Below are 57671 nucleotides of genomic sequence, written 5' to 3' on the forward strand. Positions count from 1 at the left end.
ACGGAAACACCCAGCTCTCTGGCCAGTGCCTTCTTCGGGGTGAAATGCAAAAGCCCCTCGCAGGCTTGCTGTCTCATTTCTTGCGTTATGTGCATGGTGTGGACTCTGTATGTGTCCAAAAAATCCATACCACTTCAAACACTTCAGAAAAAAAAGCCCGCGGTGCTTTGGCATCGCGGGCTGGAACAACAATCGGACGCGGCATGCTTGCATTAGTAATGACGACCCGCTAAGCGGACGGACATTCCAATACAGCCCCTCGGAAGCGCCCGATGTCGACGCACGCCTTGCCGACTCAAGTGAGTCGGAAGGAGGAATTGATCCAATAAGAATTCTAGGCACTTTCAACTAGTGCACCATAAGGATAATCCCTGCTGAAAACGTATTCAGTGCAAAGTATGGAGCTGCTCAATTGTTCATTGAGCTTAGTGAAAACGACGATCGGTAAGGTATTTTGCGTTTTCTTGTTTTCGGCGGGATTCACTGAGGAGTAGAGAGAGACATTCGGGTTAACGATTGATTATCGAATTCCGTAGCAAAGAAAGATCCAAATGCCGTGGTGTGCAAGGAGTTTAGAAGGATTCAGGAGGTGATTTTTGAGCACGACGCGCCTGTCAAGACCTCTTTAGGTGGAGGCGGAGGTCAAACTGACCTGTTATAGTTGAAGGCAATTTAAAAAAATCAAATACAACATATGGTTGTAAAAATTTAACTTTATAACTATAGATTGTATTTATTGTTGAATAAGATTGTTTTGGGGATGTGCGTAATGACTGAATCTCTCCCTCTGCATCTCATCAAGCGTGATGGAGCCGTGCGGGACTTTGATGCGGAAAAAATTGTGCAGGCAGTAGTCAAAGCGGGGCTGGCCACGCAGGAATTCGATGCTGCACGAGCGCGTGAGATTGTTCAGACATATGTGTTGCCTCGTCTCATGAAGCACGATGCTGCACGTACTCCCACGATCGAATGGGTACAAGATGCTGTTGAGCACGGACTCTACGAAGCGGGGTGTTTTCCAACGCTGCGTGCTTATATCGTCTATCGCGAATCACGGGCGAAGGCTCGTGATGCGAAGAAGAGCTGGGTCAATGTTGAAAGCTCAATCAACGAATATTTGGATCGACAGGATTGGCGCGTTCATGCCAATGCCAATCAGGGCTACTCACTGGGCGGTCTCATACTGAATGTTGCCGGCAAAGTTGTAGCCAACTATTGGCTCAATTTTGTCTATCCGCCGGAAGTGGGACGTGCGCATCGAGAGGCCGATATTCACGTACACGATCTTGATATGCTCTCGGGCTACTGTGCCGGTTGGTCGCTTAGGACGCTTCTTCAGGAAGGTCTGAACGGCGTGGCGGGCAAGATTGAAGCTGATCCTCCGAAGCATCTCTCTTCTGCAACGGGACAGATCGTCAATTTTTTGGGGACCATGCAGAATGAATGGGCTGGTGCACAGGCATTCTCGTCATTTGACACTTACCTTGCGCCGTACATCCGCAAAGACAATCTGCCCTACCGTGAAGTTCTGCAGAGCATTCAGGAACTGATCTACAACCTGAATGTTCCTTCACGGTGGGGGACGCAAACCCCATTTACAAATCTGACCTTTGATTGGACCTGCCCGGAAGATCTCCGTCAACAGCACCCGGTGATCGGCGGAGAGACCATGCCCTTTACATACGGCGAGCTTCAGCCGGAAATGGACATGATTAACCGTGCCTACATTGAAGTCATGATGAAGGGAGATGCCAAAGGGCGCGTTTTTACGTTCCCAATCCCCACTTACAACATCACGCCGGATTTTGATTGGGAAAGCGAAAACTCGCTTCAGCTCTTTGATATGACGGCTCGATATGGGCTTCCTTATTTCCAGAATTTCATTAATTCGGAATTGAAGCCCAATATGATCCGGTCGATGTGCTGCCGGCTCCAGTTAGACCTTCGTGAACTGCTCAAGCGCGGCAATGGTCTTTTTGGTTCCGCGGAACAGACAGGGTCTGTGGGTGTGGTAACGATCAACTGCGCACGGTTGGGCTACCTCTTTAAGCACGATAAAGAGCATCTCTACGAGCGCCTCAGCTATCTGCTTGAGCTAGCCAAAACAAGTCTTGAGATTAAGCGAAAAGAAATTCAGCGTCATATTGACGGCGGTCTTTTCCCATACACCAAGCGCTATCTGGGAACGCTGCGCAATCACTTCTCGACCATTGGCGTCAACGGTATCAATGAGATGATCCGTAATTTCACGGACGATAAGGAAGACATTACGACAGAAGCGGGACACGCTTTTGCGCTTGAGTTTCTCGACTATGTGCGAGCCAAGCTTGTGAGTTTTCAGGAAGAAACGGATCATATGTACAACCTGGAGGCAACGCCAGCCGAAGGCACGACGTACCGTTTTGCCAAGGAAGACAAGAAGCGCTTCCCGCAGATCCTTCAAGCAGGGACGCCCTCGAATCCTTATTACACCAACAGTTCTCAGCTTCCCGTGAACTTCACGGACGATCCGTTTGAGGCGTTGGAACGTCAGGACGATCTGCAGCGTAAATATACGGGCGGTACAGTTCTCCACCTTTATATGAATGAGGCGGTGTCGAGTCCGCAAGCCTGCCGTGAACTTGTGCGCCGCACACTCACAAATTTCCGACTGCCCTACATTACAGTGACGCCGACCTTCTCGATTTGTCCGAAGCACGGTTACCTCTCTGGGCGACATGACTTCTGCCCGAAGTGTGATGCTGAATTGATTGCCAAGAAGCGCAGCGAATATCAAAAGGCAGAAAAAGAACGGGCGGTAGCCAGCTGACAACATCTGGTGTAATCGTTGCTGCTTCAATACTATTAATTGTTGCTATTTAAAAAATGAATGCTTGCGGGAAGAGGATCTTGCTATAGTTCTTTTTCCTGCTTTAAGCAGATATCACAAGTGAGGGAATGCTCATGACTGAAGCTAAAAATACGATCGAACTCAAAGATTCCGAGCGTCAGCCCTGCGAAGTGTGGACGCGGGTGATGGGTTACCACCGCCCCGTGCAAAGCTTCAATATTGGCAAAAAGGGGGAGTTTGAAGAGCGCGTCTGTTTCACGGAAGGTGCGGCGACTCACCACGGAGAAATTCATCGTCCTTGCTGCGGCAAGTAAAAACATCAATAGGGCACAATTGAATTAACCGTGATGGCGGAGCTTTATTCTTCAGCGCCTCAGTCAAGGCCTGTCGTCGAGATTTTTCCGCAAGATTCCGATACAGGTCATACCTCGGCCGAGGCGCTCCGTATTGCAGCCATCACGCCTTTTACCACGATTGACTATCCTGGCAAGTTGTCAGCGGTAGCTTTCGTTCAAGGCTGCCCGTGGCGCTGTATTTATTGCCAGAATCCTTGGATGCAGCCCAAGGATTTTGATCCGTCGCTTTCACATGAGTCATGGCACAGGCTCGAAGAACTGCTGAAGCGGCGCAGGGGACTTTTGGACGCAGTGGTTTTTTCGGGCGGGGAACCGACCGTTGATCCGGTGCTGCCGGACGCTGTTGCTCGTGTCAAAGCAATGGGTTTTAAAGTAGGACTGCATACCGGCGGCATTATCCCTGCGCGTCTCGCACGTGTACTGCCAATGCTGGATTGGGTAGGTATTGATGTTAAAGCCCCGCCCACGGATGCTGTGCTCTACGAACGTGTAACGGGGCGTACTCATGCGGCTCTGCACTTTCTTGAAGCTTTTCGAATGCTTCAAAAGGCCGGGATTCCATTTGAATGTCGAACCACCGCTCACCCTGACTATCTTCCCAATACGAAACTTTTAGAGCTTGCTGTCTGGCTTAAGTCTGAACGGGTTGATACTTTCGCCTTACAGATCTATCGTCGGCCAAGAGGGATCTTTGCAACATTGCCAGCTGTTGGAAGTGACTATCCGAATGAATTGGTTGTTTCAGCGCTTAAAGGGGCTGTGAAAACATTCATTGAACGCCGTTGACGTGAATGCGCCAAGACGACTCATGACGCGTTGAGCGGCAAAAAAACGGCAGAACTCAAATCTGAGTCTGCCGCTCGGATCATCCAACTTCAAGCCGCTGATGTGGGCGGCTTATGAAAGGCTGGATTACTTGGTCTCGTTGATGAGCTCCTTGAAGGAAGTGCCAGGTACGAATTTCGGCTTCTTCGTGCCGGGAATGCGGATCGATTCGCCCGTGGAGGGATTGCGGCCGGTGCGCGGCGCACAGTCGACGGCCTTGAAGGTGCCGAAGCCGATCAGCGTTACGGATTCACCGCAGCGCACGGCCGAAATGATTTCTTCGAGGGCGCTCACGATAATGCGGTCAACCTCGGCTTTCGAGGCCGTATTGCGGGCGGCGACGCGGTCTACGAGTTCAAGACGGTTCATAAGAATCCTTGTGTAAAAGCGATGTTTTTGTATTGTTCCGCCTAACAGGTCTCGGGGTGGCTTCAGGCAGCATGAAGAATGTGGTATGCGAAGGAGTCAACCCTACACGCTATAAACATGTCGGGTGGGGCGCCTCTGGGGCTCCGCGCTGACCGGCAGAGCTTCGCATATGTCTACTGTATCACTCGCGCGCGGCGTTTGAGAACTTTCAGAAGAGGAATCAACCGCATCTGCTGCAGACAGAGATCGATATGATCGGCTGTTTGGCCGTGATTGTGCTCTGTTGAACGTTCAAAAGTATGTTTTTTTGTGCATCAGGAAACACATAATACCCACTAATTGGTATGAGATAAACCCTTATGTTTAGGATGGCTGTCCGAACGATTTTGTTTAGTAACAAGCAAACAAAATTCTTTTACAAGAAAAACAAAGAATCCCCTTCTAAGGGTTGATACGGAGTGCGACAATATCCATGTCGCAAGTGATTGCGGCAAATGTTTCGGGTAACCGAGACATCTCCTTTGGTGGTATTTCGAGTCATTGCATCTGCATCGAGCGGACAACAGCGCATATGCTGACGTCCCATTGCGGGGCATTCGGCTGAAGGAGGCCTCCCTTGAGTTTTTCTCTGAGTGAGCCTTCAGCCGGATACCTCGGTCGAAAGAGGCAATGACTCTTTTTTTTGTCTAAATTTTTTGCCGAGAAGAGCCTTGGGAGCGCAGTTCTAGCGTTCGGAGCGAGGTATCAGCTTCTCGAGAAAAGTCTTCGAATCCTTGATGCGCAAAAGCGAGCGCTGCACTCGCTTCTCCTGAAGAGGCAGCTGTCTTTCAAGAATTTTTGCTGTGGCAGCAGCATTTTCGTTGCCCATTTTGGCTGCACGCATAAACAGCGCCCAAGCGCGAGCCGGCGAGTAGGCGAGACCGTTTCCCGTCATGAGAAAACCAGCCAGCATTGCCGCGGCTTTGGCGGAACCGCCTTCTGCAGCGCGGCAGAGCCAACGAACAGCCTCGCGCTGATCGACTTTGCCGCCGATACCAGACCAGTTCGCTACTCCAATGCGGAACTGAGCATCCACAATGCCGGAGAAAGCTGCTTCTCGCATCCATTTGCGGGCCGCTGCTGGATCGCGTTCACTCACCTCTCGGCGCCGAAGCAGCTCAGCGAGCTCATACTGCGCTTCCGGGATACCTGCTTTGGCGGCCTCAGTGAAATATTTTTCCGCTTGCCGATGGTCCGTATTGAATATTGCTTGGTGCGTATTCTGCGGGGATAGGGCAGTGCTTTCGTTGAGAGTCTGTTTGTTTTCGGAATGGACGGATGGGCTCTCACCGTCGCGCAGGATGCGCGCTGCTTCCAGAGCACTTTGCTCATCGCCCTGAGCAGCAGCCAAACGCAGCCAGTAAAGTGCTTTTGCTGTATTAACGCTGGTTCCGATACCGTCGAGCAGAGCGTGTGCAAGATCGGCTTGAGCGGCTTTAGAGCCTCGATAAGCTGCGGATTCAAGGAGCTCTACGCCTTTAGTGAGGTCTTGGGACAGGCCTTGACCGCGCAGGTGAAGCAATGCCAGCAGATGCAGTCCGGTTGCCGAGCCCGCAGCCGCAGCATGACGCAGAAGGATCAATGCGCGGCGATTCTTGCGGGCGTTGGGTGCTTCGGTCAGCAGGCGGCGAGCCAATTCAGCCTGACTTTCCGGATCTCCGGCGCGTGCTCGCGCTTCCATCTCGTTGAGGCGTCGAATAGCTTCTTCGCCGGAAAGCGGCCGCGGTCGAGCCACGCCGCCAAGAAGATCCAGCACCGGTTCGGTGAAAGCTTGTGGCTGCGGGATGGGGAACCGTTCGTCCGGTTGCTTTGGCATCAGGTGTTAAGAGTGAGACTGGTTCGTCGTATCCGCTGCCGGCGCATGGGTTGCCGCAGGCGACGTTGTGTCTTGGTGCTCCGGCGCTGTTGTTGCATTCTTGTCGTCCGGAGCCGGAAGCGGTTCGATAACAGGTTTGTCAGAACCCTCTGGGATACGGATGACGACACCATTTTCGGGGGCCGATTGGTTGAGGGGTTCTATACCGGCCAAAGACAGCCCCAAGGCCATGGTGAAGCTGATAAGACCGTAGAAGAGCCACCCTGCGGCGCCGAGAATCATCGGGCGTCCGATCGGTAGACTGTCATAGTTCTTCCCATAGGTTTGGTTGACAAAGGCCAGTTGGCGCCAACCGTTTGTGAGCATCCACGAGCCCCAGAGCACGATTAGGAAATAAGGGCCAAGCCAATTGGCAATCTCTTCATTGCGAAAGAGTGCCTGCAGAACCAAATAGACAACAATGAGCCAAACAGTGGAGCGAACCCAGACGCGGCTTGCTCTGGCATTCTCAGGAATACCCATCTCTTCCCAATTGCGTGCTTGCAAAAGTGCCCCAAAAATCGGAGTGAAGAGCAGAGCGCAGGCGCAGACAAGCTTGGGGTTGTATAGCTTCGGGCGGGAGGGAGACATGACGTGAAAACTATTGAAAGTGTGCCGCACATCAAACAAGTCAGCGTGCAGCTTTGTGACGGGAGGATTCTAGCCGACGAGTATCTCTCGATCGATTCCCCACCCTCAGACGGATGAAGCAAATAGTGAACAAACAGAAGCTGGGGGGACTGCTTCCAAAGCGTTTGACCAACAGCATTGGACGACAATGGTGAGGAAAAACGAGAGTTTTTCATACGGCCTATTGAGACGACAGCTGCACTGTGTTTGCGCTAATCTCAGAAGATCTAAATTCGAGAGGAAGTAGATGTCGATTATTCGTCGCGCCTTTGCCGTTGGTTTTTGCGCCAGTATCTTCCTGCTCGGCGGCTGCACCACTAATGTTCAGCAGCCGGCTGACTTGTCGGCCCGTTCGCATGATCCACGAGGATTGATTTCAGGTCTGCCTGCTGCCGGTGAAGCCGTATGTCTGACGGCTGCTTCAGATCACTCACCAACGATTGACATTGCAGTGCGTCAGGCGCTGCGCGATCGTGGATACAAAGCTGTGATGTTGTCGGCTCAGGAAAGTCCGCGGCCAAAACAGTGCCGCTTTTTAGTTGCTGTTTCGGGACGTGGCGCAATGCTGCCGGGAGATCCGCCGTCCATGGTGGCGCTTGACTATCGTGACCTCTATACGGGAGAGACGCAGCGTGCGGTTTGGAAACTCGATCGGGCTGCTACAGCTTGGAGACGAGCTTCTGCAGATTCAAACGGAGTGCCTTACCGAACGGATGTGCAGAATCTGCTTGTGACCCCTGCTGTTGGCGACTTTGAATTGATTTTGCGTGATCTCGTCGATCAGCTGTTCCCTGCGGTTCGATGATTCATTTGGGATTGCTGGGCCAGGCACCGGTGAAATCTGAATTTTGGAACGCCCCTTCTCCAAGAATCAGAAGGGCGATTAGGAAAACCTTTGTGCTTGAATACATAAACACTATGGCAGTTGATAGGACTGCAGCGCTAGTATTCATAATGAGGTACTTTAGGCCTTGAGCAGCTCAAAAACGGTTGGCTGGGACAGTCCTCTCAGGGAAACCTTGTTCAAACGTTTCAGGCCTCTCAATCCGGTTCTATGTGCAGTTTGCTATACGGCGGTATGTGGGCATTTTCTCTTTTGCGCGCTTCTGATGCGCAAAGTGCCTATGCAGACCAGACGGCAATGGAACTGGCAACTCATCCTCATTCGAGGCTCTCATGGAAGAAAAGAAAGAAAGCGTGAACGTTTCGCCCGACCCCAGCGAACAACGCGCTCCCCTCAGCCCCTCTGCAGATGAGGCACAAGCTGCCTCAGCAGGATCTGCGCCTATGGATCCGGCCAAGTGTGGCGCGCACGAGATTCACTGCATCGAGCAAGAAGCTGAACTCGCTGAAGCTCGTGTGCGGGAACGCGTGCGTACGGAAGCTGCAGAAGCTGAAAGGGCGTTGGACAACGCTGCTCATTGCGCTTCAGCGGAACAGAAAAGTGTATTGTCTGAGGAGCAGCCAGATAAAGCCCAAAACACTCGGCTGAGCTCAGCAAAGTCGCCGGCACCGAGTGATGAGCAAGCGGTATTAGAAGCACAGAATTCCGCCAACTGGAAGATGACGCTCGTCATTCTCACCACGGCATCGGTTCTAATGAGTTTGAGCTATACGATGCTCATTCCGTTTCTGCCGATGTACCTGCTCGAAGAACTTCATGTTGCGCAGGAAGACGTCAATCTTTGGTCTGGTCTGGTTTTTTCGGTTTCATTCCTGATTTCCGGGGTGATGGCGCCAATCTGGGGGGCGCTTGCCGATAAGCGTTCAAAGAAAATGATGGCTGTTCGTGCGGCAGCGCTGCTCGCTATCAGCTATGGGCTTGGCGGCATTGTGCAAAACGAGTGGCAGCTTTTGGCCATGCGTGCATTTCAGGGGTTTGCCGCAGGGCTTTGGCCCGCTTGTCTGGCGATTTTGTCTTCGAGCGTACCTAAAACAAAATTAGGCTTTGCGTTGGGGACCATGCAGGGCGGTCTGACGGCCGGCGGTGTGATCGGCCCATTGGTCGGCGGCATTCTTGCCGAGGCATTCGGCATGCGTGCGACATTTTTCCTCGGTGCGGCTGCGCTGCTGACGATTACCGTACTCATTATTTTTAAGATCAAGGAACCCCAAAAACGACGTCAGCCGCAAAGCGGGACGAATTCACCGCGGCAGAAGACCAATCTTCTTCGTATTCCGGTTGTGCAGCGAATGCTCATTACTGCCGGCGTAGTACAGATGACGATTCTTTTTCAGCAGCCGATCATGCCGCTTTATGTGGCTGAGCTCCAGGGGAGCATGGATCGCATCGTGCTCGTAACCGGCATTCTTTTTTCGGCGGTGGGTCTCTCTGGCGTCTTTGCGTCTCCGGTTTGGGGGATTGCGGGACAAAAATGGGGGTACCGACCGGTGCTTTATTCCGCACTCCTTGGCACGACGATATTCGGCGTGATCCAGGCCATTCCGAATGATCTCTGGCAGTTTGGCTTCTGGCGCTTCATCGGCGGTCTGGCCTTTGCAGGTATTTTCCCCGCTATCAACGCAGTGCTGACAAATTCAACGGAACCCGAGGATCGCGGCCGAATTTTTGGTCTTTCGTATGCTGCCCAGCAAATCGGCAGCGTCATAGGGCCGATTGCCGGCGGTGCACTCGGCATGTGGCTCGGACTCAAATTCGTCATTTTCTTCTCGGGCATCTTGCTCTTGCCGATGCTGATCTGGCTCTATCTCAAACGCCCGAAAGTTGAGGCAAGCACGGCTGGGAATGCGAAGTCGCTTTGAGCTGTGCGCACAAAAAAGTCCTTTGATTCTCACGAGGGAGATGCAAAAACGCTCTTTACGGCTGCATAGAGCTTTTTTTAAAATTGCGGCTTTCGCTAATAAGAAGATTGCCTTATCAAAACTTTAAACGGATTTGATGGACGGCCCCTCCTTTTGCGGGCGCAGCGTTGAAATGCGGCGCCTGCAGGAGGCAAAGAATGAGACGCAACTGCTGTGGAACTCTTTGTTTATACCCTCTTAGGACTCTTGGCGGCGCTTGCCTGCTGTGACCTTTTCGTCGGCGTTTCCAATGACGCTTCGAATTTCCTTAATTCTGCCGTTGGTTCCAGAACGGCTCCGTTCTGGGTCATTCTCGCCGTGGCAAGTGTCGGCGTGATTTTAGGGGCAACCTTCAGCTCCGGGATGATGGAGATAGCCAAGACGGGCGTGTTTGTTCCGGAAATGCTGTCCTTCAAGGAAGTGATGGTGATTTTTTGTGCAGTAATGGTGACGGACGTCCTGCTGCTCAATACTTTCAACTCTCTAGGGCTGCCCACCTCTACTACCGTTTCCATCGTTTTTGAACTCCTCGGCGGCACCATTGCGGTGGCCTGCTGGAAGATTTGGGCAAACGGTTATCCGCTCACTGACCTTGGCCTATACGTCAATTCGGGCAAGGCGCTGGCAATGATTATGGGCATTCTGGCATCCGTAGTCATTGCATTTTTTACGGGGCTTATCCTGCAGTACTTCCTTCGACTGCTGTTTACTTTCAGCTACGAGAAAATTTACCGGTGGCTGGGCGGCACGTTGGGCGGCATTGCACTTACCTCCATTCTCTACTTCCTGGTGGTGAAGGGCGCACGCGGCGCAAGCTTCATGCATCCGGAATGGATTGAGTGGATTGAAACGCACACGAGCATCATTCTGATCTCTTCATTTGCGTTTTTTACGGTTATTTTTCAGGCTCTGATTCTCTTCTTTCGAATGAACATCTTTCCCGTGATCATCCTCGCGGGAACATTTGCACTGGCCTTTGCTTTTGCCGGCAACGACTTGGTGAATTTTGTGGGTGTTCCGGTAGCGGCCATGGACAGCGTGATGCTCTGGAAGGCCCAACCCGGCATGGATCCCGGCATGATGATGGGCGGACTGCGCGATGTGAAAGTCACGCCTACAGTCATTCTCGGTGCTTCCGGCCTCATTATGTGCTTAACGCTTTGGTTCTCTAAGAAGGCTCACCGTGTTATTCAGACGGCGGTGAATCTCTCGTCAGCCACTCGCGGCGGCAAGGAGCAGTTTGGTTCGTCGCTCCCGGCGCGCTTGATCGTTCGCAGTGCCATTCAGATGAATGAAGTTATTCATCAGATGCTGCCGAAGTCTGTTTTCAGTGCTATAGACTCACGCTTTGTGAAGCGTAAACTTCCGCCTGGAGAAGTTGAACCTCCATTTGATGAACTGCGGGCGAGCGTGAATCTTGTTTTAGCCGCCATTCTGATTTCAACAGCTACGAGCATGAAGCTCCCGCTCTCGACCACTTACGTTACGTTTATGGTCGCAATGGGATCTTCTTTGGCTGATCGTGCTTGGGATCGTGAAAGTGCGGTCTACCGTATTTCGGGTGTGCTGACCGTCATTTCCGGATGGTTCATGACGGCTTTCTCTGCGGCTACGGCCTGCGGTTTCGTCGCTACTTTGATGTGCTGGCTCGGCAGCCCGATGATGATCCTCGGCATGATCACTGCTTTTGCGATCATTGTGCGCACCAATTTATTGAGCAAGCAGCCTGAGGCGGTAGTGGAGGAAGCCAAGCATGTCTATAAAGGCGATCAGAATTCGATACGTGAATTGCTGACAACTTCGGTTAACCACAATCTGGACCTGACACTCACGCTTTATTCCGAAGGTCTTGAAGCCTTCCTGCGGGAGGACTATGAGCGTTTGGGTGAACTGAAAAATCAAGCCGTAACGCTTTACGACGAAATCATGCTTCGGCGCGGCGATTATTACAGTATGGCTTTGCAGGGGGGCGGCGCTAAACGCGACTATGACGCGCGAAACTTCTATTACCGCGCCTTTACAAGCATGAAGGAAGTGGGGCATGCATTAAGAGATCAGCTGGGCGTGGCGGAAAATTATGTTGCCAACAGCCATTCTCCTTTCCGCGGGCAGATGCGTGAGAACACCATTCTTTTGGCAAAGGATCTGCAGCTTGTGCGTGACAACTTTACCCCGCAAGCCTGCACACGCATTCTGGGTATGCTTGACGAAGCTCAGCAGAGCTTCCTCGTGCAAATCGGCACGGAACAGATCTCACTTCGTAAGAGCGAGCTTTATTTGGGCTATCTGCTTTTTGCCCGTGAAGTGCTTAACCGCTACATGATGGTGAAGCTTCTGCAGACGGAGCTGGAAGCTGCTGCGGCGAAGACTGCTGCAGTAGAGGCGGCAAATGCCAAACTGGCCGATCGAGCGCTCGAAGAAGGCCGCAAGTAGCAGTCAGCAAAGTCTCCTTCTTGATGCGCCTCAAGCGGTCTGGGTGGTCCTTGAGGCGCTTTGCATTGGGGAACTGGGTACAGCTTCTTAAAATCCCTCAAGCACATTCGTCCAATGGCAAATGCCGCGGACATCTTTATTTCTTCCTTCCATTTCAATCATGATGCCTCAGGCAACTCAGACGATTCCCCGCCGTCCTTTGATCGGAGTGACGGGCGGTCTCAATGAAAAGGGCTTCCTCAATATCCGCAATGGTTATATGCAGTCCGTTGTTCGTGCGGGCGGCATCCCTGTGCTGTTGCCTCTTGATGCACCTGAAGAAATTCTTCGTGATGCATTCGAGCGCATGGACGGGGTTTTGATTTCAGGCGGGGCAGATATCGATCCTGCGCTCTACGGTGAGGAAACGCTGCCGGAATGCGGAGCGCTAGACCCGGCTCGGGATCGTCAGGAAATGCTGATGGCTAAATGGTCGCGCAGTGCTGGAAAGCCGGCATTAGGCATCTGCCGAGGCTGTCAGGTGATGAATGTGGCTGCGGGCGGCACGCTCGTGCAAGATATTGCATCGACCTATCATATTTCGAAGGATGTTCATTCTCAGCCTGAAGACTATGCCGTTACGACTCATTGGGTGGATTTGGTCCCCGGGACACTCGCCGCTGACGTCATGGGCTGTGAGGAGGTTCGCGTCAACAGCCGCCACCATCAGTGCGTGAAGGATCTCGCTCCCGGCATGGTACTGGACGGCAGAAGCCGCGACGACGGCATTATTGAAAGTTTCCACGATCCTAAACATCCTTTTTACCTCGCAGTGCAGTGGCATCCGGAAATGCTTTCGGCAGATCGTCCAGAGGCCTTGGCGCTCTTTGAAGCGCTTGTGCGCAAATCTCAGGAGATACGGGATCAGCAATCTGCATAACAGATGAAGATCTGTTTGAAGGTCTATGAAAAACGGCGCATTTCTCTCGCGAGAATGCGCCGTCTGCATTTAGGCGCTATTGCTTAGGGATTAAGGGTTAGAAGTCAAATTTAGGATCAGAACATTCTTGAATATTCCTGTGATGCAGCTATCCCGCCTCTTTTTTTGTCGACATTTGAGTTTCAAAATGCAAGACAAGCAGAGCATCTCATCTTGTTTGTGAGCGGGGACCCGCTCATTCCCGCCGACAAGCGCCGGATGCTCGATGAGGAGAATATTGCAATGACAATGGCGTACAACTTCATGTCGGCCTTCGTGGCCTGTTTGGTCATCATCCTATTGGGTGAATGGCTCGCAAAACTGACCAAGGGCTGGATTCCTTCAGTCTTTATTTCGGCAGTCATTATTCTGTGCTGCTTCTGGACGTTTCTTCCGAAGACCGTCGTTGCAGACTCGAAGCTGCTGCCCGTTGGCAGTTCTGTCGCCATCTTTTTGCTGATCGCCCATATGGGGACGCTCTTTAGCCTCAAGCGTTTGCTTGAGCAGTGGAAAACCGTCGTGATCTGTCTGGCCGGTTTGGCCGGTATGTGCGGTCTTGCTTGGGTGGTTTGTCCGCTCTTCATGGATAAAGCGCTGGTGATCACCGGTTTGCCCCCGCTCGCCGGCGGCATCGTTGCGACGACCATTATGCAAAAGGCGGCTAATGATCTTGGGCTCACGTCAGCAGCCGTATTTGCCATTTCCATGTACTGTATTCAGGGCTTTGCCGGCTACCCGCTTACGGCAGTCTGTCTCAAACGCGAAGCTCAGCGCTTGCTGAAGGACTATCGAGAAGGCCGAGTTGAAGGGACCAGCAAGGACGCCACTAAGATTGTGGCTGAATCTATTGCGCTGCCCGACGGCGGCACACGCGCAGGCTTGCTCGCTACTCCAGCCTCCTGGAATACGCCGTTTTTCATCCTCTTGAAGCTCGCGATTGTCGGTTGGATCGCCTTCGTGCTTGGCATGCTCACGCCGGTCAACGGGGCCATCTGGGCATTGGTGATGGGCGTCGTCTTCTGCCGCCTCGGTTTTCTTGAACCGGATGTGCTCTCCCATACGGGGTCGAAGGACTTCCTTTTCCTCGCTTTGATCATGTTCGTGTACTCCGGCTTGGCCGACTGCACGCCGTCCATGCTCTTTGACTTGATTGGACCGATGCTTACGCTGATCGTCGTAGGTCTGATTGGTATGGGCATCGTGGCCGCAATTGTCGGCCGCATTCTGCGCATCTCGCCCTACCTTGGCTTTGCCAACTGCCTGACGGCTCTCTACGGATTCCCGTTCGATGCCATCATGACTGAAAAGATCTGCAACGATGAAGGGGCGACCAAGGATGAAGTGGACTATCTGATGAGCCGGCTCTTCCCGTCGATGATTGTGGGCGGTTTCATCACGGTGACGATCACCTCTGTGCTGCTCGCCGGTTTCTTTGTGAAGCTGCTTTAACCCATCTGCCATCTTTGCCGTGCGCTCTGCGGCATATAGTGGAATCCATTATTTTTGAGCGAAGGCGCAGCCCCGGGCGTTCAGGGACCCCGCGGAAAGCGCCTTCCTTCGTTTCGGGACCGTTGAAATGACACTTCAGGACCTTATTGCTAAATACTCTGACTATCAGGTCGAAATGCGCCGCTACTTCCATCAGCATCCGGAAGAAAGCGCCAAGGAATTCAAAACGGCGGAGCGCATCCGCGCAGAACTCGACAAGCTGGGTGTGCAATGGCGCCCCTGCGGTATGGGCACAGGGACGCTCGCACGCATTTCCGGGAAGCAGCCGGGCCGCACGATTCTCCTGCGAGGCGATATTGACGCTTTGTCGGTGAAGGAGGAAACCGGATTGCCTTATGCCAGCACGAATCCTGGTGTGATGCATGCGTGCGGTCATGACTGCCACATCTCGATGCTGCTCACTGCCGTGCACATGATTCATGACATTCAGGATCAGCTCAAGGGCACAGTGGTGTTCGCTTTCCAGCCAGCAGAAGAAATTGGCCGCGGTGCGCAGTCAATGATTGCAGAGGGTGCGCTCGAAGGTGTGGATGCTTGCTTCGGCATGCATGTCTGGTCAGATGTAGCCGCCGGCAAGGTTGCGATGCGCAAGGGAGCAATGATGGCTTCCGGCGACCGCTTCAAGGTCAAGGTTATCGGCAAGTCTGGCCACGGCGCACAGCCGCAGCGTGCGGTTGATGCCGTAGTGATGGGCGCGGCCATTGTGCAGAACCTCCAGAGCCTCGTTTCCCGTGAACTCGACCCGATCGACACAGCCGTTGTGACGGTGGGCAAATTCACCGGCGGCACGCGCTTCAATGTCATTGCAGGCACGGCAGAACTTGAAGGCACGACGCGTGCTTTTAATCCCGAGGTGCGCAACAGTTTCGCTGAACGTATTACACGCATTGCCAAGTCGACGGCTGAAGCCATGCGCGGCACTGCAGAAGTGGAATACGAATACCTCGTGCCGGTCACCATCAATGATCCGAAGATGATTGATGTAGCGGCCGGGGCTGCCAAGAAGATTTTCGGCGAGGACGGTGTGCTTGAAGCTCCTCAGATGATGGGCGGTGAAGACTTTTCCTATTATCAGGAAAAGATTCCAGGCGCTATGGTGCTCCTTGGCGTACGTAATGAAGCGTTGGGCGCTGTTTGGCCCCAGCATCACGGCTGTTACCGTGTGGACGAATCAGTGCTGGTCAAGGGTGCAGCGCTTCATGTTCAGACCGCGCTGGACTTCCTCGGCGTTGAACTGCATTGATGCTGTTGGCTGCTACTTAAAGCTGCCGCCATAAAACCTTGTTGCTGCCGCTCTTCAGATGGGTCTGGAGAGCGGCAGTTTTTTGGAGGAGCTGGTGCCTGGCATTTATGAGATCAGCGGCAGGCAAAAGTGAGTGATCACTTTACTTTCTAAGGCAGAAAATCACTCTTAGACAATGCAAAGACTGATAAAGATGGTGTTCGCTTGGGAAGATTGCCGAGCTCTCGAGCGATGGAAGAACGCTTGAATCGTCATAATCCATTTTGACGTTGAAGACTAGGCTGCCGCGGGCGGCGAACCAATACGATGTGCTTAAGGAGAAGCTGGCCATGCACGATTTGAACTGGGCGCAGACGGACTTTACGGAGCAGTCCCAAGCTTTTGCCGAAAAGATCTTTGCGGATGTTCGTTTGCTTTCACAGTCGCCGGCACCACTCACAGGCGTCACGCGAACCTCCTATTCGCCCGAAGAAGGACGGGTGCTCAAGTATTTAAGCGATGTGTGCTGCGGACTTGGGCTTCAAGTTGAGACAGATCCTGCCGGCAATGTTTGGGGAACCCTGCGCGGCTCAGACCCGGAATTGCCTGCGGTGGTGTCCGGCAGTCATTGTGACAGCGTACCCGACGGCGGAAACTATGACGGCTTGGCCGGGATTGTGGCGGCGCTCTGCACTGCACGGTGGATGCAGTATCTGGGTTTTTCACCCAAGCGGGACTTTCGCGTTGTCATCATGCGCGGAGAAGAGGAAGGTCTCCTCGGTTCACTCGGTATGTTGGGACAACTCACTGAAGACGATCTCAGCCGCCGTATGCGGTCTGGTTCAGCCGGTCCAACGCTGAGGGAATTGCTGACGGGTATCGGTGTGGATCCGGCAGCAGTCAGTTCCGGCAAACATTGCGTCGATTTTGCAAAAATAGCCGCTTTTATTGAAGTTCACATTGAGCAGAGCGCTCGTTTGGATAATGCCGTCACTGATCGCGTCGGCGTTGTGACGGGCATTCGCGGATTGATTCGTCACCGTACGATTCAAGCGATCGGTGAGACCGCACACGCAGGGGCAGTGGATTTTCCGTACCGCAAAGACGCGGCGCTTGCCTGTGCAAGGTTTTCTTCCAGACTCTATGACTTCTGGCAGCACGAGCTCTCGCTCGGACGTGATCTGGTAGCAACGACAGGCGTGATTCGCACGAGCCCGTCTGCGTCGATGAATAAGATCGCGGGCGAGTGCATTGTGTCGCTCGACGCTCGTTCACTTTCGGCAGCCGAACTGAACCTCTTCGAAAAGAAGGTTGAAGCCATTCTCCAGGAGACTGCAGAAGAGACGGGGGTCATTTTTAAGACAGATCCGCTGATGCGCATTGCCCCCGTGGAGGCCGACGAAGGCGTGATGAAAAAGCTTGAAACGTCAGCAGATATTTTGAAAATCGGCACGCAGCGGATGCCGTCAGGTGCCGGGCACGATGCTATGAATTTTGCGGCGGCAGGCGTTCCCTTTGCGATGCTCTTTGTTGCCAATCGGTTTGGCTCTCACAATCCGAATGAATACATGGCAATGGACGATTTTCTGAATGCTGCCGGCATTTTGGCGCGCACGGTCATGGATTTTGACAGGTAGGCGTCTTGCCGCAGTGATAATCAGCTGCCGATCAGCGCTTTCAAAAGAACACTAACGCCGAAGCAGCAAAAGAGCAGAGCACTGATGCGATTGATGAGCTGTGCTGCCCGCGGGCTTGCCAGAAATTTCCTCGCCCAGGCTGCAGCGTAGCTGTATGCAAAGTGAATCACAATGCCGTTGCCGGCAAAAATGGCGATGAGGAGTGCTGTCTGCGGGACATAAGGGTCTGACGGGGTGATGAATTGAGGCAGAAACGAAACCTGAAAGACGTACAGCATTGGGTTCGTTAGCTGCAGCAAAAAAGCTGACGTAAAAAGCGAGGCGCCGTGCGGCCGTTTGGCAGGGGGTGCTGACGGGTGATGGACGGTAGCCGCAGGGTCTGCGAGCGAAGCAAAGCCGTTAGCCGGTGCATGCCAGCTGCGCCAGGCCAGATAAAGGAGTACCAGAGCAGAGAGTCCCTGCACGATGCTGAAGACGAGCGGTGAGGCAGTCAATATCGCGCCAATGCCGGCCGCGCAGGCTACAGCGACGCAGGCTGATGCGAGGACATTACCCAGCGGAGCCTGCCATGCATCTTGAAAGCCGCTTCGAAGCGCACTCGTCACGGTGAAGAGCACACCAGCGCCAGGCGAGAGAATCGTGAGGAAGGTAAGCGCGAAGTAGAGCGGCAGGTCGTTCATGAGAAAGCGAACGGTACTGTGGGGGTGACTTAACAGACAACAGGTGTACAGCAATACGCCATCCATAAATTCTAGAAAACTATAGAAAGTTGAGCAGAGATCCTCAAGGTGGATAAACGCTGATCCATCGAAAGACCTTAGTTTGCCGTGAATGATTGGGAAGCGTATGGACTGGATTCGCTGCTGACACAGCTGAGGCGCAGTTCATCAAAGATCGTCGCCAGCAGGTGTTTGAGTTCAAGCCCATCGTTAAGCTCGGGGGGCCTTGTTTCTTCGGATCTGCGGCTCACCTATACTCAGGCATATGTTCTCGCACCGTTCTTATTCCATCTTTCAATGCCGGCGGCATCGCCTGCCTCAATGGCTCTGGGCATCGATGGTTTTGGCAATATTGCTGCTTTTATCGCCTTTCAGTGTTTCTGCCGGCGGGAATGCTGACATCAAAGTTCCTTTGGATGGGCGTTCAATCGGGCAAGAGGAAGCCATTCTCTCGCCCGATGAGGCCGCTTTGTCGGCGGTGCCGCCCAATGGCCGGCCGCTTGTTCGTTTCGGTTTTTTAAAACCGATGCTGGCTTACGGCGAAAATAATTACCAACCGGGCGAAACCGATATCCGCAGGCCTTTGGTTGCGCATCTGCGCCGCATGATGCCTGACGTCCATTTCCAGTTTATAGAGTACGAACTGCCGGCTCTCTCTGAAGCGGTTAAAAGGCATGAGGTTGACTATGCGCTCATGAGTGCAGGGCAGTATGTGGAGCTGCGGTCATACGGCGCTTATGCGCTTGCGACTGTTTATACCGCCCGCTTCCCGGATCCCAATCGTTTTACTGCGGCACTCTTTGTGACCACCGCAGATCATCCGGAAATTCAAACGATCGCAGATATGAAGGGCGCTCGAGCCGTCTTCAATAGTCAAGCGAACTTCATCAACTATCAGCTGCCGCTTGCCGCTATTGCCAATGCTGGGTTTAATCCAGATCGGTTCTTTTTCAAGCAGTATTTCACCAACGACAAACCGCAGGAAGTTCTCCGGCTGCTTTTGGAGCGCAAAGCCGACATCGGCGTTTTTCGTGTCTGTGAATATGAAACGCTGATTGCCAAATGGCCGCAGCTCAAGCAGTCCTTCCGGCCAACGGCGCTCGTTTCGGGGGGCAATCAGTCGTGCCTGCGCTCGACGGAACTCTTTCCCGGGTGGACAGTGGCACTCACCACCGACAACATGGCGCCTCAGCTGACAAAACGCATGGTGGAAACGATTCTTGCCATGCCGATTGATCCGTCAAGCGGTATGGGCTGGAGCGTTGCGACGGAATTTTCAAGAGTCAATGATGTCTTCCATGTCCTCAGAATCGGGCCTTACGCCTATCTGCGGGACTGGACGCTCAGCCGTATTTGGCGAGATTTTTGGCCCCTCATTGCAGCTGCGCTTGCTTTGCTGGCGGGATTTGTATTCCATTCCGTCTCGGTGGAACGTTTGGCGCAGTCTCGTGCCAGGGAATTGAACGATGCTTATGTTCGGCAGCGAGAAATTGAAGACAAGGCTTTGAAGACTGAAGAGCGTCTTGCGGCGCTCTCGCGTCTTGGGGTTGTGAGTCAGCTTTCTTCGATATTTGCGCATGAAATGGGACAGCCGCTCTCGGCTATTCGCTATCGTGCCCGCGCACTGAAGACGCTGCTTGCCGCACCGACCCCGCGCCGGGATTTAATGAATGACTGCTTAAAGACCATAGATGCGCAGAGTGCAAAGGCTGCCCGCATTCTGCAGAAGGTTCGAGCTTATGCCAAGGGAGAAACATCGCGCGAAGCCCCCGTTCGTTTGGATTTGCTGGTGGAAACAGCCGCTGCCGATTTGCGGCGTTCAGGTCGGCTGACTGTGCCGACGCGCGTCAAGACCGTGGAGGTAGAGATCCCGGGAGACGAACTTGAGCTGGGACTTGCGGTTTTGAATATTCTTAAAAATGCGGCAGAAGCCGCTGCAGGCGGCATCAATGGGGAAGACGGTGCATCCGTTCGCGTCAATCTTTCTGCCAACGGCCGCTGCGCGCGGCTTCAAGTGGTCAACACTGGTCGACGTCTGGCGCCTGGCGAGCTCGAACGGCACATGGCGCCGATGAGCAGCGAAAAGAAGGAGGGCATTGGCCTTGGCATCGTCATTATTCAGTCGATTGCAGAAGCCCACGGCGGCAGTTTCAGTCTGCGGGCGCTTGAGGCGGGGGGCGCAGAAGCGGTGCTCGAACTGCCGCTGAAATTCGAAGGAGAGACTGCTGACCGTGAAATTCAAGAGACTTGTGATGTGAAAAAGTCGATGCCGAGCGGTTTGGCGCCGAATACGCTCGACAATAAAGAGGAGCCAAAAAAATGAAGTCAATGAAACCGCAGGAACCATTGATACGCGTCGTTGATGATGAAGAAGAGGTGCGCGACTCCTTAAAGTTCATGCTTGAGTGTGAGGGCTGGCTCGTCTCCGCTTATGCGTCCGGCTTTGATCTTCTCAAAGATTTTGATCGCTCCAGACCGGGCTGCATTCTCTTAGATGTTCGCATGCCCGATCTTTCCGGACCGGAACTTCAGGAGAAACTCAACCTGATGGGCTCAAGGGTTCCCATTGTCTTTATCACCAGCTATTCCGACATTCATGCAGCCATCGCTACGCTCAAGGCCGGGGCCGATGATTTCCTTTTGAAGCCCGTAGACCCTGAAAAACTTCTGGAGGTTGTTGCGCGTACGGTTGAACGTTCCCAACTTTTGGCGGCGGGCGCGGTACTGCCCGAAAATCTGGCGGCCTCAGCAGCGTCGCTCACGGAACGCCCTCGCCGTGTGCTCGACCTCATGATGGATGGGATGAACGACGCGGCGATTGCTGAACGTCTGAATTTGAGCGAACGCACTGTGCAGGTTTACCGTGCTCAGATTTATAAGGCGTATGGTGTTCATTCTGTTAAACAGTTCGCACTCCTCATTCCGCGCCTTAAAGCGGCGCTCAGTTCCGCTGATGCCGACTCTTGACGACTGCAAAATTACTTAAGGAAATGATTTTTTATCTTTCTCTTTAAGCACGAGGTTCATAACCTCGCGAGCACACCTCACTCATCAAAGGGAGAAAGATATATGAAGCAAGTTCTGATCGCGGCTGCAGTGGCCATGACTTTTGCTCCGGCGTGGGCAGCTGACCAGACCTATAACGTTGACGTCGTTGTGGTCGGTGCTGGTGCGGGCGGCACAGTCGCGGCCGTGAGCGCCGTTGAGGGCGGCCTCAAAACTCTGATGCTTGAGAAGAATGCCTTTGCGGGCGGTGCCGGCAACTTTATGGAAGGTTCGTTTGCCGCGGAATCCTTCATGCAGAAGGAAAAAGGCGTCAAGCTCACGAAGATTCAGGCCTTCAATGAAATGGCTGCTTATCACCACTGGCGCATCAATGCACCGTTGGTGAAGGCCTTCGTTGATCTCTCCGGCGACACGATCCAGTGGGTTTACGACCACGGCGTGCATTGGAAGGAAGTGAAGACCGCCTGGCGTGACAAGGCTGATCTGACGTGGCATATCTATCCGAGCGCCGGTTCGCTCCCAAAGGCCATGGTTGAAACCTTTAAGGCCAAGGGCGGCACGCTGCTGCTCTCCACGCCGGCAGAGAAGCTTATCTACAAGGACGGTAAGGTTGAAGGCGTGGTGGCTAAAAATGCCAAGGGCGACACCATCACCGTTAACGCCAAGAACGTGATTCTTGCCACCGGCGGCTACAACTTCAATGTGGACATGGTGAAGAAGCTCACCGGCATCGACATGATTCCGGTCGGCGCGCCCGGTCGTACGGGTGACGGCATCAAGATGGCCATGGATGTCGGCGCCATCGGCGACAACATGGGGCCGATGATGATCAACGGCGCATTCATGCCAGCCGAGGGCGAGGCCATCTGCAACGGTGCGAATAAAGAGGTGCGCGCGCTCTTCCGTCAGGGGCTCCTTTATGTGGACAGCACCGGCAGCCGTTTCTTCAATGAAGAGCTGACGATTGACTGGCCCCAGGCGTCGAATGCCATCGCTCGTACGGGTGAATGGACCTACATCGTCTTTGACGAAGCCACCAAGCGCGAATTCTCCACGGAAGGCAAAGGCTATCCCAATCCCTGCGGCAACTTCATTCAGCGCCATCAGGCTGCTACGCAGCTCGATGCACTCCTGAAGGCTAACGAAGCCAAGGGCAACGTCTTCATCGGCAATACGATTGAAGAAGTCGCTAAGAAGGCCGGCATGGATCCCGCCACGCTGAAGGCTTCCGCTGACATGATGACGAAGTTTGCCAAGCAGGGCCGTGATGACCAGTTCGGCAAGGATAAGTACTATCTGCGCGCCGTGAGCGAAGGTCCGTTCTATGTGGTTCGCGGCAAGCTTAATACGCTCACGAGCTTGAACGGCGTCAAGGTGAATGCCGACCTGCAGGTGCTTGATAAGAACGACCATGTCATCCAGGGGCTTTATGCCATCGGTCATGACGCCGGCGGCGTGTACGGCGACTCCTATGACCTGAAGGTGGGTGAAGGCACGGCTTCCGCATTTGCCATCAACTCCGGCCGTATGGCAGTGCGCAAGATTCTCGCTGACAAATAATCCGGCGAGGCATTGAGGGGGCCCGGTGACCAATTGTCTCGGCCCCCACAAGAAACAAGAATGGGAAGTTGCATCAACGACTTCCCATTTGTTTGTCTGGCCACGCAAAGGACTAAGGATCTTTGATCCTCGCTGAAAAAAAGGCCGGCAGTTTATGCCGACCTTTCCTAACGTAGATTATTTAGTGCAGCGCGTGGACCCGCCAGGCAGGCATTGAGGCTTCGTAGGCCGCGATCTTGTCTTCATCCTGAAGTGTGAGGCCGATGGCATCCAGACCTTCGAGCATCATCCAGCGGCGGAAGGGGTCAACGGTAAAGGTAAAGTGAAGACTGCCCGCATCGACCGTCTGCTTTTCGAGGTCGACTGTGATCTCCATGCCGGGATTGGCTTCCAGCACCTGGAAAAGTTGGTCGATTTCGCTTTGTTTAAGTTCAACCGGCAGCAGTCCGTTGCCGAGCGCATTGTTCTTGAAAATATCCGCAAAGGACGGCGCAATAACGCAGCGGAAGCCGTATTCAAGAAGTGCCCAGGGGGCGTGTTCGCGCGACGAACCATTGCCAAAATTGGCCTGAGCGACGAGGATGCCTGCACCCTTGTACACGGGGAAGTTAAGTACAAAGTCGGGATTGGGCTTTGTTTCTTCGGCATCCAGCCAGCGGTGATCGTGAAAGAGGTGATGGCCAAAACCCTTGCGATCCACTGCAAGCAGGAACTGCTTGGGGATGATTTGGTCCGTGTCGACGTTCGCGCGGTTGAGCGGAACGGCCTTCGAAGTGAAACGAGTGAATTTCTGCATGGCTGCTCTCTCAGAGATAATCGCGCGGATCGGCAATGGCACCCGCTATTGCGGCTGCGGCAGCAGAGGCCGGGCTCATCAAATGCGTACGGCTGCCTTTGCCCTGTCGGCCGACGAAGTTGCGGTTGGACGTGCTCGCCACGCGCGAGCCTTCTTCCGCGCGGTCGTCGTTCATCGCGAGGCACATCGAGCACCCCGGCAGACGCCACTCAAAACCGGCATCCGAGAGAATCTTGGCAATGCCTTCGGCTTCGGCCATTTCGCGAACTGCCATAGAGCCCGGAACAGCAAGTGCTTGCACGCCGGGTGCAACCTTGCGGCCCTTGGCGACTCGTGCAGCTTCACGGAAGTCTTCAATGCGGCCATTTGTGCATGAGCCGATGAAAACAGTGTCGATCGGCGTGCCGATCAGCTTTTGTCCCGGCTTCAGATCAATGTAGGCGAGCGCGGCCTCTGCACTCTGGCGTGCGACAGGATTGTCGAAGCTTTCAAGTGTTGGGACGCAGCCCGTGAGGGCACCTTCCTGACCAGGGTTCGTGCCCCAGGTCACCTGCGGTTCGAGCGCAGCAGCGTCGAGCACCACTTCTTTGTCAAACTGAGCGTCTTCGTCTGTGGCCAGTGTCTTCCAATAGGCAACAGCCTCGTCCCATTCTGCGCCCTTCGGTGCGAAGAGGCGTCCCTTCACGTATTCGAAGGTGACTTCATCCGGTGCGACCATGCCGACTTTGGCACCCATTTCAATCGCCATGTTGCAAAGCGTCATGCGCCCTTCCATCGTGAGGGCCTTCACGGCTTCTCCTGCGAATTCAACGGCATAGCCCGTTCCGCCGGCAGTGGTGAGTTTGCCGGCAATGGCAAGAATCAAATCTTTGGCGTAGACGCCCGAACGCAGTCGGCCGTCGCAGCGGATCCGCATGGTCTTTAAGCGCTGCTGCTTGAGCGTCTGCGTCGCCATGACGTGTTCGACTTCGGACGTACCAATGCCGAAGGCCAAAGCACCGAAGGCGCCGTGAGTGGCCGTATGCGAATCTCCGCAAACCAAGGTTGTGCCGGGCAGCGTGAAACCGCTTTGCGGTCCCACGATATGCACAATCCCTTGACCAGGATTGCCCAGACCGTAGAGCGTGACGCCAAAGTCTTGACAGTTGGCCATCAGCGTCGTCACCTGCTTTTTGGCAAGCGGCATGCATGCGTCAAGCGTGGGCTTTCGGGTAGAGATGTCGTGGTCCATCGTCGCGAGCATCAGGTCGGGACGACGGAGCTTGCGGCCGGCTGCGCGCAGACCAGCGAAAGCCTGAGGACTCGTGACTTCATGAATGATGTGACGGTCAATGTAAAGCAGAGGCAGTTCGCCGGGCTTTTGCATCACCACGTGGGCGTCATAAACCTTTTCGTAGAGTGTTTTTCCCATGGTATTCACCTCTCAGTCAGGCCAGACGGCGGCAGATCGCATCGCCCATTTCGCGCGTGTTGAGCGGCTTGGTGCCAGCCGCGCGGGCAAGGTCCGCAGTGACTTCTCGGGCGGCAAGCGTATCCGTAACGGCGGCTTCAATGGCATCGGCTGCCTGCGGCTCGTTGAGCGAATAGCGCAGCATCATCGCTACTGAAAGGATCTGAGCAATGGGATTGGCAATCCCTTTGCCGGCGATATCGGGTGCAGAACCGCCGGCAGGTTCATAGAGGCCGAAGCCGCCTTCGCCGATAGATGCTGAGGGGAGCAGTCCCATCGAACCCGTGATCATGGCGCACTCGTCAGAGAGAATGTCGCCGAAGATGTTCGAGCACAGCATCACATCGAACTGAGAGGGATCGCGGATCAGCTGCATCGTGGCGTTGTCGACGTAGACGTGTTCGAGTTTGACGTCAGGGTAGTCGCGGGCCACTTCATCCACTGTTTCGCGCCAAAGCACTGAGGTGGCGAGCACATTGGCTTTGTCAACTGACGTGACGTGTTTGCGGCGTCCTTTGGCGGCTTCGAATGCGGCCTTGGCGATGCGGCGCACTTCGCGGCGGGAATAAACCTCGGTGTCAAAAGCCTTCTCGTCCTCGCCCTCACCAGTACGGCCTTTCGGTGTGCCGAAGTAAATGCCGCCCGTGAGTTCGCGCACGATGACCATGTCAAAGCCTCGAGCAGAGATGTCTGCGCGCAAGGGAGAAAGACTGTCGAGTCCCGGGAAGATGCGTGCCGGACGCAGGTTGCAAAAGAGCTTGTAGCGCTTGCGCAGCGGCAGCAGCGCCCCCGCTTCCGGACGCTGTTTGTGCGGGAGATGATCCCACTTCGGGCCGCCGACGCTGCCAAAGAGAATGGCTTCAGCAGCGTCACAGGCTGCAATTGTTTTTTCCGGAAGCGGCGTGCCGCAGGCATCAATGGCGGCGCCGCCCACGAGTTCTTCCGTACGCTCAACGGTAAAGCCGAATTTGCTTGCGGCGGCATCGAGTACGCGGAGTGCCTCGCGCATAACTTCGGGGCCGATGCCGTCGCCGGCCAAAACTGCAATGCGATGGTTGCGGGTCATATTCTTCAGGTCCTATGCACGGCTGCGGTCGACTGCCTCGGAAGACAATTCCGGTCAGCAGCCGCAGTCAGTATTTATGAAAGTGGCAGAAGCTTCGGGAAGCGGGCGATAGGCGTGCGTTTTTATAGTCGTAAGCCTGGAACGTGCGGGTCCTGAGCTTATTGAAATGATGTGGAGTCGCTGAGGTGATTTGAACTGCCTGCGAAGTCGGCTTCGCAGGCAGTGGCAGGTTTTTTTAAAAGGATGCTTACGCTTTTGGAGCGCGGGTGCGCGGTTTGCGAACAGGTTTTGCCGGCTTGTCTGCGTCGTCACCGAGACTTTCGGCTTCAGCCTTATAGAACTTAGCCGTATGTCCCGGCCGCTTTTTCTCGCTCTGAATGCGTTTGGCGCGTTCGATGTTATTGATGGCACGCAGAAGTGCCAGGCATGACGACTCAATTACATCGGTTGAGAGTCCCATGCCGTGGAAGATTCGGCCGTCTTCGCTTTCAATCGTGACGTCCACCTGACCCAAGGCGTCCATGCCGGAGCCATTAGCAGAAATCTCATAGCTCTTCAGCGTGAACTTCACCCCCGTCAAATGAGTGATGCAGTTGAAAACGGCATCCACCGGACCGTTGCCAATGCTCGACTCCGTACGCGTACGGCGGCCGACGCGCAGGCGAACCGTCGCCGTCGGGATGGAGCCGTTTGACCCCGACATGACGTTCATTTGGTCAAGATGATAGAGGTCGTCCTCTTCATCGAGTTTCGTGAAGAAGAGCAGCGCTTCCAAGTCGTAATCGAAAACCTGTCCTTTACGGTCTGCCAGTTTTAGGAAGCGCGCGTAAATATCGTTCAAATCGTATTCGTCGTCGGCGTAGCCGAGTTTGCGCAGGCAGTCCTGAATCATGTGGCGGCCGGAACGTGCCGTCATCAACATCGTATTGCTCGCAAAGCCCACGGATTCCGGCGTGAGAATCTCGTAGGTTTCGCGGTTCTTAAGGACGCCGTCCTGATGAATGCCGGAGCTGTGAGAGAAGGCGTTCGAACCGACAATAGCTTTGTGGGCAGGGACAGGTTCGTGGCAGATCTTAGAGACGAGCATTGAGGTGCGGGCAATATTTTTCGATACGATGCCGGTTTCAACGCCGCCCAAAACTTTGCCGCGCAGGCGGATAGCGGTAGCGACCTCTTCGAGAGAGCAGTTGCCTGCCCGTTCGCCCAAGCCGTTCATGCAGCATTCGATCTGGCGCGCCCCCATCTGCACGGCTGTGAGTGAATTGGCAGTGGCCATGCCGAGATCATTGTGGCAGTGTACAGAGAGCACAGCCTTATCAATATTGGGGACGCGGTTCAGAATTTGAGAAATGATGCCGCCGAACTCCATCGGCACCGTGTAGCCCACGGTGTCAGGAATATTGATGGTGGTAGCGCCGGCTTCAATGGCTTCTTCAACCATGCGGCAAAGCTGATCGATCGGCGTACGGCCCGCGTCTTCGCATGAAAATTCCACATCGTCGGTATATTGGCGGGCGCATTTGACGGCAGCGACGCCCATGGCCAGAACATCGTCAAAGGATTTGCGGAGCTTATCCTTCACATGAATGGATGAAGTGGCGATAAAGGTATGGATGCGGAAGTGCTCGGCAACTTTCAAAGCTTCGCCGGCACATTCAACGTCTTTGAGTATCGCGCGCGACAGACCGCATGGGATGGAGCGCTTCAGTGTTTGAGCAATCGTCTGAACGCTCTCAAAGTCGCCCTGACTCGAAATAGGGAAGCCTGCTTCAATGACGTCCACGCCGAGCTCTTCGAGCGCGAGCGCGATCTGCAGTTTCTGACGCATGGAGAGACTCTGAGGCAGAGCCTGTTCACCGTCGCGCAGCGTCGTATCGAAGATGATGACTCGGTTGTCGGCCATTTTGGAAATTCCTTCGTTCTTTCTTTTGAGGATGGTGGTTGTGTAGTTTCGGGCAGACTCCTCATTCTGCCGAATGTCGAAAAACATACCCCTCAACCTCGATATTGTCAAGGAATGTTCAAAGAAAGGATGAATATTTGAGGTGTGAACTAGATGTTTTTACTCAATTCGTTCTTTTGAAAAGTTGGTTAATCACAAAAACGCTGATTGCAGAAAAAAGTTTTTTGCGAACAGAGCGCGTGCTGCTGCGGCAACTGGCGACAAGCAGTGTGCACCGTCCGAGTTGTCCGCAGTAAGGATTGCGGCTCAGGAGACGGCGGCGACAACCGGGGTCTGTCGACCGTCGAAATCAAGCGTGCGGATGCGGACGTCGATACCGAACAGCGCTGAAAGCTTTGCCTCTGAAAAGAGCTCAGCGGCCGTTCCAAAGATCGGCGGCTTCCCCTGCGGGACGAGGATGCCGGAAGCTGCACGAGCGAGAGCATGGGCGGGGAAGTGTGTGTTGAGGATGACTCCCAGACCTGAACTCGTCAGCTGATCAATGACATTGAGCACTGCGGCTTGATTTTTGAAGTCAAGGCTGCTTTCAGGTTCGTCCAGTACGAGGAGTTCAGGTTCTGCAGCCAAAGCACGTGCGATGTAGGCAAGCTGGAGCTGTCCTCCAGAGACCTCGGTAGTGAGGCGCTCAGCCAGCACACGGATACCGACAAGCTCCATGGCATGGTCGCAAGCCGTCCAGTCGGTGCGGCTCGGCTGCGAGAAGGCGCCGATTCTCGCGCTTCTGCCGAGCACAACCAGTTCTCGCAGAGTCAACGGGGCGAACGCAGACGCTCGAGCCTGCGGCACATACGCTGTGCGGCGCCAAAATTCACGCGTTGACCACTCTCGGCGATCTCGTCCGTTGAAGAACGAGGCGCCGGAACTCCAAGGCAGCAGGCCGAGAAGGCACTTAAGGAGCGTTGTTTTTCCTGCTCCGTTTGGTCCGAGCACGGCAAAGACGCCGCGGCCGTCGAAGCTGAAATTCACGCTTTGCAGAACGCTTTTCCCATTAGGGTAGTGAAAGGCACCGTTGCGAACTTCGATTTGCATCGGGCGGCCCCCTTTAACCGAACCGTCCGCCGGTACGGCGAAGCAGCAGGATGAATACCGGCGCACCGACGATCGCCGTGAGGATGGAGACTGGGATCTCCGCTTCTGATAAAGAGCGGGCAGCCGTATCGATGAGCAAAAGGAACAGTCCGCCTAAAAGCAGACAAGCCGGCAGAACGCGTTCATTGGCGCTTCCAAAGAGCATGCGTGCAGCATGCGGCACCAGGAGGCCTACCCAGCCGATCAGGCCGCAGATCGAAACGACGGAGGCCGTCACGACAGTAGCGGCCAGAATCACCGTCCAGCGAAGCGCTTGGGTATTGACGCCGAAGCTTGCCGCTTCATCAGCGGGAAGCGCCAGAATGTTAAGCCGCCAGCGAAGCAGCAGCAGAACGGCAGAGCCGATGACAAGCAGCGGCAGGCTGGCAAGGATCTGCGGCAGTCCCGCCCCCGTGAGGGATCCCATGATCCAGAAGGTGATTGAAGGCAGTGCATCCTGCGGATCAGCGGCAAATTTCACAATGCCGACGAAAGCCGTGAAGAGTGCGCCGACAACCATGCCGGAAAGCACAATCATCAAGATGGAGCCGGATTCTCCGGGCCGGGTGCGGCTTACGAGCATCACCAGCAGTATGGCGGCAGCGCCGGAGAGCACGGCGCCCATCTGAATGCCGGCGGCAGGGAGGCCAAAGAAAATCGCCAGGACGGCCCCAAAGGAGGCGCCAGTCGCAACCCCCAAGGTATCCGGGGCGGCCAGCGGATTAGCAAAAAGCGCTTGAAACGCTGCGCCGGATAGGGCTAGACCGCCTCCCGCCAAGAGCGCAAGCAAGATGCGCGGCAGGCGAACATGCCAGACGACATTGGATGCGGCTGTGCCGGCATTGGGATGGAGAAGTGCGTCAAGAATGTCGGCGATGGAGAGGCCGTAGCGGCCGGCGCAGAGCGAAAAAACGGCTGCAGCGGCTATAACCGCAGCGATGCCGAGGAGTTTGAGCGCGGTACGGCGCCGATTCTCAGCAGCAAGATCGGCGGAATTGGGCGCAGGCTGCGGGTCAACAACGGATTCGTGCATGGTTTGCACCCGAGGTTATCGGATCAGCGCGAGCTTCTTACTGAGCCTGTCAGACCGACCGAGGCTCGGGCCTGTGGTGCATAGATGGTTTTGATTTGCGCCTCTGTGAGCGACAAACCGAAAACATCGCGGTAAAAATGCTCGGTTTCGGCCTGAAGATCAATATCGGCAAAGCGTTCCGGATAAATGGTCTTTGCGAGCCACAAAAGCGTGAGCGGCGTGTCCGCTGTCGGCGTAAAGGAACGGTAAAGGCCGAGCGGCATTTTATAAACGCGCCTGTCCTTCACGGCTTTGACGGACGTCCAATCACGGCCGGCATCGCGGCCTTCAATCAGATCATTGGGCTGGAGCGGCGTGAAGTTAGTGAGAAGCACAATGTCTGGATTCCATGCATAAATGCTTTCCATCGTGACGACGGCATTGGCGTTTTCTGCTTTAAGCTCATGAGCGGCATTTTTAGCGCCGACCGCTTTGGCCCAGTATTCGCCGAAGAATTTTTCACCTGACACCACCAGCTGACGAGCATCCGTGCGGATAATGAAGAGAACGGTACGGCGCTGAGCGTCTGAAAGGTTGGACGTCCGTTCAGCGATGAGGGTGCGGTAGTGCCGGAATTTTTCGGCCATCGCCGCAGAATTGGCTTTGACATCCGGAAAAAGCGCCTTCAGGGATCGCATCCAGCCCTCGTAGGTGGCTTCTACGTCATAGTGCCACTTCACCGCACTGATGCCGAAAGCGGTGAGGCCGGCAGCGCGCACCCGATCAAGCATGCGGCGATCGGAGGCATTGATGAGCACAAGATCAGGCTTTAAAGCCATGAGCGATTCCAGGTTAAGGTTTGCGCCCTGAATGAAGTGCGTATCAGCCTGAAGCACCTCTGGGTGAAGCTCACCCAAAAGTCCAGATTTCGCCGCTGACATACTGGCCGGATGCATGCCGACAATGCGCGAGCCGTCGCCCAAATACATGGTGACGGCGGAGGCCAGCGGCAGAATATTCGTAACGACGATGCGGCTGATGTGTTCAGGCACATCAACTGAGGTGCCGTTGTCATCCGAAACGAGCCGAGCCTCAACCCCGTTCAATGCGAGCAGCCCGCTCAGAAGAAGACCGCTGGCAACTCCTGAAAGTTTGGCAAAAGTGTTCTTCAAGCGCATGACAAAAGCCTCCAGTCAGATATTGAGCGTTTCAGTGCCGCATTAACCGTTGAGAATGTGACGCCCGCGAGCATCCTTTTTCATGATGCGTTCCTGCTCGCGCTTCCATTCCTTCTTGCTTTCGTCATCGCGCTTTTCATATTCCCGCTTGCCGCGGGCAAGTGCGAGATCAACCTTGACGCGGCCGTTTTTGAAGTGCAGGTTGAGCGGCACTAAGGTGTAGCTTTGACGCTCCACTCGGCCGATCAGCTTCATGATTTCACGGCGATGCATCAGGAGCTTGCGCGTACGATTCGTTTCAAGCGTTTCGTGCGTGCAGGCTTGGTCTGCCGGATTCATATGTGCATTGCAGAGAAACAACTCGCCGTCACGAATGTAGATGTGGGCAAGGTTAATTTGGGCGCGGCCTGCGCGAACGCTTTTGACTTCCCAGCCATGGAGGACGAGCCCTGCTTCGTAGCGCTCCTCAATGGCGTAGTCGTAAGTTGCGCGCTTATTCAGAATGCGCGGCTGGGTGTTTTTGGTTGTTTTTTTATTGCTGTTGGCGGCCATGACGGCCTCCTTTTTCAAAGTATTTCGGCTGCTGACCTCACGCCTGCAAGTTGGGCAGGATGGGCAGCTCCGAAGCTGGGCGGCATTGCTTTACGTGCCGCAAGGCTGTAAATTCTATCGTTTTTCTGTTTTGGAGACCGACATGCGCATCACGTTGTGTGAAATTTGGGCTGAAGGTGGCGCAACGCACGCCAAGGAGCGTGAACTCGATCTCGAGGACGGCGTCATTGCGGAGGAGGCGCTCGCTCAGGCCGGTCGAAAGTTGGCGTCAGGAGAAGGACTATCTGTTTTCGGCCGTCGGGCGGACGTGATGACGGTGCTTCATGACGGGGACCGGCTGGAAATTTCTGCGCCGCTCTTGGTAGACCCTAAAGAGGCGCGCCGTCGCCGTGCTGAACGTCAGGGCGATGTGCGCGTGGTGACAGCGGGGCGCCATGGCGGCAAACATCGCTTGGATAAGGAAGAGTGAGGAGTCGCGTCTCCTTTTTGAAGGAGAGGCAGCTCGATGCCGCCTCTCTCTAGATGGGCTGATCTTCGATCTTTTAGAAGACCACCGTCAAAAGCATTTTGAAGCGCTCTTCACCGTACACCGCATGAGGATGTTTGGCCGGCATGACGATGGTTTCGCCTTCTTTAACGAGGTGCGGCTCTCCGTCAATCGTGAACCGTCCGGTACCTTCAAGAACTGTCACCATCGCGTCGCCGCCGGACTGATGCGTGCTGATTTCTTCTCCTTTATCGAAAGAGAAGACCGTTAAGCTCAGAGAATCGTTCTGTGCAAGCGTCTTGCTGACAACTTGCCCCGCGAGGTAAGGAACTTGATCCTTCAGTTTGATGACAGTACTTTTTTCGAGATTTTTAATCATCTTGAATCCTTGCAAGGATATTTTTAATACTTGCAAGAATAGTCTGCCGAAATGATTGCGAGGCAATCACTTTGTGAACAAAAATCTCAAATTTGTTTTCTGCCTTGGAAAACAAAAAAAACCTGTCGAGGCAACTGCCTGACAGGTATCTTTGAATGGCGTCCCCAATCGGATTCGAACCGATGTTGACAACGTGAGAGGCTGCCGTCCTAACCACTAGACGATGGGGACGTCTTTGCGGAGAAAGCGAATTATATGTGAAAGCATCTTTCTCCGCAAGAGGCGGCTAAAAATTAAGCCAACCCTTCAGCGATACGGGCCAGTACCTTGTCACGGCCAATAAGACAGAGCGTGCGGTCAATCTGCGGCGTGCGGTCAGCGCGGCAGACGAGGACGCGCAGCGGGTTGGCAAGAATCTTCATCGGAATGCTGCGTTCGGCCATCACTTCCTGAATGCAGTGATAAACGTTTTCAGGCGTTTCCGCATCAAGCGCTTTGAGTTTCTGGGCAAAGAGTTCAAGCGCTTCGCGTCCGCCGTCGGCGAGAACCTTAGCGGCTTCTTCAGCGTTGACGGCATTTTCGGCGTAGAAGAAGAGCGCAGCTTCAGCGAGTTTTTCGAGCGTGGCGCTGCGGGACTTGAGCAGCCCGCAGACGCTCGCGAGATCCGGACCGTTGGCGATGATGCCTCCGCGGGCCTCGATGCGCGAAGCCACCAGCTTGGCGAGGCGATCGTCATCGGCTTCCTTCATGTACTGACCGTTAAGCCATTCGAGCTTCTTCCAGTCAATGCGGGCGGAAGCTCTCGAGCAGTCGGAGAGGTCGAACACTTCGGCAAGCTCTTCACGCGAGAATTTCTCCATATTCCCATGGCCCCAGCCGAGGCGCGCGAGGTAATTGAAGATCGCTTCGGGCAGATAGCCCTGTTTTTCGTATTCAAGCACAGAAACCGTGCCATGGCGCTTCGAAAGCTTCTGACCGTCTTGTCCGCAGATGAGCGGGAGGTGCGCAAAAACCGGAATTTCCGCGCCCAAGGCTTTGTAGATGTTGATCTGCCGAGGCGTATTGTTGATGTGGTCCGCGCCGCGGATGACATGACTCACCTTCATATCCCAGTCGTCTACCACCACGGCGAAGTTATAGGTCGGGATGCCGTTGCGCATGATGATGAGGTCATCGAGCTCGGCGTTCGACACGGTGATGGGGCCGTAGACGGCATCGTTCCAGGTCACGGAGCCTTCATCAGGATTGCGGAATCGGATGACGGGCTTTACGCCTTCGGGAATGGGGCGTCCCACACAGTTTTCCGGACGCCAGCGGCCGTCATAGCGAGGCTTGAGACCGGCGGCACGCTGCTGCTCGCGCAGAGCGTCGAGTTCTTCGGGAGTGGCGTAGCAATAGTAGGCGCGGCCGTCCGCGAGCATTTCGTCGACGACTTCCTGATATCGAGCAAGGCGGTCCATCTGATAGACAGGACCTTCGTCATAATCGAGATTGAGCCACTTCATGCCGTCGAGAATGACCTGCACCGCTTCCTTTGTGGAACGTACTTGATCGGTATCCTCAATGCGCAGCAGGAATTTGCCGCCGAAATGGCGGGCGACTGCCCAGCAGTAGATCGCCGTTCGGGCGGTTCCAAGGTGCATCATGCCGGTAGGGCTCGGCGCAATGCGGGTGCGAATTTCCTTCATGGTTGTCCTTCTTGAAGAGGATGGGTTGTATTGTCGGTCGGCTCATGAAGCAGCAGACTATGACACACAGGCGGCTTCTGGCGGCTCGATGGGTGAAACTAGTTATTTTAGGCTTTCACAAGACTACAGGGCGCAGCTTTCACCGGACTGAATCTAATCGAAGATTCAGCAGGCTGTTTTTAAGTCTCTTGCGCCGAAGAAAGGAGGACGGAGCGCACCCACTGCATGGCGAGGTCCTGATCTGTGCGATGGTGCCAGATGAGATGCGGCGTCTGAACGACGCTTTTGGCTTGGGTTTCAACAATCGCCACTAGACCGGCATTGGCGAGCGTATCAGCGGTTTTCTTCGGCAGCACCATGATGAGACGGCTCGAGCTTAATGTCGTCACCGCGGAAAGAAAATTCGTGGTGCGCAGTGATGACCGCGCCTCACGCCAATCGGGAAAAGCGATTTCTCGAAGCGTCGTATAAGGGGCTCCCGGCTGAGTTCGAAAGCAGACATCAGCAAAAGATTCCTGCAGCACTCGCTCGGTCGAGAGCGGCGAAGTGCGGCTTTCAGCGGCCAGCGGACTGCCAAATCCTGCTGCAAGCACATATTCATTGCGTCCAATCACGATGCTGCGCAAACCCGGCGGAACCGCCATCACTGGCGAAACCACAAAATCCAGTTCGCCGCTTGAAAGCTGAAGAAATCGATCTTCGGCTAGCGGCAGAAATGAGATCGTGATGTTTGGTGCTTGCTGAAGAAGGCAGTCGGCGAATTTTGGGAAAAGCGAAAAAGGAGCATTGTCGGCGCAGCCGATTCGCACTTCCCGCGTCATTTCCGCAGGATTAAAGCGCGCGGGACGCATGAGCGCGGCATAGCCGTCCAGAATCGGCTCGGACTGCGCCGCAATTTCCAGTGCTCGGCGGGTAGGCACTAAGCCGCCGGGGAATCGTGTGAAAAGCTTGTCGTCAAAAAGCTCCCGCATTTCGCTCAGGTGGCGGCTCGCTGACGAAGCCGACAGACCAAGAACTTCGGCTGCCGCTGCGAGATTGCGCTTCTCACACAGTGTTTTCAATAAAAGCAGCGAAGAATAAGGCGGTGTTCGGTCGAGTTGCATTTTGCAAAAGTCCAAGATGCTAAAGGCGCAATTTCAGCGATGAGAAGCGTGAATATTCATAAAAATGAATGATCTATAAGATCTTTTTGACGCTTAAGAAAGTTTTTAGAAGTGTTCAGAATCTCGGAATTCTGATTGGAAACACTTCAACGCTCAATTATTTTCGACCAAAGGAGATATTAATGCGCATCAGTAAAACCGCGATTGCCGTTTCCGTCCTTTCTCTCTTCGCTGCGGCCATGGTGCCCGCGACTTCTATGGCGGCTGGCGGCGCTTCCGGCGCGGCAGTGAAATATGCCAAACAGGGTCAAATCGGCGAAGTCATCACGAATCCCTACAAGATTGCGCCGCTCACAGCGATTATTCGTTCAGGCGGCTATGCACTCTCAGATGTCTCAGTACGCATTGTTCCTAAGCCTAATGGCTCGGAGATTAAGTACGACGTTGATCGCAGCGAAGTCCTGACCCACGGCGGCATTCCGGTTTTCGGTCTTTATCCCGACTATGTGAATACGGTAGAGGTCTCCTACACCCGCACCGATCTCAAGGGCGAACAGAAAAAGATCAGCGAAAGCTATCAGATCTATGCGCCTCCTGTTTATACAGAAGGCAATGGTACGGTCTCACAGAAATCCACCATGTTTGACACGAAGGTCGTCAAGATGGACGGTGAATTTAAGGACCGCCTCTACCTCGTCAACAATCTGCTCGTTTCTCCGCCCAAAGGTTCGCGCGTTGTTTGGAACAACCCTTCGGGCGGTGCGCTCGAATGGTGCTTCTACCCGCAGAACGCCATTATTGACGCGACCGGCGCCGTACGCTGGTACATGAACGTGGATTCCATCTATGACATGGAAAATGTTTATCACGGCGGTGTGATGATGGGCTTCCAGCAGGGTGCCGACGGCGCACTCACATGGGGCTACGGGCAGCGTTATGTCAAGTACGACATTATGGGACGCGAGATTTTCAATCGCCGCCTGCCTGCAGGTTACGCTGACTTCTCACATTCGTTTGATCAGGCCCAGAACGGCAACTATTTGCTGCGTGTAGCGGCCAACGATGTGAAACGTCCTGACGGCCGAAATGTCCGCACGGTGCGCGACGTTATCGTGGAAGTTACGCCTGCCGGCCGAGTGGTTGACGATTGGCGCTTGTGGGAAATTCTGGATCCGTACCGCGATGTCGTTATCAAATCGCTCGACCAGGGGGCTGTCTGCTTGAATCTTGATGCCGACAGCGCCGGCAAGACACTCTCGAGCGCTGATCTTGCGGCAATGGATAAGGAAGAGCACTTCGGCGACATTACGGGCGTTGGCATCGGCCGCAACTGGGCACATGTCAACTCTGTCGACTATGACCCGACGGACGACTCCATCATCATTTCCTCGCGTCATCAGTCCGCGATTATCAAAATCGGCCGCGATAAGCAGGTCAAGTGGATTTTGGGCGCTCCGGACGGCTGGCAGGCCAAGTGGTCCGATAAGGTTCTGACGCCGGTCGATAAGGACGGCAAGCCCCTCAAGTGCCAGCAGGGCAAGTGTGAAGGGACAAACTTTGACTGGACCTGGACGCAGCACACCGCATTCCGCATTGATTCGAAGTCCGATAAGCGTTTCGTTTATGTGACTGCATTTGACAACGGCGATGGACGCGGACTCGAACAGCCGGCGCTGCCTGAAATGAAATATTCGCGCGCCGTCGTTTTCAAGGTTGATCAGGAAAAGCGCACCGTCGAACAGCTTTGGGAATACGGCAAAGAGCGCGGTCACAGCTGGTACAGCCCGGTGACATCGCTCACGCAGTATGAGGACGACAAGGACTCGATCATGGTTTATTCCGCCACGCCGGAAATGGTGCTTGTGAAGGGTAAGGCGGTCGGAGCGCCATCTCCCTATCTGCAGGAATTCAAGTGGGGTTCAACTGAGCCTGCAGTTGAAATCCGCATTAATGGGTCGATGGGCTATCAGGCTATGCCGTTCCGCGTACAGAAAGCCTTCAATCATGCCAAATAAGATTGGGTAATACAGAAGCATTTATTTAGAATGCTTCTGCATAAAAAAGGGTCTTAAGCCGTTTTTGGCCGATGGCGCTTATGAACGACGCTCTGGCTTCTCTCCTTCCAGAGCGTCGTTTTTTCTAAACGTTCGGATGGTTGGGCGGAACAATCGGCGACTGTACGGGCGAGGGCGACGCTGGCTGAGTCCCCTCTTTGTTTTTTGCGCTGCCGAGTTGTTTTACGAAATCCCGTACATATGAAGGAAGGTCTTCCGGGGCACGCATGGTGAGGTGTCCCATGGAAAATTCGCACCCGCACCAGAGTTGGTTGTAAAAGCCTTCCTGAGCCAGCAGTTCGCCTCGGCGCTGCTGAAGACCGCCCTTTCGCCAATTCATATCCCAATAGCGAGTGCCGGGAGTAAGACGCGCCGCCTCCTCGGCAGCTTCTCGGATTTGATCAAGCCGCTTCCAGCGGCTGCCCGCCAGGGTTGTTGTAAACGATTCGATGCCCAGCCGCTGAGCGCATTTTGCGGTTGCAAGCATGCGCACGCCAAAGCACGCGCGGCAGCGAAGACCTCTTTCGGGTTCATGCTCAAGCCCTTTGACCGCTTCGCGCCACAACGCGTGATCGTAGTCGCCGTCCACAAAAGGAATGCCGAGTTTGCGGCAGTACTGCTGGCATTCGTTTTTGCGAGTCAGATACTCTTGTGCCGGGAAAATGTTTGGGTTGAAGTAAAAAACCGTAGGTGCGTATCCGTTCTGCGTCAGCCATTCAAGAATGGCGCTTGAGCATGGGGCGCAGCAGCTGTGCAGCAAGACCGGGTGAATAGCTTCCGTCATGAGTTTGAATACTGTTGAAAATAAATCGATCGTTTGTAGGCTGCTGCAAAAACGTGTCGGAAGAAAAGGGCTCTTGATATCACGCCTGTTTCAGTGGCACTAGCACATTCGCCGCCGTGAACGAAGGGCATTTGCTTTTTTTGTCAACACTCAGGATTTCGGCACATCCTCTTTGTTTGTGCCGTCTTGATCGTGATGACACTGCAGCTGCAGAAAAATCTGCCAAATCTACCATTATTCATAGGCGAGAGCGGTGGAATCGTCGTTAGGCAAATCGACCTTGCAGGAACCAGCGGCGGTTTTGAAGATCTTGAAAAATCCACAGCAGCTCTCCAGTTGCACTGCGGGCTCGATAATACCTGCGAGGATCTTTTGCTGCCGATGATAGTCGTTTAGGACCATCGAGCAATTCAAGCGGACCATTGAATATTGGAAGCCCTCCTGAGGCCGGCAATGACTGAATTTCAGGAAAAATTTCAATGGGCGGAAGATCGGCTGCCGAAGCCTGAAGGATATGGGCATATGCGGGCAGCGGTTCGCGCTGATGTGCCGAGCCGGACAAATTAAGGGCGGGTACGTGCTGCTGCGCAGCTTCTGGCCGCAGGTCTCCAGTCAGCGCTAATTGATAGACGCGTGAACGGCCAACGATTTGGGTGAGTGAGCGAACCAGCGGGGAGGTTGCGGCTTCGCCGTCTGCTGTCTGACGAAAGGGGACGACTTCCAGCTCCAGATTGGCGGCTTGTTCTTCAAGGACCGCTTTGTACAAAAGTTTGTGCAGCCTGATTCGACCTGCAGCCGCAGACTTGCCTATTGGGATCAAAAGATTGCCGCCCAGTACAGACGAGGTGTGCAGGATGCGGCCGACCGGATCGTAGGCGCGGATTGTGCAGGAAACGGCATTGGTTTTGACGGTCTTTGTCCACGCAGCAAACGCTGCTTCAAGACGCTCGAGCTGGAGTTTGAAGTTAAAAGAAGGAACGCCGATACGCAGGCGGAAGGTTTCCGGAGCAGGCTTCGCAATGAGGTTCTCTTTAAGAACGGTATGCATTAAAAGCGCTTGGGCATCGTAATCTGCCTGAACGGATTGGGCTTCCTTGACGGCGGCACTCAACGCATTCTGGGGGGAGCTGCCGCTGCCGCCAAAGGCTTCAAACTTCAAACGGAGAACCGTGTCAAGCAGCTGCTGCAGAGCACTCTGATCGGCATGCACAATGATGGCGGCTGCGCCGGAATTAGGTGCCTGCAGGAGCAGGGCCGCACCAAATGACTGGGCGATAGAAAGCAGGATGCTCGAAAGCTCCTGACCAACGAGCTGTCCGGAGCGTTCGAGCTGCAGGGCGGGCGTTTGTAAGAGGGCTTCTTTGGCATTCATGCACCGACGCACACCCAGCCGAACCGCTTCGCGGTTTCGCGCAGCAATACGATCTTCGATAAGAAGAGCTCTCGGTGCAGGTCCTCCCGAGTACAGGCGTTCCGGATCGGCCGCAAAGAGCAGTTGAGGGAGAAAAAGTGCAGTCCATTGTTCTGAAGCAGGAATAGCCATAGTGAATTTGGGTTCTGTTGGTGCGGACGACAGTCGATGAAGCGGATGCAGATGAACTAAGCAGGAACAAGTTCAGGGAAAAGGCTGTGCTGCAGAGGCGTTGATGGGCGGTCACAAGGCTTTGGAGGTTCAGCAGCTGGCGCAAAAAGCGGTATTTCGGCTGATGCGGACGCGTTGATAAAGGTGCGGCGCCGCAGTGTCCGAATGCGAGACAGGATTTCTCGTCCCTTATGCACGGGGGAAAACTGAACACGGAGATCGGCCGTCAGCGGTAAGCACGCAAGCGAAGCTGGGCGAATGCCGAATAAGACAACATTTCGAGAAGCACAAGCAAGTGCGAGGCGCGACACCGCGCGCCGGTCTTCGTCTCGAGCGAGCGGCGCAAGCCATGCAACAACAGCATCGGCTTCACCAGAAGTGACTGCAGCTTCGGCGCAGCGAAAGGCTTCTTCGGGTGATGCCGGCACTACGAAAAGCTGTCGGGAAAGATCAATGCCAGCCGCCTCGAAAGCGGGGGCATATGGCGTGAAGCCTTGCGGCGGGAGGATCCATACCACGCGCTTCACATGGGCGAGCGCATGAATCAGCAGAGAGATTTCGCCGCGCCGTTCACCGGTTGTGAGCAGCTCAACAAATCCCTTGCAGGGGAATCCACCGCCGAGCAGTTTGTCGACTTGGGGATTATGGGTTGAGAGGAGAACTTCCAAAGGCTCCATTGAAGCTGCGCGCGTATTGGGTGCGTTGGTTCGGGCTGCAAAGGGAAACGTCATGTCAACCTCCTTTGGAGGTTCTCGGACTGCTCGAGAACAAAGTGAAGCAGAAAAAGGATTACGGGAAAAATGCGGGGCGCGGTCTGGGCCCCTCGTCTTGAAAGGAATGGTCTCCTCCTCAGATTGAAGAGAAGTTCCTCGTCAAGACAAAGCCATCTTTCTTCACTACAAGTTTATGGCAAATACATATTAGAAGATCAAATATTGATCCTATAAAAATGATCTACTATCACATAAACATTTTTATTGTTTAGAAATCAATGTATTAACTGTGTAATCACAAAATTGGGAGGTGCTGATGCCGTTTTTTTAGCTCAATGTGATCCAATTTGAATTTGCTAATTCAACTCTTAGACAGTCAATTTAAATGTGGTGACATCATAAAATGATCCTTTGTTAGGATATTTTGTTCAGACATGAGGATCAAAAGGGTGTTCAGAACGGTTTCTGAAAACAAATAAGATGAGATTTGTTTGATATTGCTCAAAGATTGGGATAAGCGGCCTGACTGGCGGTACACTTTCTCGACTTATCGCGCCGTATTGGAGAATTGCGGTGCTGTTTACGAAAAGGAAAAACAATGAGCGAACTTCAGCCAGGCTTGGAAAAGCGGCTTGCACACGTAAAGCAGATGCTGTCTGAAGCCGAAGAGAAGGCGGGACGGCCGCAGGGATGCGTCAAGCTTTTGGCCGTTGGGAAAACTTTTAACCAAGAGGCTCTTCTGGAATGCGCACGTGCCGGCGCGCTTGCCTTTGGCGAAAATTATGCTCAGGAAGGCTGTACAAAAATTGATTGGTTTCGTACAAACCATCCTGAACTTCATTTGGAGTGGCATTTCATTGGACCGCTGCAGGCCAATAAGAGCCGCATGGTTGCCGAGCGCTTCGATTGGGTGCAGACGGTGGATCGTTTGCGCATTGCTGAACGTCTGTCCGCACAGCGCCCGGATAATCTGCCGCCCCTCAACGTTCTGATTGAGGTGAATGTTGACGCGGAGGCGAGCAAGTCTGGCATTTCCCCGGAAGAGCTGCCCGCACTTGCGGCGGCTGTTTCAAAGCTTCCTCGGCTCCGGCTGCGCGGCTTAATGTCCATTCCAGCTCCTGCTGAAACGTACGAAGGGAAGATGAAGCCGCTATTGGCAATGGCATCCCTTTTCAAGGCTTTTCAGGAAAAGTATCCGCAAGCCGACACCCTGTCTATGGGAATGAGCGCCGATCTGACGGAGGCCGTTGAAGCGGGTTCCACCATGGTGCGCATCGGCAGTGCCATCTTCGGTCCGCGCAGCTATTCCGTCTGATCAAAAAGGCAATGACAAGAGAAGCTGATCACTTGTTGTGATCAGCTTCTCCAAAAAAACGTTATTTCACTGCCACGTCACGGCCAAGAAACTGCTTGGAAAGTTTCGAAAGCGTGCCGTCAGCGCGAAGGGACTCGATGGCCTCATCGATAGCCGCTTTCAGCGCCTGACTGCCCTTAGGCATTAATACGCACATCTCCTCGGCTTCGGTCGAAGTGGCAACCACCTTAACGGGGACGTCAGGCATCTTACGCATGAAGTCCGCGATGGACAGTTCGGAATTAAGTGCGGTATCCGCACGTTTGCTCACGACAAGTTCGACGGCCTGAGAGAAGTCCTGGACCCCCACAATAACCGCGCCGTGTGCTTCCGCAATGCGGCTGGAATTGGCTGTCGCAGATTCTGCGGCGCGTTTGCCCCGAAGATCATCGAATCCCTTGATGTCATTGTTGTCGCTGCGCACCAGAATTGCGGTATGGTCGTACGTATAGGGGACAGAAAAGTCGTATTTGGCTCGCCGTGCTGCACTGGCTTCGACTTGATTGACGACGATGTCGAACCGGCCGGCGTCAACGCCTGCGAGCAGCGAGTCCCATGACGATTCAATGAACTGAGCTTGGACGCCGATTTTTGCGGCAACGGCTCTGGCGAGCTCCACGTCATAACCTGTCAGGCGACCTTGTTCATCGTGATAGCTGTAAGGCACAAATACGCCTTCCGTGCCGATGCGGATGACGCCGGCTTTTTTGATACGGTCAAGCTGTTGGGCAGGGTCAGATTCCGCAGCGGCGAAGACGGTAAGCGGCGTACCGATGGCGGAAAAGGCTGCAGCACCCAAAGCGGCAGAAAGCAGTGTGCGGCGCTGAAAGAAAAATTGGTTGCGGCTGTTCATGATGCAATGATGAATAATGGAAGGTGCGGGATAACACCTATAAAAGATTGCAGGCACGATACGGCAAGTCGCGCAGGGAAACTGCTCGGACCTTAGTTCGAAGTCGAAACGAATTGCTAATGAGAATTTTTTAAGAAAATAGAATGTTGATAAACAAAGTTTATTTTTCTTTGGCTCATTTGCGATGAGTCAGAGCTCTCCGAAAGCCGCATCGGTCGTAACGAATGCTGGAGGGGCTTGTGATGGGCTTTGCTTCGGAGCTTTCTTCTGCGGAGCTCTTTTGGAGCGGCGATTGCTGGGAATCGTGAGTACAGTCTTTGATTGTGCGAACATTGACCGTTGACATTCCATCCTCTGTTGAGGGTCTGGATTTTTCATAAATACCCATACGCTTTAGGACAAGGAGCATCAAGATGCTTACGATCGGCTTTCTCGGCGGCGGCAATATGGCCGGTGCTTTGATTGGGGGACTCCTTGCGGGCGGACCTCGTTCCGACCTCAAGGTTCATGTGACGGACCTCCACGAAGACAAACTCGCGCGGTTGGCGGCATTGGGTGCGCAGACGCATTCGGGCGTCGGCGAATGGGCAGCATCCTGTGACTTAATGGTTTTCGCCGTGAAGCCTCAGGGGATGAAGACTGCGCTGGCATCTTTGATGCCGTTCCTTAATCCTGACGGCGCTGCACTGACGATTGCGGCCGGTATTGAGGCCGCCGCATATGCGGATTGGCTTAACGGCTATCCCCTGATGCGGGCAATGCCCAATACGCCTGCAATGGTGGGTATGGGCGTCTCCGGTCTGTGGATCCCAGCAGGGATCTCCGAAACGGCAGCGAATGCAGCGCGGCAGGTGCTGGCGGCTGCAGGCAAGGTCGTAGAGGTGAAGACAGAGGCCGATATTGATCTGGTCGGTGCTATTCCGGGTTCCGGTCCTGCCTATGTGTTCCGCTTTATGGAAGCTTTGGAAAAAGCCGGCATCAAACGGGGGCTTCCTCCGGAGTCTGCGCATGCGCTGGCGCTCGGTACCGTTCTGGGCGCTGCGGTATTGGCTGACAAATCCGGAGAAGCTTTCTCCAAACTTCGTGAAAACGTTACGAGCAAAGGCGGTACGACTGCCAAAGCGCTTGAGGTAATGAATAACCGTGACATAGACGGCATGATGGATGAGGCTGTGAATGCGGCGCTCAAGCGCACGGCTGAAATGAAGGCACTTTTCCGCTGAAGATTGACAAGGAAATCTTTTCTAAATGGAAGCGTGGGTTGCTTGGCTCATGGGGCTTTTCCGCAGCGAACACATTGAGTTTGCGCTTTTTGCCGCAGCCTTCATTTCCGCTACAGTGCTGCCGGGGGGATCGGAAGCGGTGCTCGCCGGCGCCGTAGCCGGAACCCCCTCTCGGGTGGTTGAGTTTGTGCTCATAGCCATGCTTGGCAATGCATTGGGCGGGATGACCGGTTGGTGCATTGGGCGATTTATTCCGGAGCGGAAAAAAGAAGGGAAGGCATTGGCATGGCTTCATAAGTACGGCTACTGGGCACTGCTGATGACCTGGCTGCCGCTCTTTGGCGATGCGCTGCCTATTGCTGCCGGATGGCTGCGTCTCAAGGCGTTGCCCTGTTTCCTTTTAATTGCATTGGGCAAGGGGCTGCGCTATGCGGTGGTGGCCGGCGCGGTGCTGCCGCTTGCCGCTTGACTGCTCAAAAAGCGGTTTGAGGCTCTCTTCACAATGCTAGCGGGCTAGTCAGGAAAATCCTTTTTTTACGGCCATTTTCAAGAAAAATGCGCCGTTATAATCATTCGTCCATTTGCACAACAGTGCTGCTGCAGGTCGTCAGGCATTTTATTGCTCAACATTCTGCGGCGGTCTGCGCTTACGCGCGTGATTCGGTAAAACGAAACATGGGTATGCCTTCGTTTTTTCCTCGAGTCGGCGGCAGCGCAGCATTCAAATCACGTTGGAATTTCACATGAAGATCTTAGTTGCTGTGAAGCGGGTCGTTGACGCCAAGGTCAAAGTGCGCCCGCTCCCGGACCGTTCGGGTCCCGACACCAAGCTCGCCCGCATGGCGATCAATCCGTTTGATGAGATTGCCATCGAGGAAGCGGTTGAACTCAAAGAAGCCGGAAAAGTCCAAGAAGTCGTTGCGGTTACGATCGGCGGCGCTAAGTCAGTTGATGTGCTTCGCACGGCAATGGCGATTGGGGCGGATCGTTCTATTCATGTCTCAACCGATGAAATGATGGAGCCGCTGGCTGCTGCAAAGATCCTTGCCAAGATTGCTGAACGCGAAAAGCCTGACCTCATCCTGATGGGCAAGCAGGCGATTGATGATGATGCGGCACAGACCGGGCCGATGCTTTCGGAACTCCTGAATCTTCCGCTGGCTGCGTTTGCAAGCGAGATTGAGCTTGCCGACGGCCGCCTGATCGTCACGCGCGAAACCGACGGCGGTACGCAGACCATTTCAGTCACGCTCCCCGCAGTCGTGACAGCGGACCTGCGTCTTGCTGAACCTCGTTATGTCACGCTGCCGTCCATGGCCAAGGCTCGCAAAAAACCGGTTGAAACGATTGAGCTGGCATCCCTTGGCATTCATACAGCTCCCCGCCAGAAGCTCCTTAGCGTTGAACCGCCGCCCGCACGCAAGGCTGGGGTAATGGTTGCCAATGTTGATGAATTGATTCAGAAGCTTCGCGATGAAGCGCATCTGCTCTGAAGGGGAATAATGAAATGACTGCGCTTTTAATTGCTGATCATGACAATGTGAAGCTTCGTCCGGCGACCGCCAGCGCGGTAACGGCGCTGCTCCAGATGACAGAAGCCGTTGACGTGCTCGTTGCCGGAAACGGCTGCGAAGCTGTAGCTGAGGAAGCGGCGAAAATCGCGGGCGTCCGTACGGTGCTTCTTGCCCAGAATGCCAAACTGGCTCAGGAGCTGCCCGAGGTGCTCGCCTATACGGCGGCTCATGAAGCGCCGGGCTACTCTCATATCTTTTTCTGCGCGACGGCGCTTGGCAAAGCGGCCATGCCCCGCGTGGCGGCTCAGCTTGACCGTTCTGCGGTCTCCGATGTTGTTGCCGTAAAAGGTCCAAAGACCTTTGTACGCGGCATCTATGCCGGTGCACTGCTCGCAACTGTTGAGGTTGACGAAGATGTGGTGGTCGGAACGGTTCGCACGACGGCCTTTGAGCCGGCTGGTGAAGCCGACATGCCGGTGCGGATTGAAAACATAACCGTGCCTGAAGAGGCTGCTAATTGGGATGCCTCTCAGTTTGTGCGCTTTACGGAAACGGAAAGCGACCGTCCGGATCTCGTCTCGGCCAAAGTGGTTGTTGCCGGCGGGCGCGGTCTTATTGATGAGGCTGGGTTCGCTTCGCTTGAAAAGCTGGCCGATAAAATCGGCGCTGCCGTTGGGGCAACCCGTACAGCCGTCGATATGGGACTTTGTCCCAATGATTGGCAGGTAGGGCAGACGGGCAAGATGATTGCCCCCGATCTTTACATCGGTTTCGGCATCTCCGGCGCTATTCAGCATACAGCCGGCATCAAGGACGCTAAGGTGATCGTTGCGGTGAACAATGATCCGGAGGCTCCGATTTTTGAAACGGCCGATTATGGTCTGCTCGCTGACGCAGCTGAGACCTGCAGGGCTCTTGCCGCAAAGCTTTAAGATCAAGCGGTTTTTCTGCTGAGAGGCGCCTTTGAATCTGCAGAACTGCAGAGGATAAAAAGCACTGCAATGACTTGCAGAGTATTGGGCGCCTCAAGTAGAATCGCGCTTCTTGAATGAAGCCGCGATCCGCGGTTTATTCAAACCCATTCTTCCCATTCGTTTCTCCCCGGGACGGGGGTACGGATGGATTTAACTGTACCAATGATTTGAGAGGTAACTCATGGTCATCGTTCGTCTCGCCCGCGGCGGCTCCAAGAAGCGTCCGTTCTTCAACATCCACGTTTGCGACTCCCGCACCCGTCGTGATGGTCGTTTCATTGAACGTCTCGGCTACTACAACCCGGTTGCTGCCGGTCAGGCTACCCGTCTGGTGGTTGACCTGGAACGCCTTGCCTTCTGGCAGTCCAACGGCGCTCAGCTCTCCGATACGGTTGCTCGTCTCGTGAAGGAATTCAAGGCTCAGCCCGCCGCTGAAGCCCCTGCTGCTGAATAATTTCTGCTGCAGTCCGCACTGAGGCGATAAACCTCAGCGCAAAGGCCCCGCATCCCTTCTGGTGCGGATTCAGCGAACTCTCTGCCGGTCGTGCCTCTCGTGTCCAAGCACATCGGATCCGGCAGCGTCAGGAGCAAAAGCTCCAGGGCGTCGGTTCTTCTGAATCCGGTATCTACGCCTGAAGTCTGCGGGGCTTCTCTATTTCTACAACTCGGAAAATTTGCCATGACGTCCGACAGCACACTGATTCACGATGCGGAATTGCCCGCCGATTCGACCGACGCACCTGATGAATGGGTGGAACTTGGCCGTACGGCCGGGGCATACGGCTTCAAGGGCTGGGTGCGCATTGCGCCGCTCGCTTCCGGAGAGGTGCTCGAGCACACTCGCAATTGGGAGTTGGTGGATACAGCCGGCGTCCGTACGCCAGTGCGCGTCAAGGGCCTGCGCCGGCACGGCGCAGGATTGATTGCTAAGTGGGACGGCTGTGAATCCAAAGAAAGCGCGGATGCGCTCCGCGTGAAGGTGGGCGTCCTTCGCAGCAATTTCCCGCAGGCGGGCGAAAATGCGGTGTGGGCGATTGATCTGGTTGGATGTACGGCAGTAAATAAGGATGGCGTCAAACTCGGCACCATTCTTTCCATCGGCACCAACGGCGCACAGGATCTTTTTGAGATTGAGTACGTTGATGCAGCAGGGATTGTGAAGCGTTTTTTCATCCCCAACGTGAAAGATGTCTACGTGGTGGAGATGAAGCCTGAAGAAAAACGCGTCGTCTTTGATTGGGACCCGTCATGGCGTTGAGGAGGTACCGATGCGCTTTGACGTCGTAACGCTTTTCCCCGAGATTTTTTCGGCTGTGCGTGACTGCGGGATTACCGCACGGGCACGCATGCGGGGTCTGTGGTCAATGAACTGCTGGAATCCTAGAGATACCGCCACGGACCTTCACCGTACGATTGACGACCGTCCTTTTGGCGGCGGTCCCGGCATGGTCATGATGGCAGAGCCTCTGGCTCAGACCATTGATGCTGTCCGAGCCTCCGGCAACCGCGGCCCAATTTTGAGTTTTGCCCCGAATGGGGCGCGCCTGACGGATGCGCGTGTACGTGAAATCGCTGCAGCCAAAGAACCGATTGTGCTTGTCTGCGGACGTTATGAAGGCATTGATGAGCGCTTTCTCGAGTCCTATGTCGACGAAGTGGTCAGCCTTGGAGATTTTGTTCTTTCCGGAGGAGAGCTGCCTGCCTGTGCATTGATTGATGCTGTGGTGCGTCAGCTTCCAGGGGCAATCAAGGACCTTTCGGCTTCGGATGAAAGCTTTGCCACTGGTCTGCTGGATGCGCCGCACTACACGCGTCCAGAGGTTTGGCGGGGTATGCCGGTGCCGGATGTGCTTTTGTCAGGCCATCACAAAAACATCGGACAGTGGTCGAGAGAAAAAAGTTTGGCGCTTACGTTGCGTACGCGTCCGGATCTCATTAGAATCGCGGATTCTTCTGGTCTCCTGACGCGCGAGGACGTTAAGTTCCTTCGCACAATGGGGGCCAAGAATATTTCCGAAGGGCGCCGTTCTTAATCTCAACGGGGTTCTTCATCAACAAACCCATCCTCTCGGCGGCGGGCTAAACCCCTAACAATCAGGCCGCATGACGATGGCTACGGAGTTAAAAATGAATCTTATCGAGATTCTCGAAAAAGAAGAAATGGCTCGCCTCACGGCTGGCAAGACGATCCCCGCTTTCCGCGCTGGCGACACGGTTATCGTGTCCGTCAACGTGGTTGAAGGTTCGCGCAAGCGCGTTCAGGCCTTCGAAGGCGTCGTTATCGCTCGTCGTAATCGCGGTCTCAATTCTTCTTTCACGGTTCGCAAGATCTCGTCGGGCGAAGGCGTGGAACGTACGTTCCAGCTTTACTCCCCGATGATCGCCGGTATTGAAGTGAAGCGCCACGGCGACGTCCGCCGCGCCAAGCTCTACTACCTGCGCGAACGTTCCGGCAAGGCCGCCCGCATCAAGGAACGTCTGGTCCGCAAGGAAGCCTAATCCTCGACGCTGGGAAACCTGCCTCGAAACCCCCGAAAGCCTCCGTAGGCTCCGGGGGTTTTATTTTGGTGCACCCTTTGAAGCGGTATGGATTTTTTAGATACATACAGTCTCCGCTTTAGTCCTTAGGCGGAATCTCTCAATACCTCAAAGCTCTCTCAAGGGTCGGCTTGTTTTTCCGTACTGCTGCCCAAATCTGGTGCCGCTGCCCATACAATTGCCGAACCTCCTTTGCAAATAGAAGTTTTAAATAGCACTAGTGCATTGAGGTTTATAAAAATTTATGTGCATTTAACGGAGAAATGCCAATGCCTAAGAACTATACAGTGACGCTTCCTCATTACAGCGTCGGTCCTTCTTGCTACGACGAGCTTGGCCAAGTCACTCGCTTTTATGGCCGTACAGCTGCCGTCGTCGGCGGTGAAACAGCGCTGGCCAAGGCGGGACCTGCCCTGAAGGCTGGCTTTGAAAAGGCCGGCGTTAAGCTGACTGAATGGACTGTTTACGGAAAAGACTCGACGAATGCAAACGTCGAGAAAATTGTCAACAATCCGAAAGTTCAAGAAGCTGATCTGCTCTTCGGTGTTGGCGGCGGTCGTGCGATTGATACGGTGAAGACTGCTGCCGATATTCTCGGCAAGCCCTTCTTCTCTGTGCCGACCGTTTCGTCCAACTGTGCTCCCGTTTCAGCTATTGCAGTGATCTATAAGGACGACGGCGCCCTGGATCATTACCACTTTCCGAAGCGTTGTCCTGAGCACTGCTTCATTGATACGACGGTCATTCTCGACAGCCCTGAAGAGCTATTCTGGGCAGGTATCGGTGATGCGCTTTCTAAGCAGGCAGAAAGTCAGCTTGCTTCCCGCGGTGCAGAATTGACGCACACGCCGCTGCTTGGTGTTCAGGTGGGACTGGTCTGTGAAGATCCTCTGCTCGAATACGGCAAGCAGGCGATTGAAGACTTCCGTGCCAAACGCGACAGCCATGCCTTCACTGAAACAGTGCTCGACATTATCGTTTCGACTGGCATTACGTCCAATCTGACGACGACGAAGGACAGCTATTACTACAACTCCTCACTGGCCCACTGCTTCTACAACGCCTCGATGGTGCTTCCGAGCATTCACAAGCACCTCCACGGCGAGGTGGTGAGTTTTGGCACGCTGGTGCTCCATGCCGTTGATGAGGACGATGTTGCGCTTGAGCGTCTGATGACGTTCAACCACTCGGTCGGGCTCCCGGTGACGTTGGCTCAGCTTGACATTACGACGCCTGAACAAGTCAATGCGCTTGTCGATCGCGCGGCCACTATGAAGGAGTGGACTTGTGTGCCGTATGAAATGACAAAGGATAAGTTCCGTAACGGCATCTATAAGGTGGATGAACTTGGCCGCAAGTTTGTCGCCAAGCAGTCCTAATACTTTGTCGACTTTATTCTCTGTGATGCCCCCAAGGTGATGGGGCGCAGAGCGAAGGATCGAAAGCATAAAAACGCCGCAGCGCTTCTCCGTCGCTGCGGCGTTTTTGTAATCCGGCAGAGGATTTATCCGTCCTGCGCTTGAGACAAAGTTTCCCCAGTCTTGCGGCGATTACTGCCGGCTACCATATCAAAGCGGAAGAACCGGCATTCGAGCGGTCCATTGAACAGAACGATTTTGCGGGATTCCTTCAAGCGCATTTGGCGCGGCAATAAGCGGTCTGAGGTCAGCAGCCAGGCCGTCCAGCCGGGGAACTGACTCTTCAGTGCAGCAGCAAAATCAGCCATCATTGCCGCAATCGAGGCGCTCTTCGGGTTGGATTGTTCACCATAAGGCGGATTGGCGATGACAAGCCCCCCTTCAGCACCTTCGGGCGCTTTAATCGAACGGGCGTCGCCCTGATGAAAGACGATGCGGCCGTCGTCAAGGAGAGCGCCGAATCCTGCCCGACGGCAGTTTTCTTCCGCTTTTTCGACGACGATTGTGGAAATATCACTTGCGCGAATGAAAACTTTGGCGGAACGATTCTGTGCCGCCCGGGCGTCTTCCTTCATTTCCTGCCAGAGCGCCATGTCAAAGCCCTGAAGGCGCTCAAAAGCGAAGCGGCGCATCAGACCAGGGGCGGTATTGGTTGCCATGGCTGCGGCTTCAATGGCAATGGTGCCCGATCCGCAGAATGGATCAACCAAGGGCAGTTCAGGTTTCCAGCCGGAAAGCGCCAGCAGCGCGGCGGCGAGGTTTTCCTTCAGCGGGGCTTCGCCGTGCTCGAGGCGCCAGCCGCGCTTAAAGAGGGATTCGCCTGCGAGATCAATGTAAAAGCTCACATGATCAAAGGTGAAGTAGGCCTCAATGCGCACATCCGGCGAGCGCTTTTCTACTGAAGGGCGGCGGCCGACGAGTTCAGTAAAGCGATCGCAGAGGCCGTCCTTGATGCGCAGCGTTGCAAAGTCAAGACTTTCAAGCGGGCAGCGGTTGGCCGAAGAGTGGATGCGGAAGGTCGTATCTGTACCAAACCATTTTTCCCACGGCGTCTTTTTGGCCAGCGCATAGACATCTCGGCTGTCCCAATATTCGTCAAAGGCTACGCGCAGAAGGACGCGGGTTGCAAAGCGTGAATGCAGACATACTGCCATACCGAGTTCAAGACCGCCTGCGAACGAGACGCCGCCCTTGGCGGAACGAATGAGATCGGGGTCGGCGTTGAGCGCCCGGATTTCGTCGGCAAGAAGCCCTTCGAGACCAAAGGGGCAGGGGGCGTGAAAGATGAAGCTCGGCATGTAAGCTACAGAAAAATCGGCTAAAAATTGAAGCCGATATTCTAATCACTTCGACTGCTTTCATCTATCCAGTGACGTCTGCATTCTGGATGTTCGTTGGACGGATGCAAAGAAAGCGTTTTTAAAGGCAGTCACCTTGGATCAATGAGAGCGTGCGGTAAATAACGGCTGCCCGCAGCGGCATGTTGCTGTCATCAGCCGTAGGAACGATTTGCATGAATGATGATAAATTTCGCAAAAATCCAGAAAAGACAAACGATAGTCTTTGCGGAAAGTTCTGATTTGGTGACGAAGTTCGTTGTTCTATAGGGCATATTGCCTACATCTTGATCCAATTTACAAAGCATAATGACAACTTCACTGTCTATTTTGCATTTTCAGTCTGCGGCCGGCATCCCTGTGTCGTCCTGCTGAAACAGTGAACAGTCGGTTCGATCTCAGAACCGCTGACATCATTACAAATACTTTTGGACTTCTGAAATGGAACAACCCAGCAGCAAACGATTTATTGCCATCGGCTCTATGCTGTTCGCACTCTTTTTCGGAGCCGGCAACCTTATTTTCCCCGCAGCGATGGGTCAGTCCGCCGGAGCGAACGTTTGGTGGGCTGTGCTCGGCTTTTGCGTAACGGGTGTAGGCCTGCCGCTTCTGGGCATTATTGCGGTTGGTTATTCCGGCTGTCGAGATCTTCGTGAAGTTGCAAGCCGTGTGCATCCGCTCTACGGACTCTTTTATACGGTTGTCTGCTACATGGCGATCGGCCCTTGTTTCGCCATTCCTCGTACGGGCACGGTATCTTTCGAAATCGCCGTGCGTCCTTTCCTCGGTGCCGATCCGTCGGCATTTGCGCTACCGATCTTCCTCGCTTTCTTTTTGGGGATCTCCTGCTGGCTGGCTGCATCACCATCAAAGCTTGTTGATAGAATCGGCAAGTTCCTCACGCCGGCGCTGCTCGTCACGCTGGCCGTCATGATCGTCATGTCCTTTGCAACGCCGATGGGAGACTTCCAGGCGCCGGGCAAAGCCTATGATGAACCGATCAAGGCTGCATTCCAGGGTGTGCTTGACGGCTACAACACGCTTGACGCCATTGCAGCACTTGTGTTCGCGACTCTGATTGTGAATTCGGTGAAGGAAATCGGCTTTACGGATCCGAAGGCTATTTCCTCTCAGGTTATGAAGTCCGGCATGCTCGCAGGTCTGCTTCTTGCACTGGTTTATATCTTCATTGCCAAGATCGGCGCGGAAAGCGTTGCCGCTATCGGCATGCAGGATACGGGGGCGCCGGTGCTTGCAGAAAGCGCTAAGGTCTTCTTCGGCAGCTTTGGCGCCTACCTGCTTGCCGCGATTGTGCTGCTTGCCTGCATCACCACGGCGGTTGGCCTGCTCACCTGCTGCGCAGCATTCTTTATGCAGCTGACGGGCAAATTCACCTATGTGCAGTGGGTCATCGGTTTCACGGTGATTTCCTACCTCATCGGCTTGTTCGGTTTGAAGACCATCATCGTTTCGACCATTCCTGTGCTGATGTTCATCTATCCGCTCTGCGTGGCCCTGATCGCTTTGATCTTCCTTCACAAGTTCTTTGGCGGCCGCCAGTGCGTGTATGCCTGGACGATGGGCTTTACCTTTGTGATGGCCCTTGTCAATGGTGCAGAAACTGCCGGCATCTCGATGACCGGTCTTGAAGAAGTGCTCAAGGCCTACGTGCCGCTCCACACCTATGGCATGGGCTGGATTCCGTTTGCAATTGTCGGTTTCGTGATTGGCTTGATCTGGAAGGCTGCCGTTCCGGCCAAAGCTCAGAATGCTGCCGCTTAATTTGTAAGACAACATTCAACTGTTTTTGCTGCCCGCCCGGAGTTTTCTTCGGGCGGTTTTTTCTGCTCGCTAAAAAGTGACGTTGTCCTTGATGGTCGAAAATGGCTGCTTCAAGCACAAACTGCGCTTAGAACGCAGTCAGCTTCGGCCTTCACCATGACCGAGCACGATGTACTTCAGACTCGTCAGTCCTTCCAGCCCGACAGGTCCGCGGGCATGCAGACGATCTGTTGAAATGCCGATTTCAGCCCCTAAACCATATTCAAAGCCGTCGGCAAAGCGTGTAGAGGCATTGACCATCACAGAGCTGGAATCTACTTCACGCAGGAATCTGTCGGCAGAGTCCAAGCTACGGGTGATGATGGCATCGGTATGGCGTGAGCTGTGCAGATCGATAAAGTCGATTGCGGCATCGAGCGATTCCACTACAGCGATACTGATAATGAGTGCGTTGTACTCTGTATCCCAATCTTCTTCAGTGGCGGGTATCGCCGGAACACCTGCTCGGAGCAGAATGGCAAGCGCCTGCGGGTCACAGCGCATTTCGACCTTTTTTTCCGTCCAGAGCTTCCCGATCATCGGCAGAAACGACTCCGCTTCATCGCGGTGAACCAGGAGTGTTTCCGTGGCATTGCAGGGAGATGGGCGCTGGGTCTTAGCATTATCAACAACGCTAAGCGCCATTTCCAGATCGGCACCGGCATCCACATAGGTGTGGCAAATGCCGTTCAGGTGCTTGATCATCGGCACCGTCGCTTCTGCCATGAGGCGAGAGATGAGGCCCTTGCCGCCGCGCGGGATGAGCACATCGACATAATCGCGTGCGCGGATCAGTTCACCAACTGCGGCACGGTCGGTTGTGGGGATGAGCTGGACGGCGTCAGCAGGCAGCGCTGCATCGGCGAGTGCTTCCGAAACAACGGCGGCCAGCGCTCGGTTGGTTTCAATGGCTTCATGTCCGCCGCGCAGGATGACGGCGTTGCCGGACTTGATTACCAGCGCTGCAGCATCGATGGTGACGTTGGGACGGGATTCATAAATCATGGCGATGACGCCGAGCGGCACCCGCATGCGGCCGACACGGATGCCCGATGGCATAGGACGAAGGTTTTCGATGCCTCCGACCGGATCAGCGAGTTCAGCAATCTGCCGCACGCCCGTGACCATCTGATCAAGCACACGGTCAGTGACGGCAAGTCTGTCGACGAAGGCGGCCGAGAGTCCTTCACTGCGGGCATTTGCCAGGTCAACAGCATTGGCAGCTTGAATCACATCGCGGCGTGTCATCAGCGCCTGGGCGATGCGTTCAAGTGCGGCATTTTTCTTTTCGGTCGACGCACAGGCCGTAATCCGACTCGCCCGACGGGCAGCCGTACCGATTTCGTGAATCAATTCGCGTGCGGAAGTTTCAGGCATGAGAATTCCTTCATAAGTGATTGCCGCCGAGTCGGAATGGAGGCGTCGAAAAAACTTGTGAAAAAGCCTCGACATCAGGCAGGATGGCTCGATTGTGTTTGGATTTTATCCGCAGGAGCGCTCAATGCTGTGCGTGCCAGTGAACACAAGGTCCTGAGGATCAGCGAGTTCGCGCAAGGAAAAGACAAACGCTCTTTAACTCAATCCATGGATCACCGTCGCGTTCGCGTACGGAGAGTCCCTTGCTCAGGCGGTCAATGTCGGCGCAGACGTCAAGTGCGGCGGCAAGGCGCTTGAGCGGAATTCTCCGAGCGGCGGCCTTCATCGCATTCGTGGCAAAGACCCCTTTTACGTAGAGGTTCCCTGAAGTCTCAAAGCTCGCGCGCAGTTTGATCAGGCTGCGGATCTGATTGGTGAGAATCGCGAGCAAAAAGGGAAGCGGCTCCCCTTGAGCCTCCAGACCATCAACAATACGTGCAGTGCGGTCGGCAGAGGCGGTGCAAAAGCTTTCCACCAGCGCTTCCGTGGTATAGCGGGAGCAGTTGCCGACAGAAGCTTCAATTTGTTCAAGCGTCAATTCGCCCTGAGGAAAAAGCAGAGAAAGTTTTCCGACTTCCTGCTTGGCGGCTAGAAGATTCCCTTCCACGAGATCGGCAAAGGCTTCAAGCACATCGCGGGCGGCCGTCTGGCCATTAGCGCGCATGCGTCCGGCGAGCCACTGCGGCAGCTGCGCACGCTCCACGGGATCGCACTCGACAACAGTGGCGGCTTTGACGAGCGCCTGCCACCAGGCGGCCTTCTGTCCCTGCCAGTCTGGACGGGGCATCGTAAAAAGCGTCACCACGCCGTCGACAGGGCGCTCTACAAATTCGGGGAGCGCTTTATTGCCTTTGATGCCGGGACGACCTGACGGCAACCGAACTTCGAGGAACTTTTTGTCGTCGAACATACCGATGGATGCCGCGGCATCAGGAAGCTGCGACCAGTCGGCCGAGGCTGAAAGCTCAAGCACCTGACGATCGGTATACCCCAGTTCCCGCGCTCGGCGGCGCAGCAGATCCGCTGATTCAAGCATCAGCAGATCTTCACTGCCCGTTACCAGCCAAAACGGTGCAAGTTCGCGGCGATTGGCAAGATCGGCAGCGAGGCTGCCGGCATTATGCGCCATGATGAACCTTTAAGGCGTATCGGTACTCGGGCCCTTGGCGGCGCCAAGACGCTGCACGATCTGAGAGATCAGATCGTTTTCCATGTCGTCGTAAAGCACTTTCTCTTCACCTTCGCGCGAAAGGAATTCACTTTCCGAATAGGTCAGATCTCGGGAGGTCGCGAGCCGCGTCGTTTCAACGAAATCGAAACCGTCGGGGGACACAACGCGGAATTCAAGCGTCATGGTGAGTTCATATTCGCGCGCTCGACCAGCGTCGTTGATCGACAGAATGTCGCGGCTGCGGTTGACGGAAAGAAGCTCCAAAATGGCGTCTGCCTCCTTTGGAGACGTGACGACGCGAACATCGGATCCTGATTCAATGACGCGCTTTAAAAGACCGGAAAAACGGGTGTTTTCCGGCATCTGCAGATAGAGCGTTTCAAACGGCGCGGAGAATTGGCCGCGCAGGCGAAAGCCGCAGCCCGAGAGGACGACAGAACCGGCCAGAGAGCCCAAAAGCGCAAAAACCGAACGACGGGAGAGGTGCTGCATGCAGAAGATCCCAAAAATGAACAGGCGCTCGAAATTAGGCAAGCCCACAAAAGAATTCATTATAAAGAGGCAGGGCTTTTGGCGGCATATTGGCAGCTGCAAAGAAACGACAGAGCTCCTGTCGTTAACAGAGAAAAAACGGCGCCCTTCAATGCTGAAGGACGCCGTCTCAACCGGCCTTAAAGCCAATGACTCATTGAGTATCGCTTTATTTGGCTACGACATTCACGAGCTTTTGCTTCACGATGATGACGCGGCGAACCGGAAGGTCACCCACAAACTTCTTGACGTCCGGATTGCTGAGTGCGGCAGCGCGGATTTCATCCTCACTGGCCTCAGCAGAAACCGTAATGGAGCCGCGAAGCTTGCCGTTCACCTGGCAGACGAGGGTGAGCTCATCGGCCTTGATGGCATCTTCGGAAACCTCGGGCCACTTCGCATCAATGAGGTCGCCCTCGATTGCGATGAAGCCGAGCTCTTTCCAGAGTGCGGTGGTGATGTGCGGAGCAATCGGGTAGAGCGTACGCAGCAGAATGGATGCGGCTTCCTTCAGAGCAGCTTTGCCGCCTTCAGATTCCGTACCCTTAAAGCCGTCGATTGCGTTGAACATCTTCATGCAGGCTGACACCACCGTGTTGTACTGCATGCGAGAGTAGTCGTAGTCGGCCTGCTTCAAGCACGAATGAATTTCGCGGCGAAGATGACGAGCTTCGTGACTGAAACCCTCAGAAGTCGATGCTTCCTGTGCATTGTTCAGGTGAGTTTGATGCGCATAGGCCCAGTTCCAAATACGGCGCAGGAAGCGGAACGTGCCTTCGGCACCGGAATTCGACCAGGCCGCCGATTGATCTGGAGGACCGGCAAACATCACGAAACTGCGGGCCGTGTCAGCGCCGAACTTGTTGATAATGTCGCGCGGTTCAACGACATTGCAC

At 54.6% G+C, this 57671-nt stretch carries 51 protein-coding genes and 1 tRNA gene (1 of these 52 running past the window's edge); 27 read left to right on the forward strand and 25 right to left on the reverse strand.

What is annotated here, in order from left to right; all coding sequences use genetic code 11:
• From DES29_RS12560 to DES29_RS05405, 4 genes are all read left to right on the forward strand, one after another.
• A partial coding sequence (locus tag DES29_RS12560) for a hypothetical protein (RefSeq protein ID WP_211309883.1) occupies positions 1-233 on the forward strand: 233 nt, incomplete at its 5' end.
• Between the two features lie 536 nt (positions 234-769).
• Positions 770-2809 carry a ribonucleoside triphosphate reductase gene (locus DES29_RS05395; RefSeq protein WP_005431111.1) on the forward strand — a complete coding sequence of 680 codons (2040 nt, stop codon included), beginning with the start codon at positions 770-772 and terminating at the stop codon, positions 2807-2809.
• 128 nt (positions 2810-2937) lie between these two features.
• The gene (gene nrdD, locus DES29_RS05400; RefSeq protein WP_005431110.1) at positions 2938-3144 is read left to right on the forward strand and encodes an anaerobic ribonucleoside-triphosphate reductase; all 207 of its coding nucleotides are present in this window, start codon (positions 2938-2940) and stop codon (positions 3142-3144) included.
• A gap of 141 nt (positions 3145-3285) precedes the next feature.
• The gene (locus DES29_RS05405) at positions 3286-3972 is read left to right on the forward strand and encodes an anaerobic ribonucleoside-triphosphate reductase activating protein (protein WP_279123890.1); all 687 of its coding nucleotides are present in this window, start codon (positions 3286-3288) and stop codon (positions 3970-3972) included.
• A gap of 126 nt (positions 3973-4098) precedes the next feature.
• On the opposite strand, the gene DES29_RS05410 is transcribed toward DES29_RS05405, so the two are convergent.
• From DES29_RS05410 to DES29_RS05420, 3 genes are all read right to left on the reverse strand, one after another.
• A complete protein-coding gene (locus DES29_RS05410) occupies positions 4099-4380 on the reverse strand; it encodes an HU family DNA-binding protein (RefSeq protein ID WP_005431107.1) in 282 nt (93 codons plus the stop codon).
• Between the two features lie 724 nt (positions 4381-5104).
• The gene (locus DES29_RS05415; protein ID WP_021994854.1) at positions 5105-6235 is read right to left on the reverse strand and encodes a tetratricopeptide repeat protein; all 1131 of its coding nucleotides are present in this window, start codon (positions 6233-6235) and stop codon (positions 5105-5107) included.
• Between the two features lie 6 nt (positions 6236-6241).
• A complete protein-coding gene (locus DES29_RS05420; RefSeq protein WP_021994855.1) occupies positions 6242-6865 on the reverse strand; it encodes a hypothetical protein in 624 nt (207 codons plus the stop codon).
• Positions 6866-7151: 286 nt separating this feature from the next.
• Here DES29_RS05420 and DES29_RS05425 point away from each other — a divergent pair, with 286 nt between their 5' ends.
• The 7 genes from DES29_RS05425 to DES29_RS05455 all read left to right on the forward strand — a co-directional run bounded on the left by DES29_RS05425 (position 7152) and on the right by DES29_RS05455 (position 17465).
• Entirely contained in the window at positions 7152-7709 is a 558-nt protein-coding gene (locus tag DES29_RS05425) for a YajG family lipoprotein (protein ID WP_016473818.1), read from the forward strand.
• A 371-nt stretch (positions 7710-8080) separates the two neighbouring features.
• A complete protein-coding gene (locus tag DES29_RS05430; RefSeq protein ID WP_046446097.1) occupies positions 8081-9667 on the forward strand; it encodes an MFS transporter in 1587 nt (528 codons plus the stop codon).
• A 213-nt stretch (positions 9668-9880) separates the two neighbouring features.
• A complete protein-coding gene (locus tag DES29_RS05435) occupies positions 9881-12139 on the forward strand; it encodes an inorganic phosphate transporter (protein ID WP_021994858.1) in 2259 nt (752 codons plus the stop codon).
• 160 nt (positions 12140-12299) lie between these two features.
• Positions 12300-13058, forward strand: a complete 759-nt coding sequence (locus tag DES29_RS05440) for a gamma-glutamyl-gamma-aminobutyrate hydrolase family protein (RefSeq protein WP_016473821.1) — start codon at positions 12300-12302, stop codon at positions 13056-13058.
• 282 nt (positions 13059-13340) lie between these two features.
• On the forward strand, positions 13341-14546 hold the full coding sequence (locus DES29_RS05445; protein WP_016473822.1) for a hypothetical protein: 1206 nt from the start codon (positions 13341-13343) through the stop codon (positions 14544-14546).
• Positions 14547-14673: 127 nt separating this feature from the next.
• Positions 14674-15849: an amidohydrolase gene (locus DES29_RS05450; protein ID WP_005431091.1), complete on the forward strand. Its 1176-nt coding sequence runs from the start codon at positions 14674-14676 to the stop codon at positions 15847-15849.
• A gap of 329 nt (positions 15850-16178) precedes the next feature.
• A complete protein-coding gene (locus DES29_RS05455) occupies positions 16179-17465 on the forward strand; it encodes a hydantoinase/carbamoylase family amidase (protein ID WP_016473824.1) in 1287 nt (428 codons plus the stop codon).
• A gap of 20 nt (positions 17466-17485) precedes the next feature.
• Here DES29_RS05455 and DES29_RS05460 read toward each other — a convergent pair whose 3' ends face one another.
• Positions 17486-18145, reverse strand: a complete 660-nt coding sequence (locus tag DES29_RS05460) for a LysE family translocator (RefSeq protein WP_236578843.1) — start codon at positions 18143-18145, stop codon at positions 17486-17488.
• A gap of 304 nt (positions 18146-18449) precedes the next feature.
• On the opposite strand from DES29_RS05460, the gene DES29_RS05465 reads away from it, so the two are divergent.
• The 3 genes from DES29_RS05465 (at position 18450) to DES29_RS05475 (ending at position 22750) form a co-directional block, all read left to right on the forward strand.
• Entirely contained in the window at positions 18450-20507 is a 2058-nt protein-coding gene (locus DES29_RS05465) for a sensor histidine kinase (RefSeq protein WP_236578842.1), read from the forward strand.
• Positions 20504-21151, forward strand: coding sequence for a response regulator transcription factor (locus DES29_RS05470; protein ID WP_016473827.1), 648 nt, complete (start codon positions 20504-20506; stop codon positions 21149-21151). The genes DES29_RS05465 and DES29_RS05470 overlap by 4 nt, the downstream gene beginning before the upstream one ends.
• Before the next feature lie 102 nt (positions 21152-21253).
• Positions 21254-22750: an FAD-dependent oxidoreductase gene (locus DES29_RS05475; RefSeq protein WP_016473828.1), complete on the forward strand. Its 1497-nt coding sequence runs from the start codon at positions 21254-21256 to the stop codon at positions 22748-22750.
• Between the two features lie 181 nt (positions 22751-22931).
• Here the strand turns inward: DES29_RS05475 and leuD are convergent, their stop codons facing one another.
• The 8 genes from leuD to smpB form a co-directional block, all read right to left on the reverse strand.
• Complete coding sequence (gene leuD / locus DES29_RS05480; RefSeq protein WP_005431084.1) at positions 22932-23546, reverse strand: 3-isopropylmalate dehydratase small subunit; 615 nt, start codon at positions 23544-23546, stop codon at positions 22932-22934.
• Positions 23547-23556: 10 nt separating this feature from the next.
• Complete coding sequence (gene leuC, locus DES29_RS05485; RefSeq protein WP_016473829.1) at positions 23557-24957, reverse strand: 3-isopropylmalate dehydratase large subunit; 1401 nt, start codon at positions 24955-24957, stop codon at positions 23557-23559.
• Between the two features lie 16 nt (positions 24958-24973).
• Positions 24974-26062, reverse strand: coding sequence for a 3-isopropylmalate dehydrogenase (leuB, locus tag DES29_RS05490; RefSeq protein ID WP_005431081.1), 1089 nt, complete (start codon positions 26060-26062; stop codon positions 24974-24976).
• Between the two features lie 247 nt (positions 26063-26309).
• Positions 26310-27965, reverse strand: coding sequence for a 2-isopropylmalate synthase (leuA, locus tag DES29_RS05495; RefSeq protein WP_147145868.1), 1656 nt, complete (start codon positions 27963-27965; stop codon positions 26310-26312).
• A 306-nt stretch (positions 27966-28271) separates the two neighbouring features.
• Positions 28272-29054 carry an ABC transporter ATP-binding protein gene (locus DES29_RS05500; RefSeq protein ID WP_005431077.1) on the reverse strand — a complete coding sequence of 261 codons (783 nt, stop codon included), beginning with the start codon at positions 29052-29054 and terminating at the stop codon, positions 28272-28274.
• A 13-nt stretch (positions 29055-29067) separates the two neighbouring features.
• Positions 29068-30126 carry a FecCD family ABC transporter permease gene (locus DES29_RS05505; protein WP_021994965.1) on the reverse strand — a complete coding sequence of 353 codons (1059 nt, stop codon included), beginning with the start codon at positions 30124-30126 and terminating at the stop codon, positions 29068-29070.
• 23 nt (positions 30127-30149) lie between these two features.
• Positions 30150-31283 carry an ABC transporter substrate-binding protein gene (locus DES29_RS05510; protein ID WP_021994966.1) on the reverse strand — a complete coding sequence of 378 codons (1134 nt, stop codon included), beginning with the start codon at positions 31281-31283 and terminating at the stop codon, positions 30150-30152.
• A gap of 42 nt (positions 31284-31325) precedes the next feature.
• A complete protein-coding gene (gene smpB / locus DES29_RS05515; RefSeq protein ID WP_005431074.1) occupies positions 31326-31835 on the reverse strand; it encodes an SsrA-binding protein SmpB in 510 nt (169 codons plus the stop codon).
• Positions 31836-31977: 142 nt separating this feature from the next.
• On the opposite strand from smpB, the gene DES29_RS05520 reads away from it, so the two are divergent.
• Positions 31978-32304, forward strand: a complete 327-nt coding sequence (locus DES29_RS05520) for an RnfH family protein (protein ID WP_005431073.1) — start codon at positions 31978-31980, stop codon at positions 32302-32304.
• Between the two features lie 73 nt (positions 32305-32377).
• On the opposite strand, the gene DES29_RS05525 is transcribed toward DES29_RS05520, so the two are convergent.
• From DES29_RS05525 to DES29_RS05540, 4 genes are all read right to left on the reverse strand, one after another.
• Positions 32378-32701 carry a cupin domain-containing protein gene (locus DES29_RS05525; protein ID WP_005431072.1) on the reverse strand — a complete coding sequence of 108 codons (324 nt, stop codon included), beginning with the start codon at positions 32699-32701 and terminating at the stop codon, positions 32378-32380.
• A gap of 156 nt (positions 32702-32857) precedes the next feature.
• Positions 32858-32932 (reverse strand) — tRNA-Glu (locus DES29_RS05530).
• A gap of 62 nt (positions 32933-32994) precedes the next feature.
• Positions 32995-34389: a glutamate--tRNA ligase gene (gene gltX / locus DES29_RS05535; RefSeq protein ID WP_016473833.1), complete on the reverse strand. Its 1395-nt coding sequence runs from the start codon at positions 34387-34389 to the stop codon at positions 32995-32997.
• 179 nt (positions 34390-34568) lie between these two features.
• Positions 34569-35492, reverse strand: a complete 924-nt coding sequence (locus DES29_RS05540) for a LysR family transcriptional regulator (RefSeq protein ID WP_005431069.1) — start codon at positions 35490-35492, stop codon at positions 34569-34571.
• Between the two features lie 182 nt (positions 35493-35674).
• Here DES29_RS05540 and DES29_RS05545 point away from each other — a divergent pair, with 182 nt between their 5' ends.
• Positions 35675-37507, forward strand: a complete 1833-nt coding sequence (locus tag DES29_RS05545; RefSeq protein WP_016473835.1) for an aryl-sulfate sulfotransferase — start codon at positions 35675-35677, stop codon at positions 37505-37507.
• A 124-nt stretch (positions 37508-37631) separates the two neighbouring features.
• Here DES29_RS05545 and DES29_RS05550 read toward each other — a convergent pair whose 3' ends face one another.
• The 3 genes from DES29_RS05550 to DES29_RS05560 all read right to left on the reverse strand — a co-directional run bounded on the left by DES29_RS05550 (position 37632) and on the right by DES29_RS05560 (position 40643).
• Positions 37632-38330, reverse strand: coding sequence for an epoxyqueuosine reductase QueH (locus DES29_RS05550; RefSeq protein WP_016473836.1), 699 nt, complete (start codon positions 38328-38330; stop codon positions 37632-37634).
• A 265-nt stretch (positions 38331-38595) separates the two neighbouring features.
• Positions 38596-39873 (reverse strand): DNA polymerase Y subunit UmuC family protein, encoded by a 1278-nt coding sequence (locus DES29_RS05555; RefSeq protein WP_016473837.1) that lies wholly within the window; start codon positions 39871-39873, stop codon positions 38596-38598.
• A 56-nt stretch (positions 39874-39929) separates the two neighbouring features.
• Positions 39930-40643, reverse strand: a complete 714-nt coding sequence (locus tag DES29_RS05560) for an ImuA family protein (protein WP_021994969.1) — start codon at positions 40641-40643, stop codon at positions 39930-39932.
• Positions 40644-41223: 580 nt separating this feature from the next.
• Between DES29_RS05560 and DES29_RS05565 the strand changes: the two genes are divergently transcribed.
• The gene (locus DES29_RS05565; RefSeq protein ID WP_016473839.1) at positions 41224-41940 is read left to right on the forward strand and encodes a YggS family pyridoxal phosphate-dependent enzyme; all 717 of its coding nucleotides are present in this window, start codon (positions 41224-41226) and stop codon (positions 41938-41940) included.
• A gap of 61 nt (positions 41941-42001) precedes the next feature.
• Here the strand turns inward: DES29_RS05565 and DES29_RS05570 are convergent, their stop codons facing one another.
• Entirely contained in the window at positions 42002-42832 is an 831-nt protein-coding gene (locus DES29_RS05570; RefSeq protein WP_016473840.1) for a transporter substrate-binding domain-containing protein, read from the reverse strand.
• 413 nt (positions 42833-43245) lie between these two features.
• Between DES29_RS05570 and proC the strand changes: the two genes are divergently transcribed.
• From proC to DES29_RS05615, 9 genes are all read left to right on the forward strand, one after another.
• The gene (proC, locus tag DES29_RS05575; protein WP_016473841.1) at positions 43246-44055 is read left to right on the forward strand and encodes a pyrroline-5-carboxylate reductase; all 810 of its coding nucleotides are present in this window, start codon (positions 43246-43248) and stop codon (positions 44053-44055) included.
• 25 nt (positions 44056-44080) lie between these two features.
• Complete coding sequence (locus DES29_RS05580; protein ID WP_016473842.1) at positions 44081-44524, forward strand: YqaA family protein; 444 nt, start codon at positions 44081-44083, stop codon at positions 44522-44524.
• A gap of 274 nt (positions 44525-44798) precedes the next feature.
• Complete coding sequence (locus DES29_RS05585) at positions 44799-45548, forward strand: electron transfer flavoprotein subunit beta/FixA family protein (protein WP_113854556.1); 750 nt, start codon at positions 44799-44801, stop codon at positions 45546-45548.
• 14 nt (positions 45549-45562) lie between these two features.
• Positions 45563-46501 carry an electron transfer flavoprotein subunit alpha/FixB family protein gene (locus tag DES29_RS05590; RefSeq protein WP_016473844.1) on the forward strand — a complete coding sequence of 313 codons (939 nt, stop codon included), beginning with the start codon at positions 45563-45565 and terminating at the stop codon, positions 46499-46501.
• A 223-nt stretch (positions 46502-46724) separates the two neighbouring features.
• Positions 46725-46997 carry a 30S ribosomal protein S16 gene (gene rpsP, locus DES29_RS05595; RefSeq protein ID WP_005431044.1) on the forward strand — a complete coding sequence of 91 codons (273 nt, stop codon included), beginning with the start codon at positions 46725-46727 and terminating at the stop codon, positions 46995-46997.
• A 225-nt stretch (positions 46998-47222) separates the two neighbouring features.
• Positions 47223-47801, forward strand: a complete 579-nt coding sequence (gene rimM / locus DES29_RS05600; protein WP_021994923.1) for a ribosome maturation factor RimM — start codon at positions 47223-47225, stop codon at positions 47799-47801.
• 10 nt (positions 47802-47811) lie between these two features.
• Complete coding sequence (trmD, locus tag DES29_RS05605) at positions 47812-48576, forward strand: tRNA (guanosine(37)-N1)-methyltransferase TrmD (RefSeq protein ID WP_021994924.1); 765 nt, start codon at positions 47812-47814, stop codon at positions 48574-48576.
• Positions 48577-48670: 94 nt separating this feature from the next.
• The gene (rplS, locus tag DES29_RS05610) at positions 48671-49042 is read left to right on the forward strand and encodes a 50S ribosomal protein L19 (RefSeq protein WP_016473847.1); all 372 of its coding nucleotides are present in this window, start codon (positions 48671-48673) and stop codon (positions 49040-49042) included.
• 308 nt (positions 49043-49350) lie between these two features.
• A complete protein-coding gene (locus DES29_RS05615) occupies positions 49351-50460 on the forward strand; it encodes an iron-containing alcohol dehydrogenase family protein (RefSeq protein ID WP_016473848.1) in 1110 nt (369 codons plus the stop codon).
• A 125-nt stretch (positions 50461-50585) separates the two neighbouring features.
• Here the strand turns inward: DES29_RS05615 and DES29_RS05620 are convergent, their stop codons facing one another.
• Positions 50586-51797 carry a THUMP domain-containing class I SAM-dependent RNA methyltransferase gene (locus DES29_RS05620; RefSeq protein WP_016473849.1) on the reverse strand — a complete coding sequence of 404 codons (1212 nt, stop codon included), beginning with the start codon at positions 51795-51797 and terminating at the stop codon, positions 50586-50588.
• Positions 51798-52277: 480 nt separating this feature from the next.
• Here DES29_RS05620 and brnQ point away from each other — a divergent pair, with 480 nt between their 5' ends.
• Positions 52278-53618: a branched-chain amino acid transport system II carrier protein gene (brnQ, locus tag DES29_RS05625; protein ID WP_021994925.1), complete on the forward strand. Its 1341-nt coding sequence runs from the start codon at positions 52278-52280 to the stop codon at positions 53616-53618.
• 138 nt (positions 53619-53756) lie between these two features.
• Here brnQ and DES29_RS05630 read toward each other — a convergent pair whose 3' ends face one another.
• From DES29_RS05630 to leuS, 4 genes are all read right to left on the reverse strand, one after another.
• The gene (locus DES29_RS05630) at positions 53757-55034 is read right to left on the reverse strand and encodes a glutamate-5-semialdehyde dehydrogenase (protein WP_113854562.1); all 1278 of its coding nucleotides are present in this window, start codon (positions 55032-55034) and stop codon (positions 53757-53759) included.
• Between the two features lie 160 nt (positions 55035-55194).
• Entirely contained in the window at positions 55195-56202 is a 1008-nt protein-coding gene (holA, locus tag DES29_RS05635; RefSeq protein ID WP_021994927.1) for a DNA polymerase III subunit delta, read from the reverse strand.
• Between the two features lie 9 nt (positions 56203-56211).
• The gene (locus DES29_RS05640; protein WP_038025063.1) at positions 56212-56736 is read right to left on the reverse strand and encodes an LPS-assembly lipoprotein LptE; all 525 of its coding nucleotides are present in this window, start codon (positions 56734-56736) and stop codon (positions 56212-56214) included.
• Between the two features lie 208 nt (positions 56737-56944).
• On the reverse strand, positions 56945-57671 hold the 3' portion of the coding sequence (leuS, locus tag DES29_RS05645; protein WP_021994928.1) for a leucine--tRNA ligase. The gene runs 1913 nt beyond the window's last position; the window shows 727 of its 2640 coding nt (coding positions 1914-2640); its start codon lies beyond the right edge, outside the window — the gene reads right to left on this strand; it ends in the stop codon at positions 56945-56947.

Origin of the sequence: Sutterella wadsworthensis (genome assembly GCF_003315195.1) — a bacterium.
In the GTDB taxonomy this organism is placed as follows: Bacteria; Pseudomonadota; Gammaproteobacteria; order Burkholderiales; family Burkholderiaceae_F; genus Sutterella; species Sutterella wadsworthensis.

Bases quoted from the DNA above. Each gene is read 5' to 3' on its own strand.
- DES29_RS05395 (WP_005431111.1), top strand. From the start codon at position 770: ATGACTGAATCTCTCCCTCTGCATCTCATCAAGCGTGATGGAGCCGTG.
- nrdD (WP_005431110.1), top strand. From the start codon at position 2,938: ATGCTCATGACTGAAGCTAAAAATACGATCGAACTCAAAGATTCCGAG.
- DES29_RS05410 (WP_005431107.1), bottom strand. From the start codon at position 4,380: ATGAACCGTCTTGAACTCGTAGACCGCGTCGCCGCCCGCAATACGGCC.
- DES29_RS05415 (WP_021994854.1), bottom strand. From the start codon at position 6,235: ATGCCAAAGCAACCGGACGAACGGTTCCCCATCCCGCAGCCACAAGCT.
- DES29_RS05420 (WP_021994855.1), bottom strand. From the start codon at position 6,865: ATGTCTCCCTCCCGCCCGAAGCTATACAACCCCAAGCTTGTCTGCGCC.
- DES29_RS05425 (WP_016473818.1), top strand. From the start codon at position 7,152: ATGTCGATTATTCGTCGCGCCTTTGCCGTTGGTTTTTGCGCCAGTATC.
- DES29_RS05430 (WP_046446097.1), top strand. From the start codon at position 8,081: ATGGAAGAAAAGAAAGAAAGCGTGAACGTTTCGCCCGACCCCAGCGAA.
- DES29_RS05440 (WP_016473821.1), top strand. From the start codon at position 12,300: ATGATGCCTCAGGCAACTCAGACGATTCCCCGCCGTCCTTTGATCGGA.
- DES29_RS05445 (WP_016473822.1), top strand. From the start codon at position 13,341: ATGACAATGGCGTACAACTTCATGTCGGCCTTCGTGGCCTGTTTGGTC.
- DES29_RS05450 (WP_005431091.1), top strand. From the start codon at position 14,674: ATGACACTTCAGGACCTTATTGCTAAATACTCTGACTATCAGGTCGAA.
- DES29_RS05455 (WP_016473824.1), top strand. From the start codon at position 16,179: ATGCACGATTTGAACTGGGCGCAGACGGACTTTACGGAGCAGTCCCAA.
- DES29_RS05460 (WP_236578843.1), bottom strand. From the start codon at position 18,145: ATGAACGACCTGCCGCTCTACTTCGCGCTTACCTTCCTCACGATTCTC.
- DES29_RS05465 (WP_236578842.1), top strand. From the start codon at position 18,450: ATGTTCTCGCACCGTTCTTATTCCATCTTTCAATGCCGGCGGCATCGC.
- DES29_RS05470 (WP_016473827.1), top strand. From the start codon at position 20,504: ATGAAGTCAATGAAACCGCAGGAACCATTGATACGCGTCGTTGATGAT.
- DES29_RS05475 (WP_016473828.1), top strand. From the start codon at position 21,254: ATGAAGCAAGTTCTGATCGCGGCTGCAGTGGCCATGACTTTTGCTCCG.
- leuD (WP_005431084.1), bottom strand. From the start codon at position 23,546: ATGCAGAAATTCACTCGTTTCACTTCGAAGGCCGTTCCGCTCAACCGC.
- leuC (WP_016473829.1), bottom strand. From the start codon at position 24,957: ATGGGAAAAACACTCTACGAAAAGGTTTATGACGCCCACGTGGTGATG.
- leuB (WP_005431081.1), bottom strand. From the start codon at position 26,062: ATGACCCGCAACCATCGCATTGCAGTTTTGGCCGGCGACGGCATCGGC.
- leuA (WP_147145868.1), bottom strand. From the start codon at position 27,965: ATGGCCGACAACCGAGTCATCATCTTCGATACGACGCTGCGCGACGGT.
- DES29_RS05500 (WP_005431077.1), bottom strand. From the start codon at position 29,054: ATGCAAATCGAAGTTCGCAACGGTGCCTTTCACTACCCTAATGGGAAA.
- DES29_RS05505 (WP_021994965.1), bottom strand. From the start codon at position 30,126: ATGCACGAATCCGTTGTTGACCCGCAGCCTGCGCCCAATTCCGCCGAT.
- DES29_RS05510 (WP_021994966.1), bottom strand. From the start codon at position 31,283: ATGCGCTTGAAGAACACTTTTGCCAAACTTTCAGGAGTTGCCAGCGGT.
- smpB (WP_005431074.1), bottom strand. From the start codon at position 31,835: ATGGCCGCCAACAGCAATAAAAAAACAACCAAAAACACCCAGCCGCGC.
- DES29_RS05520 (WP_005431073.1), top strand. From the start codon at position 31,978: ATGCGCATCACGTTGTGTGAAATTTGGGCTGAAGGTGGCGCAACGCAC.
- DES29_RS05525 (WP_005431072.1), bottom strand. From the start codon at position 32,701: ATGATTAAAAATCTCGAAAAAAGTACTGTCATCAAACTGAAGGATCAA.
- gltX (WP_016473833.1), bottom strand. From the start codon at position 34,389: ATGAAGGAAATTCGCACCCGCATTGCGCCGAGCCCTACCGGCATGATG.
- DES29_RS05540 (WP_005431069.1), bottom strand. From the start codon at position 35,492: ATGCAACTCGACCGAACACCGCCTTATTCTTCGCTGCTTTTATTGAAA.
- DES29_RS05545 (WP_016473835.1), top strand. From the start codon at position 35,675: ATGCGCATCAGTAAAACCGCGATTGCCGTTTCCGTCCTTTCTCTCTTC.
- DES29_RS05550 (WP_016473836.1), bottom strand. From the start codon at position 38,330: ATGACGGAAGCTATTCACCCGGTCTTGCTGCACAGCTGCTGCGCCCCA.
- DES29_RS05555 (WP_016473837.1), bottom strand. From the start codon at position 39,873: ATGGCTATTCCTGCTTCAGAACAATGGACTGCACTTTTTCTCCCTCAA.
- DES29_RS05560 (WP_021994969.1), bottom strand. From the start codon at position 40,643: ATGACGTTTCCCTTTGCAGCCCGAACCAACGCACCCAATACGCGCGCA.
- DES29_RS05565 (WP_016473839.1), top strand. From the start codon at position 41,224: ATGAGCGAACTTCAGCCAGGCTTGGAAAAGCGGCTTGCACACGTAAAG.
- DES29_RS05570 (WP_016473840.1), bottom strand. From the start codon at position 42,832: ATGAACAGCCGCAACCAATTTTTCTTTCAGCGCCGCACACTGCTTTCT.
- proC (WP_016473841.1), top strand. From the start codon at position 43,246: ATGCTTACGATCGGCTTTCTCGGCGGCGGCAATATGGCCGGTGCTTTG.
- DES29_RS05580 (WP_016473842.1), top strand. From the start codon at position 44,081: ATGGAAGCGTGGGTTGCTTGGCTCATGGGGCTTTTCCGCAGCGAACAC.
- DES29_RS05585 (WP_113854556.1), top strand. From the start codon at position 44,799: ATGAAGATCTTAGTTGCTGTGAAGCGGGTCGTTGACGCCAAGGTCAAA.
- DES29_RS05590 (WP_016473844.1), top strand. From the start codon at position 45,563: ATGACTGCGCTTTTAATTGCTGATCATGACAATGTGAAGCTTCGTCCG.
- rpsP (WP_005431044.1), top strand. From the start codon at position 46,725: ATGGTCATCGTTCGTCTCGCCCGCGGCGGCTCCAAGAAGCGTCCGTTC.
- rimM (WP_021994923.1), top strand. From the start codon at position 47,223: ATGACGTCCGACAGCACACTGATTCACGATGCGGAATTGCCCGCCGAT.
- trmD (WP_021994924.1), top strand. From the start codon at position 47,812: ATGCGCTTTGACGTCGTAACGCTTTTCCCCGAGATTTTTTCGGCTGTG.
- rplS (WP_016473847.1), top strand. From the start codon at position 48,671: ATGAATCTTATCGAGATTCTCGAAAAAGAAGAAATGGCTCGCCTCACG.
- DES29_RS05615 (WP_016473848.1), top strand. From the start codon at position 49,351: ATGCCTAAGAACTATACAGTGACGCTTCCTCATTACAGCGTCGGTCCT.
- DES29_RS05620 (WP_016473849.1), bottom strand. From the start codon at position 51,797: ATGCCGAGCTTCATCTTTCACGCCCCCTGCCCCTTTGGTCTCGAAGGG.
- brnQ (WP_021994925.1), top strand. From the start codon at position 52,278: ATGGAACAACCCAGCAGCAAACGATTTATTGCCATCGGCTCTATGCTG.
- DES29_RS05630 (WP_113854562.1), bottom strand. From the start codon at position 55,034: ATGCCTGAAACTTCCGCACGCGAATTGATTCACGAAATCGGTACGGCT.
- holA (WP_021994927.1), bottom strand. From the start codon at position 56,202: ATGGCGCATAATGCCGGCAGCCTCGCTGCCGATCTTGCCAATCGCCGC.
- DES29_RS05640 (WP_038025063.1), bottom strand. From the start codon at position 56,736: ATGCAGCACCTCTCCCGTCGTTCGGTTTTTGCGCTTTTGGGCTCTCTG.